Annotated in this window: 56 protein-coding genes, 1 pseudogene and 1 riboswitch (2 of these 58 cut by a window edge); of the genes and pseudogenes, 32 read left to right on the top strand and 25 right to left on the bottom strand. The window is 67.5% G+C overall.

What is annotated here, in order from left to right; genetic code table 11:
- Together ACRCUN_RS25620 and ACRCUN_RS25625 are read left to right on the top strand one after the other, a co-directional pair.
- Nucleotides 1–1,410: the 3' portion of a sodium:solute symporter family protein gene (locus ACRCUN_RS25620; protein WP_462144425.1), read on the top strand. It extends 312 nt beyond the left edge of the window; only the last 1,410 of its 1,722 coding nucleotides appear in the window; the start codon falls outside the window, past its left edge; it ends in the stop codon at nucleotides 1,408–1,410.
- Nucleotides 1,411–1,423: 13 nt separating this feature from the next.
- Complete coding sequence (locus ACRCUN_RS25625; RefSeq protein ID WP_462144426.1) at nucleotides 1,424–1,702, top strand: hypothetical protein; 279 nt, start codon at nucleotides 1,424–1,426, stop codon at nucleotides 1,700–1,702.
- A gap of 72 nt (nucleotides 1,703–1,774) precedes the next feature.
- Here ACRCUN_RS25625 and ACRCUN_RS25630 read toward each other — a convergent pair whose 3' ends face one another.
- From ACRCUN_RS25630 to ACRCUN_RS25640, 3 genes are all read right to left on the bottom strand, one after another.
- A complete protein-coding gene (locus ACRCUN_RS25630; RefSeq protein ID WP_462144427.1) occupies nucleotides 1,775–3,439 on the bottom strand; it encodes an acyl-CoA synthetase in 1,665 nt (554 codons plus the stop codon).
- Between the two features lie 81 nt (nucleotides 3,440–3,520).
- The gene (locus ACRCUN_RS25635; protein ID WP_462144428.1) at nucleotides 3,521–3,943 is read right to left on the bottom strand and encodes a hypothetical protein; all 423 of its coding nucleotides are present in this window, start codon (nucleotides 3,941–3,943) and stop codon (nucleotides 3,521–3,523) included.
- 92 nt (nucleotides 3,944–4,035) lie between these two features.
- A complete protein-coding gene (locus ACRCUN_RS25640) occupies nucleotides 4,036–4,449 on the bottom strand; it encodes an Rv0313 family protein (RefSeq protein ID WP_462144429.1) in 414 nt (137 codons plus the stop codon).
- Nucleotides 4,450–4,527: 78 nt separating this feature from the next.
- On the opposite strand from ACRCUN_RS25640, the gene ACRCUN_RS25645 reads away from it, so the two are divergent.
- The 3 genes from ACRCUN_RS25645 to ACRCUN_RS25655 are packed head-to-tail and all read left to right on the top strand — an operon-like array spanning nucleotide 4,528 to nucleotide 6,359.
- Complete coding sequence (locus ACRCUN_RS25645) at nucleotides 4,528–5,322, top strand: nuclear transport factor 2 family protein (protein WP_462144430.1); 795 nt, start codon at nucleotides 4,528–4,530, stop codon at nucleotides 5,320–5,322.
- Nucleotides 5,323–5,382: 60 nt separating this feature from the next.
- The gene (locus ACRCUN_RS25650; RefSeq protein WP_462144431.1) at nucleotides 5,383–5,946 is read left to right on the top strand and encodes a hypothetical protein; all 564 of its coding nucleotides are present in this window, start codon (nucleotides 5,383–5,385) and stop codon (nucleotides 5,944–5,946) included.
- A 26-nt stretch (nucleotides 5,947–5,972) separates the two neighbouring features.
- A complete protein-coding gene (locus ACRCUN_RS25655) occupies nucleotides 5,973–6,359 on the top strand; it encodes a DUF732 domain-containing protein (RefSeq protein WP_462144432.1) in 387 nt (128 codons plus the stop codon).
- On the opposite strand, the gene ACRCUN_RS25660 is transcribed toward ACRCUN_RS25655, so the two are convergent.
- The 3 genes from ACRCUN_RS25660 to ACRCUN_RS25670 all read right to left on the bottom strand — a co-directional run bounded on the left by ACRCUN_RS25660 (nucleotide 6,356) and on the right by ACRCUN_RS25670 (nucleotide 8,423).
- A complete protein-coding gene (locus ACRCUN_RS25660) occupies nucleotides 6,356–7,126 on the bottom strand; it encodes an SGNH/GDSL hydrolase family protein (RefSeq protein ID WP_462144433.1) in 771 nt (256 codons plus the stop codon). The two genes, ACRCUN_RS25655 and ACRCUN_RS25660, sit on opposite strands and share 4 nt — an antisense overlap.
- Nucleotides 7,127–7,239: 113 nt before the next feature.
- Nucleotides 7,240–7,539 (bottom strand): hypothetical protein, encoded by a 300-nt coding sequence (locus ACRCUN_RS25665; RefSeq protein WP_462144434.1) that lies wholly within the window; start codon nucleotides 7,537–7,539, stop codon nucleotides 7,240–7,242.
- Nucleotides 7,540–7,802: 263 nt separating this feature from the next.
- Complete coding sequence (locus ACRCUN_RS25670) at nucleotides 7,803–8,423, bottom strand: hypothetical protein (RefSeq protein WP_462144435.1); 621 nt, start codon at nucleotides 8,421–8,423, stop codon at nucleotides 7,803–7,805.
- A 73-nt stretch (nucleotides 8,424–8,496) separates the two neighbouring features.
- Here ACRCUN_RS25670 and ACRCUN_RS25675 point away from each other — a divergent pair, with 73 nt between their 5' ends.
- The gene (locus ACRCUN_RS25675) at nucleotides 8,497–9,012 is read left to right on the top strand and encodes an NUDIX hydrolase (RefSeq protein ID WP_462144436.1); all 516 of its coding nucleotides are present in this window, start codon (nucleotides 8,497–8,499) and stop codon (nucleotides 9,010–9,012) included.
- Nucleotides 9,013–9,040: 28 nt separating this feature from the next.
- Here ACRCUN_RS25675 and ACRCUN_RS25680 read toward each other — a convergent pair.
- The 8 genes and pseudogenes from ACRCUN_RS25680 to lysA all read right to left on the bottom strand — a co-directional run.
- Nucleotides 9,041–9,433, bottom strand: a pseudogene (locus ACRCUN_RS25680) (nuclear transport factor 2 family protein); the annotation flags it as partial.
- A complete protein-coding gene (locus tag ACRCUN_RS25685; RefSeq protein WP_462144437.1) occupies nucleotides 9,430–10,305 on the bottom strand; it encodes an LLM class F420-dependent oxidoreductase in 876 nt (291 codons plus the stop codon). The pseudogene ACRCUN_RS25680 and the gene ACRCUN_RS25685, both read right to left, overlap by 4 nt.
- Entirely contained in the window at nucleotides 10,302–11,714 is a 1,413-nt protein-coding gene (locus ACRCUN_RS25690) for a serine/threonine-protein kinase (protein ID WP_462144438.1), read from the bottom strand. Before ACRCUN_RS25690 ends, ACRCUN_RS25685 begins: the two co-directional genes overlap by 4 nt.
- A 23-nt stretch (nucleotides 11,715–11,737) precedes the next feature.
- Nucleotides 11,738–12,844, bottom strand: coding sequence for a PDR/VanB family oxidoreductase (locus tag ACRCUN_RS25695; RefSeq protein WP_462144439.1), 1,107 nt, complete (start codon nucleotides 12,842–12,844; stop codon nucleotides 11,738–11,740).
- Between the two features lie 5 nt (nucleotides 12,845–12,849).
- The gene (locus ACRCUN_RS25700; RefSeq protein ID WP_462144440.1) at nucleotides 12,850–13,749 is read right to left on the bottom strand and encodes a metal-dependent hydrolase; all 900 of its coding nucleotides are present in this window, start codon (nucleotides 13,747–13,749) and stop codon (nucleotides 12,850–12,852) included.
- Nucleotides 13,750–13,889: 140 nt separating this feature from the next.
- Nucleotides 13,890–14,300 (bottom strand): hypothetical protein, encoded by a 411-nt coding sequence (locus ACRCUN_RS25705; RefSeq protein ID WP_462144441.1) that lies wholly within the window; start codon nucleotides 14,298–14,300, stop codon nucleotides 13,890–13,892.
- Between the two features lie 79 nt (nucleotides 14,301–14,379).
- The gene (gene malQ, locus ACRCUN_RS25710) at nucleotides 14,380–16,530 is read right to left on the bottom strand and encodes a 4-alpha-glucanotransferase (protein WP_462144442.1); all 2,151 of its coding nucleotides are present in this window, start codon (nucleotides 16,528–16,530) and stop codon (nucleotides 14,380–14,382) included.
- 33 nt (nucleotides 16,531–16,563) lie between these two features.
- The gene (gene lysA / locus ACRCUN_RS25715) at nucleotides 16,564–17,829 is read right to left on the bottom strand and encodes a diaminopimelate decarboxylase (RefSeq protein WP_462144443.1); all 1,266 of its coding nucleotides are present in this window, start codon (nucleotides 17,827–17,829) and stop codon (nucleotides 16,564–16,566) included.
- 78 nt (nucleotides 17,830–17,907) lie between these two features.
- Between lysA and ACRCUN_RS25720 the strand changes: the two genes are divergently transcribed.
- From ACRCUN_RS25720 to ACRCUN_RS25730, 3 genes are read left to right on the top strand one after another with little or no spacing between them, the layout of a single operon-like run.
- Nucleotides 17,908–18,516, top strand: a complete 609-nt coding sequence (locus ACRCUN_RS25720; RefSeq protein ID WP_462144444.1) for a TetR/AcrR family transcriptional regulator — start codon at nucleotides 17,908–17,910, stop codon at nucleotides 18,514–18,516.
- Nucleotides 18,513–19,421 carry an SDR family NAD(P)-dependent oxidoreductase gene (locus tag ACRCUN_RS25725; protein ID WP_462144445.1) on the top strand — a complete coding sequence of 303 codons (909 nt, stop codon included), beginning with the start codon at nucleotides 18,513–18,515 and terminating at the stop codon, nucleotides 19,419–19,421. The genes ACRCUN_RS25720 and ACRCUN_RS25725 overlap by 4 nt, the downstream gene beginning before the upstream one ends.
- An 11-nt stretch (nucleotides 19,422–19,432) precedes the next feature.
- Nucleotides 19,433–20,680: an MFS transporter gene (locus ACRCUN_RS25730; RefSeq protein WP_462144446.1), complete on the top strand. Its 1,248-nt coding sequence runs from the start codon at nucleotides 19,433–19,435 to the stop codon at nucleotides 20,678–20,680.
- Here the strand turns inward: ACRCUN_RS25730 and ACRCUN_RS25735 are convergent.
- Nucleotides 20,630–20,953, bottom strand: coding sequence for a DMT family transporter (locus ACRCUN_RS25735; RefSeq protein WP_462144530.1), 324 nt, complete (start codon nucleotides 20,951–20,953; stop codon nucleotides 20,630–20,632). The two genes, ACRCUN_RS25730 and ACRCUN_RS25735, sit on opposite strands and share 51 nt — an antisense overlap.
- Nucleotides 20,953–21,288, bottom strand: a complete 336-nt coding sequence (locus ACRCUN_RS25740) for a DMT family transporter (protein WP_462144447.1) — start codon at nucleotides 21,286–21,288, stop codon at nucleotides 20,953–20,955. Before ACRCUN_RS25740 ends, ACRCUN_RS25735 begins: the two co-directional genes overlap by 1 nt.
- A 154-nt stretch (nucleotides 21,289–21,442) precedes the next feature.
- On the opposite strand from ACRCUN_RS25740, the gene ACRCUN_RS25745 reads away from it, so the two are divergent.
- The 7 genes from ACRCUN_RS25745 (at nucleotide 21,443) to ACRCUN_RS25775 (ending at nucleotide 28,696) form a co-directional block, all read left to right on the top strand.
- A complete protein-coding gene (locus ACRCUN_RS25745) occupies nucleotides 21,443–22,999 on the top strand; it encodes a carboxylesterase/lipase family protein (RefSeq protein ID WP_462144448.1) in 1,557 nt (518 codons plus the stop codon).
- Nucleotides 23,000–23,031: 32 nt separating this feature from the next.
- On the top strand, nucleotides 23,032–23,958 hold the full coding sequence (locus ACRCUN_RS25750; RefSeq protein ID WP_462144449.1) for a sterol desaturase family protein: 927 nt from the start codon (nucleotides 23,032–23,034) through the stop codon (nucleotides 23,956–23,958).
- Between the two features lie 29 nt (nucleotides 23,959–23,987).
- Entirely contained in the window at nucleotides 23,988–24,497 is a 510-nt protein-coding gene (locus ACRCUN_RS25755) for a cation:proton antiporter regulatory subunit (protein ID WP_462144450.1), read from the top strand.
- A gap of 4 nt (nucleotides 24,498–24,501) precedes the next feature.
- The gene (locus tag ACRCUN_RS25760) at nucleotides 24,502–25,647 is read left to right on the top strand and encodes a cation:proton antiporter (RefSeq protein WP_462144451.1); all 1,146 of its coding nucleotides are present in this window, start codon (nucleotides 24,502–24,504) and stop codon (nucleotides 25,645–25,647) included.
- A 56-nt stretch (nucleotides 25,648–25,703) separates the two neighbouring features.
- A complete protein-coding gene (locus tag ACRCUN_RS25765; protein WP_462144452.1) occupies nucleotides 25,704–27,110 on the top strand; it encodes an NAD(P)/FAD-dependent oxidoreductase in 1,407 nt (468 codons plus the stop codon).
- Between the two features lie 109 nt (nucleotides 27,111–27,219).
- Complete coding sequence (locus ACRCUN_RS25770) at nucleotides 27,220–27,846, top strand: LysM peptidoglycan-binding domain-containing protein (protein WP_462144453.1); 627 nt, start codon at nucleotides 27,220–27,222, stop codon at nucleotides 27,844–27,846.
- A gap of 181 nt (nucleotides 27,847–28,027) precedes the next feature.
- Nucleotides 28,028–28,696 carry an Rv1815 family serine proteinase gene (locus tag ACRCUN_RS25775; protein WP_462144531.1) on the top strand — a complete coding sequence of 223 codons (669 nt, stop codon included), beginning with the start codon at nucleotides 28,028–28,030 and terminating at the stop codon, nucleotides 28,694–28,696.
- On the opposite strand, the gene ACRCUN_RS25780 is transcribed toward ACRCUN_RS25775, so the two are convergent.
- Nucleotides 28,693–29,133, bottom strand: coding sequence for a nitroreductase/quinone reductase family protein (locus ACRCUN_RS25780; RefSeq protein WP_462144454.1), 441 nt, complete (start codon nucleotides 29,131–29,133; stop codon nucleotides 28,693–28,695). The two genes, ACRCUN_RS25775 and ACRCUN_RS25780, sit on opposite strands and share 4 nt — an antisense overlap.
- A gap of 109 nt (nucleotides 29,134–29,242) precedes the next feature.
- Here ACRCUN_RS25780 and ACRCUN_RS25785 point away from each other — a divergent pair, with 109 nt between their 5' ends.
- The 5 genes from ACRCUN_RS25785 to ACRCUN_RS25805 are packed head-to-tail and all read left to right on the top strand — an operon-like array spanning nucleotide 29,243 to nucleotide 32,953.
- Complete coding sequence (locus ACRCUN_RS25785) at nucleotides 29,243–29,920, top strand: TetR/AcrR family transcriptional regulator (protein ID WP_462144455.1); 678 nt, start codon at nucleotides 29,243–29,245, stop codon at nucleotides 29,918–29,920.
- A gap of 43 nt (nucleotides 29,921–29,963) precedes the next feature.
- A complete protein-coding gene (locus ACRCUN_RS25790; protein WP_462144456.1) occupies nucleotides 29,964–30,311 on the top strand; it encodes an ArsR/SmtB family transcription factor in 348 nt (115 codons plus the stop codon).
- Entirely contained in the window at nucleotides 30,304–30,942 is a 639-nt protein-coding gene (locus tag ACRCUN_RS25795) for an SRPBCC family protein (RefSeq protein WP_462144457.1), read from the top strand. Before ACRCUN_RS25790 ends, ACRCUN_RS25795 begins: the two co-directional genes overlap by 8 nt.
- A gap of 44 nt (nucleotides 30,943–30,986) precedes the next feature.
- On the top strand, nucleotides 30,987–31,481 hold the full coding sequence (locus ACRCUN_RS25800; RefSeq protein WP_462144458.1) for a VOC family protein: 495 nt from the start codon (nucleotides 30,987–30,989) through the stop codon (nucleotides 31,479–31,481).
- Nucleotides 31,478–32,953 carry an FAD-binding protein gene (locus tag ACRCUN_RS25805; protein ID WP_462144459.1) on the top strand — a complete coding sequence of 492 codons (1,476 nt, stop codon included), beginning with the start codon at nucleotides 31,478–31,480 and terminating at the stop codon, nucleotides 32,951–32,953. The genes ACRCUN_RS25800 and ACRCUN_RS25805 overlap by 4 nt, the downstream gene beginning before the upstream one ends.
- Here the strand turns inward: ACRCUN_RS25805 and ACRCUN_RS25810 are convergent.
- Together ACRCUN_RS25810 and ACRCUN_RS25815 are read right to left on the bottom strand one after the other, a co-directional pair.
- Nucleotides 32,950–34,863, bottom strand: a complete 1,914-nt coding sequence (locus ACRCUN_RS25810) for an ABC transporter ATP-binding protein/permease (RefSeq protein WP_462144460.1) — start codon at nucleotides 34,861–34,863, stop codon at nucleotides 32,950–32,952. The genes ACRCUN_RS25805 and ACRCUN_RS25810 overlap by 4 nt on opposite strands.
- A 24-nt stretch (nucleotides 34,864–34,887) precedes the next feature.
- A complete protein-coding gene (locus ACRCUN_RS25815) occupies nucleotides 34,888–36,819 on the bottom strand; it encodes an ABC transporter ATP-binding protein/permease (protein ID WP_462144461.1) in 1,932 nt (643 codons plus the stop codon).
- 97 nt (nucleotides 36,820–36,916) lie between these two features.
- Here ACRCUN_RS25815 and secA2 point away from each other — a divergent pair, with 97 nt between their 5' ends.
- From secA2 to gcvP, 11 genes are all read left to right on the top strand, one after another.
- Complete coding sequence (gene secA2, locus ACRCUN_RS25820) at nucleotides 36,917–39,259, top strand: accessory Sec system translocase SecA2 (protein ID WP_462144462.1); 2,343 nt, start codon at nucleotides 36,917–36,919, stop codon at nucleotides 39,257–39,259.
- An 11-nt stretch (nucleotides 39,260–39,270) separates the two neighbouring features.
- Complete coding sequence (locus ACRCUN_RS25825; protein WP_462144463.1) at nucleotides 39,271–39,900, top strand: CDP-alcohol phosphatidyltransferase family protein; 630 nt, start codon at nucleotides 39,271–39,273, stop codon at nucleotides 39,898–39,900.
- On the top strand, nucleotides 39,897–40,796 hold the full coding sequence (locus ACRCUN_RS25830) for a DUF881 domain-containing protein (protein WP_462144464.1): 900 nt from the start codon (nucleotides 39,897–39,899) through the stop codon (nucleotides 40,794–40,796). Before ACRCUN_RS25825 ends, ACRCUN_RS25830 begins: the two co-directional genes overlap by 4 nt.
- Before the next feature lie 29 nt (nucleotides 40,797–40,825).
- Nucleotides 40,826–41,158 (top strand): small basic family protein, encoded by a 333-nt coding sequence (locus tag ACRCUN_RS25835; protein WP_036439818.1) that lies wholly within the window; start codon nucleotides 40,826–40,828, stop codon nucleotides 41,156–41,158.
- A 169-nt stretch (nucleotides 41,159–41,327) separates the two neighbouring features.
- Nucleotides 41,328–42,074: a DUF881 domain-containing protein gene (locus tag ACRCUN_RS25840; protein WP_462144532.1), complete on the top strand. Its 747-nt coding sequence runs from the start codon at nucleotides 41,328–41,330 to the stop codon at nucleotides 42,072–42,074.
- Nucleotides 42,075–42,118: 44 nt separating this feature from the next.
- Nucleotides 42,119–42,514: a glycine cleavage system protein GcvH gene (gene gcvH, locus ACRCUN_RS25845; protein WP_462144465.1), complete on the top strand. Its 396-nt coding sequence runs from the start codon at nucleotides 42,119–42,121 to the stop codon at nucleotides 42,512–42,514.
- 185 nt (nucleotides 42,515–42,699) lie between these two features.
- Nucleotides 42,700–43,182 carry a glycogen accumulation regulator GarA gene (gene garA, locus ACRCUN_RS25850; protein WP_067851884.1) on the top strand — a complete coding sequence of 161 codons (483 nt, stop codon included), beginning with the start codon at nucleotides 42,700–42,702 and terminating at the stop codon, nucleotides 43,180–43,182.
- 5 nt (nucleotides 43,183–43,187) lie between these two features.
- Complete coding sequence (gene ftsR, locus ACRCUN_RS25855; RefSeq protein WP_462144466.1) at nucleotides 43,188–43,931, top strand: transcriptional regulator FtsR; 744 nt, start codon at nucleotides 43,188–43,190, stop codon at nucleotides 43,929–43,931.
- A 96-nt stretch (nucleotides 43,932–44,027) separates the two neighbouring features.
- Nucleotides 44,028–44,522 (top strand): bifunctional nuclease family protein, encoded by a 495-nt coding sequence (locus ACRCUN_RS25860; protein ID WP_036439829.1) that lies wholly within the window; start codon nucleotides 44,028–44,030, stop codon nucleotides 44,520–44,522.
- A gap of 249 nt (nucleotides 44,523–44,771) precedes the next feature.
- Nucleotides 44,772–45,392 carry a MerR family transcriptional regulator gene (locus ACRCUN_RS25865; protein ID WP_462144467.1) on the top strand — a complete coding sequence of 207 codons (621 nt, stop codon included), beginning with the start codon at nucleotides 44,772–44,774 and terminating at the stop codon, nucleotides 45,390–45,392.
- A gap of 93 nt (nucleotides 45,393–45,485) precedes the next feature.
- Nucleotides 45,486–45,584: riboswitch (glycine riboswitch) on the top strand.
- Nucleotides 45,585–45,752: 168 nt separating this feature from the next.
- A complete protein-coding gene (gene gcvP, locus ACRCUN_RS25870; RefSeq protein ID WP_462144533.1) occupies nucleotides 45,753–48,569 on the top strand; it encodes an aminomethyl-transferring glycine dehydrogenase in 2,817 nt (938 codons plus the stop codon).
- Nucleotides 48,570–48,591: 22 nt separating this feature from the next.
- Here gcvP and ACRCUN_RS25875 read toward each other — a convergent pair whose 3' ends face one another.
- The 6 genes in view from ACRCUN_RS25875 to ACRCUN_RS25900 are tightly spaced (at most 60 nt apart) and all read right to left on the bottom strand, a layout consistent with a single transcriptional unit that may run on beyond the window.
- Nucleotides 48,592–49,365, bottom strand: a complete 774-nt coding sequence (locus tag ACRCUN_RS25875) for a thioesterase family protein (protein ID WP_462144534.1) — start codon at nucleotides 49,363–49,365, stop codon at nucleotides 48,592–48,594.
- 60 nt (nucleotides 49,366–49,425) lie between these two features.
- Entirely contained in the window at nucleotides 49,426–51,771 is a 2,346-nt protein-coding gene (locus ACRCUN_RS25880) for a substrate-binding domain-containing protein (protein WP_462144468.1), read from the bottom strand.
- A gap of 46 nt (nucleotides 51,772–51,817) precedes the next feature.
- Complete coding sequence (locus tag ACRCUN_RS25885) at nucleotides 51,818–54,064, bottom strand: malate synthase G (RefSeq protein ID WP_462144469.1); 2,247 nt, start codon at nucleotides 54,062–54,064, stop codon at nucleotides 51,818–51,820.
- Between the two features lie 51 nt (nucleotides 54,065–54,115).
- A complete protein-coding gene (locus ACRCUN_RS25890; protein WP_462144470.1) occupies nucleotides 54,116–55,036 on the bottom strand; it encodes a 3-methyladenine DNA glycosylase in 921 nt (306 codons plus the stop codon).
- Nucleotides 55,029–56,081, bottom strand: coding sequence for a hemolysin family protein (locus tag ACRCUN_RS25895; RefSeq protein WP_462144471.1), 1,053 nt, complete (start codon nucleotides 56,079–56,081; stop codon nucleotides 55,029–55,031). Before ACRCUN_RS25895 ends, ACRCUN_RS25890 begins: the two co-directional genes overlap by 8 nt.
- Nucleotides 56,074–56,150: the 3' end of a hemolysin family protein gene (locus ACRCUN_RS25900; RefSeq protein WP_462144472.1), read on the bottom strand. 1,297 nt of this gene lie beyond the right edge of the window; the window shows 77 of its 1,374 coding nt (coding positions 1,298–1,374); its start codon lies off the right edge, out of view; the stop codon is at nucleotides 56,074–56,076. The genes ACRCUN_RS25895 and ACRCUN_RS25900 overlap by 8 nt, the downstream gene beginning before the upstream one ends.

Genomic DNA, 56,150 nt, shown 5'->3' on the forward strand with positions numbered 1-56,150 from the left:
CTGTTCCTCGGCGTCGTGATGATGCCGTTCTACTACGGCTCCAAGGTCCGCAGTGTGCCCGAGTTCATGCGCAGGCGCTTCGGGCCGGGCGCACACCTCGTGAACGCGATCAGCTTCGCCGTCGCGCAGGTACTGATCGCCGGCGTCAACCTGTTCCTGCTGGCCACCGTCATCAACGTGCTGATCGGCTGGAACCGGTGGCTGTCGTTGATCGTCGCCGCCGTCATCGTGCTCACTTACACCGCGCTGGGCGGACTTTCGGCCGCCATCTACAACGAGGTGCTGCAGTTCTTCGTGATCCTGGCCGCGCTCATGCCGCTCACCGTGTTCGGCCTGATCAAGGTAGGCGGTTGGAGCGGTCTCAAGGAGAAGGTCATCGACACCACAACCGACGGCACAGTGACCGCCTCGGTGCACGAACAGCTCACGACGTGGCCAGGACAAGCGTTGTCGGGCTTCGACAGTCCGCTGTGGTCGGTCATCGGCATCGTCTTTGGCCTCGGCTTCGTGCTGTCCTTCGGTTACTGGACAACGAACTTCGTCGAGGTTCAGCGCGCCATGGCCTCGAACTCGATCTCGGCCGCCAGGCGATCGCCGATCATCGCATCGTTCCCGAAGATGTTCATCCCGTTCGTGGTGGTGATCCCCGGCATGATCGCGGCGGCCGCGATCGGTGACGTCATCAACCTGAAAACCACTGGCACCGGCGACATCACCTACAACGACGCGATGCTGGTGATGATCCGCGACATCCTGCCGAACGGCCTGATCGGCGTCGCGGTCACGGGTCTGCTCGCGTCGTTCATGGCGGGCATGGCGGCCAACATCTCGGCGTTCAACACCGTGTTCAGCTACGACATCTGGCAGCAGTACGTGGTCAAGGACCGGCCCGACGGCTACTACATCCTGGTCGGGCGGATCGCGACGGTCGCGGCCACCGTCCTGGCGATCTTCACCGCGCTGATCGCCGCGGGTTACTCCAACCTGATGGACTATCTGCAGACGTTGTTCGGGTTCTTCAACGCGCCGCTGTTCGCCACGTTCATCCTCGGCATGTTCTGGAAGCGGATGACCGCCACCGCGGGCTGGATGGGCCTGGTGGCCGGAACCCTTTCCGCGGTCTTCGTTTTCATCCTGTCCGAGATGGGTGTGATCACCCTGCCCGGCCAGGGCATGCCGTTCGTGGCGGCGGCAGCGGCCTTCGTCGTCGACATCGTGGTCAGCGTCGCGGTCAGCGTGGTGACCAGGCCGAAGCCCGCCGCTGAACTCGCCGGCCTGGTGTATTCGGAGACACCGCGCGAGATCTTCCACGACCCCGAGAGCGTCGGCAAACCGTGGTATCTGCGGGCGACACCGCTCGCCGGGGTCGCGCTGACCATCACCGTGATCCTCAACATCATCTTCCACTGAGCCGGGAGCCCGAATGTCAAGCACTGCAAAGACGAAGCCGCAGTTCCGGCTGTTCGACATCCGCAACATCATCGGTGCGCTGCTGGAGATCTACGGCGTGGTGTTGCTCATCGCGGGCCTCGTGCCCGCCGTCCTGGCCGACCGCCACGACGAGACGACGAACAATCGCGTCGACCTCTACATCGGAACGGACGCCAACTGGTGGGTGGGTGTGTGCCTGCTCGTCGTCGCGGCCGGGTTCTTCGCCTGGGCCTATCTGCGACCCGTCGCGGTCGAAGACGAGCACGAGTGATCCAGGCGTCGTGACCGACGCAATGGTCGAATCTCCTTTGGGCGATCGACCATTTCGTCGCTTTCGTGGCGACTATGCGGAGCTGGCGGCGCTCTCGGTCGCCACCGATTTGGCCCAGCGATAGTCCGCCTTGCCTGCCGGCGAGCGGACGATCTTCGGCGACCGGATGAACGCCTTGGGGATCTTGTAGCGCGCGATCGAACGCTGACACACCTCGACGAGTTCATCGTCGCTGGCGGATGCGCCTTCGGCGAACTGCACGACCGCCACGACCTCGCTGCCCCAGCGTTCCGACGGCCGGCCTACCACCACGACGTCGTAGACGGCCGGATGCGCGGCCACCGCGCGTTCGACCTCCTCGACGAAGATCTTCTCGCCGCCGGAGTTGATGGTGACCGAGTCGCGGCCCAGGAGCTGAATCCGCCCGTCCGGCAGGACATTTGCCCGGTCGCCCGGAACGGACCAGCGCACCCCGTCGATCGTGGGGAACGTACGCGCGGTCTTGGCCTCGTCACCGAGATAGCCGAGCGGGATGAGGTCGCGGCGGGCCAGCCAGCCGCCGCCTTCGCCGGGGCCGAGCACGCGGCTGAGATCCTCGGCGACCACGGCGGTGTCGGACTGAGGATTGAACGTGGCGACGTCGGTCTCGGCCCCCGCGGTCGAGTACGTGCTCATCTGCGCCCCCGACTCCGACGCGCCGACCGCGTCGAGCAGCATCAGATGCGGCAGCGCCGTCAGGATGCGCTCGCGGACGGTGGGCGACAGTGGCGCACCGCCGTTCGTGATCGTCACCAGACCCGAGAGGTCGTAGGTACCGGTCTCGATCTCATCGAGCAGAGGCCGGGCGATCGCGTCGCCGACCACCGGAATACTCAGCACCCGTTCCCGTTCGGCGAGCCGCAGCGCGGCGTCGGGCTGCAACCGCACGACATCGTCGGGGATGACCAGCCGCCCGCCCATCGTGATGGCGTTGTATGCCGCCCACTGCGCGGCGCCGTGCATGAACGGCGGGATCATCAGCATCGACATCGCGCCCGCCGACGCGCGCGCCTTGTCCGCCAGTTCGTCGTACGAGCCCAGGAACGTGTCGCTGCCGAACGGGCGCCCGCCCATCGACGACAAGAAGATGTCGTGCTGGCGCCACAACACGCCTTTCGGCATGCCGGTGGTGCCGCCGGTGTAGAGGATGTAGAGGTCGTCGCCGGACGGGGTCGGCATGTCGGCAGGCGCGGGCGTCGTTAGGATGGCCTCGTAATCGACCGCGCCCGGCAGCAGATCGTTGCCCGATTCGTCGGCGACCTGGATCAGCACGGCCAGATTCGGCAGCCGGTCACGGATCGCGGCCACGCGCGGCGCGAACTCGGCGTTGTAGACCAGGGCCCGCGCGTTCGAATCGGTCAGCAGATAGACCAGTTCTTCCTCGACATAGCGGTAGCTGACGTTGAACGGCGCGACCCGTGCTCGGTAACCGCCGATCATCGACTCGAGGTACTCGTTGCCGTTGCGAAGGTAGATACCGAGGTGATCCTGACCGGACTCGTGCCCGGCCAGCGCGGTGCGCTCGGTATGGGCGCCCAGCCCGGCCGAAACCAGGTAGCGGGCGAAGCCATCGACACGCGCGTCGAACTGCGAATAGCTCAACCGGCGGTCTCGCCACACCAGAAACGTCTGATCGGGGATGGCCCGGGCCACCGTGGAAAAGACCGTGGACAAGTCGAACGTCACATCACCGCTCATGGCACTCCTGTGTGCATGGATTTTGGTGCCACGACCATACACCGGTCGTCCCGCTGTATGGCCAGGTGTGTCGGGTGTGAATCAGCTGGGGAAGAACCCGTTGCCCGTCAAGATGCCGGGCTGCCAGCCCCGCGCGCCCAGGCACAGCATCGGCCTGCCATCGGGCGACTGCGCCGCGGCCTGCGGGCCGGGACACGGCGAGCCGATCTCCTGGACGCCGTGCAGCGGATAGGCGTGCGTCCAGAAGCCCGTGGTGACCGGCGGCCACTGGTTGGGGATCCACCGGCACTGCAACGGCTCACCGCCGGGGCCCCGGCCGAAGACGTTGCGGTCCCAGCTGAAACACGGGGCGCCTTGATGGGCCTCGTAACTCATGCCCGGTACATCGGTCGGATACCGGCCGGGCTCGTCGAAATACATGTTGTCGTCGTCTGCGGCAGCACCGGCCGCCGTTGCCAGTGCGGCTCCCGCGATCGCCGCGGCGACGCACAGTTCGCGAATCATGTCTCACCCTCAGGTCTGCCGGCCAGGTCGGTTGTCCTGGGCCCGAAGCCTAACCGGTGGCGCCCGCGCTCCGTCGGCTTTTACCGACCGGCCTACTCCGTGGTGTCGGCGTCCGGGTCGGTGCGGGCCGTGTCGGTGTCGAGCACGCTGACCGCGATGCCGTACGGAAGGAAGCGCACGCGGCGCACCGGGTCGGTGTTGGTGGCGTTCGCGCGCAGTGCGTCGAGCTCAGTGGGGAAGACCTGCTCGATGTGAGCGCCGCCGTTGTCGTCCACGGTGTAGATCGCCCACACGCCGTCGCCCTTCTCGCCGGTGGTCTCGGGCTCGGTGCGCGGACGAGACATCCGGCTGAACTCGTCGAGCAGCCCGGCCCACCCGGCTCGCTCACCGGACGTGGTGAAGAACCTCGTCATGCCCTCGAGCGCGTCGCGCAATCCTTCGCCTGCCTCGCGGGCGACACGATCGAAATCTTCGGGATCGAATCCGAAAGGTCCGTTGCCGCTCATCGCGACCTCCTCAGTCAAACCGCGGTCAACTACCAGTGTGCGCGCAGCCGGCGGGACACGGGATGGTAAACGAACCATATGACCTTCACACGTGCCGAGCTACTGGCCGCGGTCGAACGATCACCGCAGGCCGCGGGCGCCCACGACCGCGACGGGTGGGTCGGGTTGTTCGCTGACGGCGGACAGGTCGAGGACCCGGTCGGCGCTGCGCCGCACATCGGCCGTGACCGGATCGAACGCTTCTACGACACCTTCATCGGCCCGCGCGACATCACGTTCCACCGCGACATCGACATCGTTGACGGCACCACCGTGGTTCGCGATCTCGAGCTCGAGGTGGCGATGGGCTCATCGGTCACGATGAGAATTCCGGCGTATCTGCGATATGCGCTGCGGGCTGGAACCGCCGGCCTGCAGATCGCCGAACTGCAGGCGTATTGGGAGTTGCCCGCGATGGTGGGCCAGTTCGCGCGCAACGGAATCGCCGCGGTGCCGGCCGGCCTGCACTTGGCGGGCGCGCTGCTGCGAAACCAGGGGGCTGCGGGCGCGCTGGGTTTTGCGAGCGGGTTGCGGGGCGTGGGACGGCCGGGCAGACGGCTGTTCACCGGGCTGCTCGACGACCTGTGCGCGGGTGACGAGGTCGCGCTGCGGCGGCGGCTGAGTCGGAACACTGCCGTGCTGGCGGGCGACACCGTCCCACTCGCCGCGTCGAGGCTCGCCGAGCGGACGGCGGGGGCCCGGTGGCGCAAGGTCATCACGTCGGGTCAGAGCCTGGTGGCCGGTCTCGATTCCGCAGGGCAGCGGGCGGTGCTGATCGCCGACCTCACCCCGAAGCCGCTCGCGGTGAGACGGTTGCGTTACTTCGCCGGCTGATCGGCCGTAGCGGCCCGGTTGTATCGCCCTGGGCAGCCGACGTGAGACCGTATCTACACCATGGCTGACCACGACTACATCACCTACGAGGAATTCGGACGCCGGTTCTTCGAGATCGCCGTGTCCGAGGATCGCGTCGGCGACGCCATCGGAGCCATCGCGGGCGATGCGTTCGAGATGGGCCCGATCGGTCAGGGGCCCGGCAAGATCGCGAAGGTCACGGCGCGTGTCCAGATTCAGAAGCCCCGGGTGAGCCGGCAGGTCGGCGACACCATCACCTTCTCCATCCGGATTCCGCTGGAGATCGACATGGTGATCGATCTGCGTATCGACCGGCCGCAGTTCATGGTCTTCGGTGAGATCGACCTACGGGCAACGGCATTGGCCGCCGAGCCGTTGCTGCTGATCCTCGACGTGAAAAAGCCCCGGCCGTCCGACATCTCGATCCACGTGACCTCGAAGTCTCTGCGTGCCGAGGTGTTGCGCATCCTTGCCGGGGTGGATGCCGAGATCAAACGCTTCATCGCGGCGCATGTGGCCGGCGAGATCGACAGCCCGGAATCCGAGAAAGCCAAGGTGATCGACGTCGCCAAAGAGCTGGACTCGGCCTGGAGCGGGATCTGATCCCGACGGCCCGTACGATTCTCGGCATGCAGCGCAGAACCGTACTGGCCATCCGTGTGCTCGCCGCCGCGGCAGCGATCGCGACCGGAGGTGCCGTCGCGGCCGCACCGGCGCAAGCCGATCCGGTTGACCCGGCGTTCATCGATGCGCTCAACCAGGCCGGCATCGGCGCAACCGACCCCGCTCAGGCGATGTCCGTCGGGCAGTCGGTGTGCCCGATGCTCGCGGAGCCCGGCCAGACGGTCGCCGACGTCGCCGCCAAGGTCGCCGACACCGGCGGCATGCCGCTGGGTCCGGCGACGATGTTCACCGGGGTCGCGATCTCCACGTTCTGCCCGGCGATGGTGGCCAAGATGGGCGAGGGCGCACCGGCCGATCTGGCCAGTCTCCCGCTGTCGATCCTCGGGTTCTAAGCGCTCAGGCTGAGCAGGACCGGCCGGCGCGGTGCTCGGCCCGCCCCGGCCGAGCGGCCGCGCAGGTGACGCCAGATCCACGGCATGAGCATGTTCTGCGTCCACAACGCCTGCGAATAGGCGCGCGACCGAAACGACTGTGGTTCGGCGGTACCGCTGGCATGAGCCCAATCATGGCTGCTGCCAGGCAATCCCAGCGCCTCGGCGGCGGCAGCGGCGAACAGCATGTGCCCCCTGGCCGACCCGTGGACACGGTCGGGACTCCAGGTCTCGGCTTCCCGCATCGATGGTGCCGAGTACAGGTCGACCAACCGAAAACCGTATCGGTCGGCGGCGTCGGTGATGGCGGCGTTGATGTGCAGTACCCGTTTTCCGAGCAGCCTTCCCACCGGCAATATCTGGGTGATGTCCGGAAAAGTCGTGGTCACCACGGTGGCCCCGGATGCGGCGAGCGCGGCGTAGATGCGATCTAGATCGACGAGCGCCCGGTCGAACGACCGCCCCGGCCGGGTGACGTCGTTCATGCCGATGCAGATGGTGACGAGGTCGGGGCGCATCGACAGCGCTTGCGGGAGTTGGTCGGACAACACATCGCTGATGCGATGGCCGCGCACCGCGAGATTGGCATAACCGAGGCCCGGATAGTGTCCGTCCAGTTCGACCGCGAGACGGTCCGCGAACCCCATCAGCCCGACGGTGTCGTCGCCGTCCCACAGTCCTTCGGTCTGGCTGTCGCCCAGTGCGACATACCGGGTAAAGCTTGGCACTCTGGCGACTTTAGCGCCGCGCGGTCGCGGACGACCGGTGACCCGGCCGGCAAACCTCGAGGAGGAACGCCCGAAATGGGCGCCCCTCCTTGATGTTTGGGTGAAGTTTGGCGTTACTTCACGTCGACGTAAACGGTCTTGTCGGTGACGGTCGTCTGCAAGCTGTCACCGGGGTTACCGGAATCGGTCCTCGAGAAGGTCTGACCCGGGCGGACCGCCACGACGGTGGCCTTGTCCAGCGGGGTCGAGCCGGTCCGGTTGACGATCACGGTATAGCCCTCCGACTGGAGTTCACTGATCGTGTCCTGAGCGTTTCCTGGCCCGGACGGTGCGGCCTGCGCCGGTGCGGCGAGACCGATCACGGCTGCGGCGGCCCCACCCACGAGTGCGCTAGCAAATCCAAGCTTCTTCATCTTTCGTGCCTTCTTTCGTTGTTCGGTTATCTCGCGAGTCAAGGTGCGGCGCGTGCATGGCGCATTCGCTCAGTAGTCATCGCTAGGTTCCCTGGGGGTTACGCTCTGTTAAACAGCCAGCTCAGCGATTTCATTCCCACCGCGGATATTTATTGTCGGCAGCCGTTTAGCTGTGCTGCAGCCTCGCTGGGAGTAACGATTGAGACGAGCGCCTCACACCTTGGCGTGACCGGCCTCATACCAAACCAGCAAAGTGATGACCGTTACGGTCGGCCGATCTGCCACTCCGGAAGGGTGGCTTCGATGCGCACGAGGTACGGCGTGAACCGGATACCGGTCACCTGGAGTCCGCGCGGGAGTTCGGGCAGGCGCACCGCATACGCCGGTGCGCGTCGCGGCACCGCCCAGCGCCGGCGACCGACCACCACACGAGTAGGCGTCACCCGCAGAACGGACCCGTCGAGACGCACGTCGATCTCCACGTGTCCCAGCCGGGGGCGGCTGGCCAACCGCACGCGGGCAAGACCGTCGCCTCCAACGTGAACCCGTAGCCGGGGGACGGTGCGGGCGAGGAGTCCGTCGAGCGCATGCGACGCGGCCTCGAGCGTCAGTTCGACCGGTGCCGCCACCAACATCGGCGGCACTGACGGCCGGAGGTGCACGTTGCGCAGCGTCACCGTGGACCGCGCGAAACGGAGATCGCCCCAGCGGATGTCGCGGGCGCCGAGGTGAACGCTGCCCAATTGGCCGATCGCCAACGTGCTGGCATCGAGCTGATTCTCGACCTCGGTGATGGTCAGGGCCACGGTGTCGCCCCCGAGCCGAACCGCGATCCGACGGCCGACCAGCAGCCGACGCACCCGCAGCCGTACCGGACGTGTCACCGCACCAGCATCCGCCATCCCGGCCGCCGGCGTCGCGGCCGCCCCGTCCCCAGTCGCGCGTAACGTGCTCGGAATGGCCAAACTGAGCGCCGGGATACTGCTCTACCGCATTGTCGACGACGTCGTGGAGGTGCTGCTCGCGCATCCGGGCGGGCCGTTCTGGGCCAAAAAGGACGACGGAGCGTGGTCGGTGCCGAAAGGCGAGTACGCCGACGATGAGGATCCGTGGTTGGCCGCCCAGCGTGAGTTCGGGGAAGAACTGGGTGCGCCGCCGCCGGCCGGCCCGCGGCTGGATCTCGTCCCGGTGCGGCAGGCCGGCGGCAAGGTGGTCACGGCCTTCGCGGTACGGGCGGACTTCGATGTGGCCGACGCACACAGCAATACGTTCACGCTGGAATGGCCGAAGGGCTCGGGCAAGGTCAGGGAGTTTCCCGAAATCGACCGCGTTGCCTGGCTTCCGGTGGCCGTGGCCCGGACGAAGTTGTTGGCCGGGCAGCGCCCGCTGCTCGATCAGCTGATGGCCGCGCCGGATCTGGCGCGTTGTCGTGAGGGTGGGGACGCAGACGGCGCAGTGGCCGGGTCTCGATAGCGTTGATGGTCAACGCGCGTCCGTGGATGCGCCAGCCTTTCGGCGTCAACAGGTACTCGTCGTCGTAACGCACATGCCACACCAGGTCGGTCGGATGGTCGGGGCCGAAGCTCCAGTGGTGCGCCACGGCCGTGATACGGCCAAGCGCATATCCGGCCTCGGTGCCCGGCGCGTAGACCTCGCCGACGATCTCGTGCTCGGTGCGCACGACCTCGGTCAGCGCCGACACCGCCGCGCGGACTCCGTCGCGACCATCGCACCGCCGCACCGGATCCAACCGGGCAGGCGGATCGGGCAACCGCAATTCGGCTGTCTCGGTGAACAACTCCGCGACGTCGCCGAAGCGGCGGTCATCGACCGCGGCGGCATACAGGTGCACCAGATCGGCCAGCGCGAGGCGATCCGCTACGGCGAGGGTCATGACTCGAGCCCCAACCGCTGCGCGCACGCCGACAGCGTGTCACAGGCTTCGGCGATATCGGTGAGCGGTGGCATCGCCAGCACCAACCGGTCGGCGCCGAGATCCGCGAGCCGCCCGGCCCGGTCGGCATCGATCTTGGTGACCAGATGTCCCAGCGACAACTCCAGAGCCGATGCGTCGCGGCCAGTTTCGTCGGCCGCGGCCCGCATGACGGCCAGCAGCCCGGACAGTTCGGCACCGGCCACGCCGAGCGGCTGCAACCCGTCGCCCAGCCGGCCGGCCCGGCGCGCCGCCGCACGACTGTGCCCACCGATGTGAATCGGTATGGGCCGAGCCGGTTTCGGGTAGCTCATGGCGTGCGCGAAATCGAAGAACTCGCCGTGGAATTCGGCGCCCGACGGATGGTCTTCCCACAGTGTGCGCAGTACCGCTATCTGCTCGTCGGCGCGGCGGCCGCGGCTCGCGAAAACCGTGCCGCACGCCTCGATCTCCTCCTTGAGCCAGCCGGTGCCGACCGCAAGGCGGAGCCGGCCGCCGCTGAGTGCGTCGACGGTCGCCGCTCGCTTGGCCAGCACGACGGGATGGTGATTGGGCAATACCAGGACCCCGGTCGCGAGACCGAGGCGGCTGGTGTGGCCGGCCAGAAATGCCAGCAGGTCAAGGGGATCGGGCACCGGGCAATCCGCCGCGAGCTCGACCCGGCCGGACGTGTCGTACGGGTAGACGCTGGCGTATTCGGCCATCAGCACGGTGTGTTCGACGACCACGATCGATTCGAAACCGCAGATCTCGGTGTGCCGCGCGAAGGCCGACATCCACACCGGATCGGCGGTGACCCCGGCCGCGACCGGCGCTATCACTGCGTATTTCATGGCAGCCCGTTGCTTCGCCGGATCGACTCGCGGCACTCGCGTCGCGTCATGCCCGTCTGCTGCATGCACACTCGCACCGGCGACTCCTCCGCGAACGGCAGCGGCTCGTCGGTCGGCTCGGTGGTCACGGTCGGGCTCGGGATGTCGCCTTGCGTGAGTGACCAGATCGACGCGCCCGTCGTCTGCAGTGTCGAGCAGTAGGCCGTCGCACCGTCAGCGGTGGAGGCCGTCGCACCGACGGGCGCGCAGGACGCGCCGATCACCGCGGGTGCCTGCGCCGTCGAGGTGGTGGTATCGGTGACCGTGACGGTGTCGGTGGGCGGCGGCGTGGCCACCGGTGGCGGGGGCGAGTTCGGCGGTGTGGTGGTGCTCGTGTGCGTTGTGGTTGTGGGCAGTTGCGGACTGGCCGCCTGCCGCTCATCGGCGCGCCGGAACTCCACCGCCGCAACGACAATCGCGGCGATCAACAGAACCGCGAGCACCGTGGGCACCAGCACCGCGGGCCGCAGAAGTGACCGTGAGCCGGTCGGCCCCGCGATCGGGGACGGCCGGGTGGCATCCGGGCCGGCATCGTCGAGTTGGTGTCGCAGCGCTCTGGCGAAATCGGCGCAGCGCGCGAAGCGATCCTTGGGATCTTTGGCAAGCGCTTTGGCGAGCACCGGGTCGAGCGCCGCGAGTTCGGGCCGGTGCGCGGCCAGTGCCGGGGGAGACGACGACAAATGCTGGCTGATCACGACAGCGGGGTTGGAATGCTCGAACGGGGGACGCCCCGCGAGCAATTGAAATGCGGTGGCCGCCAGCGCGTACTGGTCGGCCCGGCCGTCGAGATGGCTGCCCAGCAACTGCTCGGGCGCGGCATAGGCCACCGTCCCGACCGTCATGTTGGTGGCCGTCAGTCCGCTGACCTCACTGGCATAGCGGGCGATGCCGAAGTCCGCCAACATGATTCGCTGCCCGTCGGTCTCGGGGTGAGCGAGCAGGATGTTCGCCGGTTTGACGTCGCGATGCAGTAGGTCGCGCTGGTGGGCGTAATCGAGCGCATCGGCGATCGCCGAGACGATCTCGCACACTTGATGTTTGGGCATACCGCCGGGATGGCGCTCGCGCAGCAACCGGCCGGCATCGGTGCCGTCGACGTAGTCCATCGCAATCCAGAGCTTGCCCTGGTATTCGCCGCGGTCGTGGATCTCGACGATGTGTGGATGCCAGAGCGAGGCGGCGATGTCGGCTTCGCGGTTGAAGCGGTCCCGGTACTCGGTATCCGCCGAGATCGATGAAGGCAGAATCTTGAGCGCGTCCTGCCGGGGGAGGCGAGGGTGCTGGGCGAGGTAGACCTCGCCCATGCCGCCGGAGCCCAGCGGTCGCACGATCGTATAGCCGGCGAACGTCGCACCAGCGGCCAACGGCATGCGCGGAATAGTACCGCCGGCGCTCAGAGATCGAGGGTCAGTCGACGGCCTTCGTCGGCTCGCGACACACAGGTCAGCAGATAGCCGGCGGCCCGTTCGGGATCGGTCAGCAGCGTGTCGCGATGCTGCACCTCACCGTCGAGCACGCGAACCCGGCACGTGCCGCAGAACCCCTGCTGACACGAATACGGTGCAGGCACACCGGCGCGGCCCAACGCGGCGAGCAACGTCTCGTCGGCGCCGACCTCGACGGTGGCGCCCGTCGACGCGATCGACACCGAGAACTCGGCGCCGTCGACGACCGGCGGCGCGGCGAACCGTTCGAAATGCAGTTCCACGTCGTCGCGGCCGGTGAGCTCGGTGCGGATGGCGGTCAGCATCGGGGCAGGCCCGCAGGCGTACACCGTGGTTCCGTCGGGGCAGGCGCCCAGCAGATCGGTTGCCGACGGCAAGCCGTCGACATCGTCGGTGCGGATCTCGACCCGGTCGCCGTACCGCGCCACCTCGTCGAGGAACGGCAGGCTGTCGCGATTGCGCCCGACGTAGGTCATCGACCAGTCGATGCCCAGCCGCTGCGCGAGTCCCAGCATGGGCAGGATCGGCGTGATGCCGATGCCGCCCGCGATGAACCGGAACCGCTGGGTGGGCGAGCCGTAGCCGGGGACGGTGAGCGGGAACGCGTTACGCGGGCCGTGCGTGGTGAGGCGCGTTCCAACGCGCAGGGTGTCGTGGACTTCGATCGAGCCACCGCCCCCGCCGGGGATGCGGCGTACCGCGATGCGGTAGGTGTCAGCGACCTCGGGATCGCCACAGAGTGAGTACTGCCGGACACGCCCGCTCGCGAGGTGCAGATCGATGTGCGCGCCCGGATACCAACGCGGCAGCGCGTGACCGTCGGCCGCGGCGAAGGTCAACGCGATGACGTCCTGATCGTGAGCCACCACCTCACGGCCAACCACGCACAGCTCGATGACGCGGTTCAACTCCGGCGGCGGGGCCGGCTTGCGGATCCGGCGGGTCAGACCCCACATCGTGGCGATCGCGACCTCGGCCATCCCCAGCATCGGGTCGTGGCGGAACCGGCCTGACGCGCTCGGTGGCAGGTCGCGATAGCGGGAAAGAATCGGCATGGCCGTCACAGGTGCGCGGCCCTGGCCGCGGGCGAGCTGGCCAGGTAAGCGACCGCCTGTGCCGTCGAACCCATCTCGTCCGGTGTGAACGACGGACGGCAGTACATCAGCGTGTTCGAGCCGAACATCCTGGAGAACTTCGGCAACAGGCCCAATTTCGAATCCCGCATGCGCATCCGGTTCATGCGCCACCAGCCGACGTCCACCGACGGGTCGCGCTTGAGCAGCTCCCAAGTGCCGCGCTGGAAGAACATATAGACCGCGGTCGCGGCGATCGACATCGCCCGCACCCGGCTGAAATAACTGTCCTGGAAGTACACCGCGACGTCGTGCGCCACACTGCGATGCTCGACCTCTTCGGCGCCGTGCCAGCGGAACAGGTCAGTCAGGGTCGGATCGGCGCCGTAGTCCTCCCATGTGCAGTTGAGCACGAAGTCGCCGAGCACCGCGGTGTAGTGCTCGATCGCGGCGATCAGCCACAGCCGGTCACACAGATCGTTGAGGCGACGCTGCGGGTCGGTGGCCGTCGTCGGCGCGAGCATCTTCTTGAACACGTGCTCGACCATGGCGAGGATCGGCTCGTACTCCACGCCGTGCGTGGTGAGGAATTCCTCCAGCACCTTGTCGTGGGTCTCGGCATGCGTGGCCTCCTGCCCGATGAACCCGCGCATGTCGTCGGCGAGTTTGGGATCCCGCACGTACGGCAGTGCCTCGTTGAACGTTGCGACGAACCAGTGCTCGGCGGCCGGAAGCACCACATTGAACAGGTTGACCATGGTCGACGCGACGGGATGGCCGGGGATCCAGTGCAGCGGGATACCGCTGAGATCGAAGTGGACCTTGCGTGCCTGGATCTGCACCGGGCCCGGGTCGATTTCCTTGTCGAACCGCAACGGACGCAGCATCGAGAGCCTCCCTGGGATGAGTGGTCTCATGCAGTGTACGGATTATGTGGGAACGCGGGTACCGGGTGGGTGGCGTGTGCCGCGAAACAACGAGCCCGCGATCCGGCGGGATCGCGGGCTCGGAGAACGAGATTTGCCGGTCAGGCCGGCGGCGGGGTCCCCGCACCGGGCGCGCCTGCGATCGGCACCACCGGCGTCGGCGTCACCGTCGTCACGCCGTTGCCGCCGACCCTTGGGCCACCGGACACCGCGTTGTCCGCCGCCTGCTCGGCCGCCTCGGCGCTGCAGTCCAGCATCAGGATCATCTTGCCGCTCGAGTTGACCTTCTGAGAGTCGACGAGGCACTCGGCCTGCGGCAGGGCGCTGCCGAACGAACCGCCGAAGGTCGCCTTGACGCCCTGGCTCTTCAGGATCGCCAGCGCCTTCATATAAGGCTCGCCGACGACGTTGATGGAGGCGGCAGTGGGCTCCGAGGTCGCCGTCCCCGCGGCGAACAGGGCGATCGAGCCGGCAGCGACCAGTCCGCCGCCGAGCACAACAAGCTTCTTCACGTGATCTCCGTCAGTCAGGGTGCGGTGCGAACATATCGCAGCGGTGACGAATGTGAAACCGGAGAACAATGCCGGTGTGTTACACGTTCCAGGTAGACGGCTGCGCCCTGCCCGCGACGACGTCTGCCATGACCTCGCTGAGCGCGTTCGCCCTCGCGTCGTCGAACACGTCCTCGAGCAGGATTCGGCGGCCGTCCGGGCCGCTCAGCGGCACACGCCAATTCGGATACTCGTCGGTGGTGCCCGGCTGATTCTGCGTGCGAAGGTCACCGACCGCGTCGGCCAGCGACAGTGCGAGCAGCTTCGACGGCGTACCGCCCAGATACCGGTGCAGTGCCGTCACGATCTCGTCGGTGTCGGGATCGGGGCCGAGCAGGCCGACTCGGCGCAACTCGTCGAACCACGCGGCCTGGGCCGCCCGATCCTCTTCGAGTTCCTGATCGGCAGGCCGCGTGAGCAGCCCCAGTTCCTCGCGCAATCGCACGTGCTCGCCGGCCAGATAGCCGGCCGTCGGCGGCAGGTCGTGGGTGGTGACCGACGACAGGCAGTACTCGCGCCAGCGCTCGGCAGGTAGCGGCCCGCCGGAGTCGTCGGATTCGAACCACAGGATCGAGGTGCCGAACAGACCCCGCTCGCGCAGGTAGTCGCGGACCCACGGTTCGACCGTGCCGAGGTCTTCGCCGACAACGACGGCGCCTGCGCGGTGTGCCTCCAGGGCGATGATGCCGATCATCGCGTCATGGTCGTAGCGGACATAGGTGCCGTCGGTCGGGGCGGCGCCCTTCGGGATCCACCACAGCCGGAACATGCCGATGATGTGGTCGATGCGCACCCCGCCGGCGTGCCGCAACGCCATGTTCACCAACGCGCGAAACGGTTCGTAGGCCGCCGCGACGAGCTTGTCCGGCCGCCACGGCGGTTGCGACCAATCCTGGCCGAGCTGGTTGAACTCGTCGGGCGGCGCGCCCGCGGTGACGCCGAGCGCCAGCACATCCTGCAACGCCCAGGCGTCGGCGCCGTTGGGGTCGACGCCGACCGCGAGATCGCCCATGATCCCGAGCGCCATCCCGGCCTGCTGTGCGGTCGCCTGCGCTACGGTCAGCTGATCGTCGAGCTGCCACTGCAGCCACCGGTGGAAATCCACGGCCTCCGGATTGGCCGCGGCGAATGCCGCGACATCGGGGCTGCGCGGATGCTGCAATTCATGCGGCCAGGCGTGCCAGTCGTTGCCGTACTGTTCGGCGATGGCACACCAGATCGCGAAGTCTTCGAGGCTGCTGCCCTCCCTGGCCTGGTACGCCCGGTAGGCGAGTTCGCGGCCTGCCGACCGCGGGACGCGGTACACCTGTTGCAGCGCAACCCGTTTTGCTTTCCAGGCGCCGTCGCGGTCGATGACGTCACGGCGGGCGGCGCGTTCGCTCACCCCCGAGCGGAGCTTGCGGATTCGACCCCGGCCGCGCACGGCGGAGTATTCCGGTATGGCTTCGACCCGCAAATACAGCGGGTTGACGAAGCGACGCGTGGTCGGCAGGTACGGCGACGGTTCCATCGGCGCGGTGGGGGCCGCCGCGTGCAGGGGATTTACGAGGACGAAACCCGCGCCGTGCGCGGCGGCCGACCACACCGCGAGATCGGTCAGATCAGTGAGATCGCCGGTTCCCCAAGAGTTCTCGGAGCACACGCTGTAGAGCTGAACTGCCAGCCCCCAGGTTCGCCGTTCCCCGAGCCGGGTGGGCAGCGTCAGGACGGCGGGGGAGACAACGACCGGCGTCTCGGTGTGGAAGTCGCCGACCCGCAACCGCAGGCGGTGATACCCGAGCGGCAGATCGGCGGGAAGTTCGAACGTGGCCTCGCCGATCCAGCGGTCATCGAGTTGATAGGGCGCCCGGTTGTTCTCCAGCTGGCGCAGTGTCGCGCGCTCGGTCCCGTCCTCGAGCGCGAGCGTGATGTCGACGGCGTCGCCGTGCGTGACATGCACCCAGAAACTCGACGGTGCGCCGGCCCGGCCGAGCACGATCGGTGGAAGCGACCGCTGCCAGTATTCGCGGTCAAGGGCGGCAAGGGCCTCGGCGCGGCCTTGTTCGGTGCTCGCCGGCAGGCCCAGCGCGTCGAGGACCGCCACCAAGGTGGACTCCGGCACTGCGATGCGCCGACCGGTCCAGTCTTCGTACTCCGTTGCGACGCCGTAGCGATGGGCCAACTCCAGCAGAGCCGGGGGCAGTGCAGTCATGACCCCAATCTTGGGGCCCGCAGCGCGATCGCGTCAGTCGACATCGCGGACCAGCAGGTCGTCCCACGTGTCACGTCGCACGACGAGGCGCGCGGCACCGTCGCGCGTGAACACCACCGGGACCCTGCGGGCGCCGTTGTACTGGTTGGACATCGTGTAGCAGTACGCGCCGGTGACCGGCACGGCGAGCAGATCCCCGACGACCGGATCGCGCAGTGCGACGCCGTCGACCAGTTGGTCGCCGGACTCGCAGTGTCTGCCGACGACGCTGACCGTCTCGCCGCCGCCCACGCGGTCCACGATGGTCGCCTCGAACCGCTGCCCGGTCAGCGACACCTCCAGGTTGTCGCCCATGCCGCCGTCGACGGCAACGTGCGTGACGACCCCGCGTTTGACAGTCGTGACGCGGTAGAGCGTGCACGCGCTGGCCGCGACCATGCTGCGGCCGGGCTCCACGATGATCCGGCTGCCGCTCGGCAGCAGCGCCATGGCTTGCCCGATCATGGCGTCGGCGTACTCCTCGAGGCTGGGCGGATGCTCGTCGTAGGTGTAGCGGGCCCCGAGCCCGCCACCGAGGTCGTAGACCTCGAACGTGCCGAGGCGTGCGATCGGCTCCACGGCCGCCGCGAGTTGGTCGACGTCGAGCAGTTGCGAGCCGACATGCGTGTGTACGCCGCCCATCCGCAGCCGCGGACTGGATTCGATGCGGGCGATCGCCGCCCGCGCGTCATTTGGTGACAGGCCGAACTTCGACGCGGCGTGGCCGGTGGCCTGCGAGGCGTGCGTGGCGGCCTCGACACCGGGAATGACGCGCACCAGGCAGGCCTGCATGCGGCCCGCGCCGACGATGCGCTCCAGGCGGTCGATGTCGTCGAAGTTGTCGACCACCACGAGCCCCGCGCCGTGCCCGACGGCGAGCTCGAGTTCCTCATCGGTTTTGGCATTGCCGTGCAACACCAGCCGGGCGGGGTCCACGCCCGCCTTGAGCGCAGTCACGATCTCCCCGCCGCCCGCGACGTCGAGGTGCAAGCCCTCCTCGACCATCACCCGTTGAACGGCCGTGCACGGGAACGACTTCGACGCGAACGCCACGTCGCTGCGCGGCCACCGGCTGCGGAACGAGGCGAGGTAGTCGCCGGCCCGCCTGCGCAACGCGTCCTCGTTCACCACGATCGCCGGCGTGCCGAACTGTTCGGCGATCGCGTCCAGACGGCAGCCGCCGACCATCAGGGTGCCGTCCGCATCGGGTCGCGTACCGGGTGGAAAGAGCCCGATCAGATCAGCGGCGGCGGTGGTCACCAGCTCAGCGTGCCATTCCCGGCGCCATCCTGACGATCCTGCTAGCCTGTCTGTAACGATCCCTACAGAGGACGGGGCATGGGTGCACCGCTGACCAGAAGGCAGCAACAGGGCGTCAGTTCACGCGAACAGATCCTCGACGCCACCGAACGGTTGATGGCCACCCGCGGTTACGCCGCTACGTCGATCAGCGACATCCGCAAGGCATGCGGGCTTCCCGCCAGCTCGATCTACTGGCACTTCGGCTCGAAGGACGGTGTGCTGGCCGCTGTCATGGAACGCGGCGCCGACCGCTTCTTCGCGGCCATCCCCGCCGACGGCTCCATCGACGAACAGCTGAGTGTCCTGGCCGCGTTGCAGTCCGACCATCCCGAGTTCCTGCGATTTCTCTATCTGCTCGCCCTCGAACGCAGCGACGATCCGGTGGTGACCGAGGTGGTGCGCCGCGTGCGCGACACCGCGATCAGCCGGTTCGCCGGCGCCGTGCGACGGTTGCTGCCGACCGGCATCGCGCCCGATCGCGCCGAGCGGCTGACCGCCGAACTCACGGCCTTCGCGGTGGCCCAATCCGACGGCGTGTTCTTCGCCAGACACCTCGAGCCCGACGACATCGACGTCACGCGCATGTACCGCAGGCTGTGGCAGGCCGTCACCGCCCTCGTCCCCTTACTCCTGGAGGAACAGTGACCGACCGAACCGTGGTGATTACCGGCGCCAACGCCGGGCTTGGCTTCGAATGTGCCCGCGCGCTACTGGAATCCGATCCGTCCTGGCACGTCGTGCTGGCTGTACGGGACACCGGCCGCGGCGCCGACGCGGCTTCCCGCCTCGGTCACCCCGGCCGCACCACCGTCAGCGCACTCGACCTCGCGGCCCTGCGGTCGGTGCGCGACTTCGCCGGCCGGCTGCCGCACCTCGAGGTGCCGCCGCTGCATGCGTTGGTGTGCAACGCCGGGCTGCAGGTTGTTTCCGGCGCGCAGACGACGGCCGAAGGCTACGAGATGACGTTCGGCGTCAACCATCTGGGCCATTTCGCGCTCATCTCCCAGGCGCTGGACCAGTTGGTCAAGCCCGCCCGCATCGTGGTCGTCAGCAGCGGCACGCACGATCCCGACAAGTTCACCGGGATGCCATCGCCGCGCTACGCGACAGCCGACGAACTGATCTACCCGCCCGCGGGCGGCCTGACGGCCGAAGAAGGCCGGCGCCGCTACACCACCTCCAAACTGTGCAACATGCTGTTCGCCTACGAACTCGATCGACGGCTCGGGCACGGCCGCGACGGCGTGACGGTCAATGCGTTCGACCCCGGCCTGATGCCCGGCTCGGGTCTGGCGCGCGACTACTCGCCCGCGCAGCGGCTGGCCTGGCGGGCCCTGATGCCCGCGCTGCGGGTGCTGCCCGGCGTCAACAGCACGCGGCGGTCCGGGGCCAACCTCGCCAAGCTCGTCGCCGACCCGGCCCTCGACGGGGTGACCGGCGCCTACTTCGCCGGCACCCGCCAGATCCGGTCGTCACGGGAGTCCTACGACGAAGCCAAGGCGATCGACCTCTGGCAGCTCAGCGACCGGCTCGTGTCGGCCGTGCGCTGACCGGCGGTAGTGTGGCCGCAGTGCCACTCAGACCGGCCCTAGGACAGCGCGAATCCGCCGACCTGCGGCGGGCCCGCATCGCGGTCGCGGCGCTGTTTCTCACCAACGGGGCGATTTTCGCGAACCTGCTGCCGCGCTACCCGGAGATCAAGACCGATCTGGGCCTGAGCAACGCGGTGTACGGGGCAGCGGTCGCGGCATTCTCGGGCGGGGCGCTGGTCGCCGGACTGACTGCGGGCGTACTCATCCGGCGGTTCCGCAGTTCACGCGTCGCGGTGATCGGCACGATCGCGCTCGGGACGTTCGTGGTGGCAGCGGGCCTGGCGTCATCGCCGGTGACGTTCGCGGCCGCCCTCTTCTTGGCCGGGGCCTGCGACTCGGTCGTCGACGTCGCGCAGAACGCGCACGGGCTGCGGCTGCAACGCGACTACGGCCGGTCCATCATCAACTCGCTGCACGCGGTGTGGGCGGTCGGCGCGATCATCGGCGGGCTCACCGGGGCGGGCACCATCGCGCTCGGTGTGCCGCGCGGCACACACCTCGCGGTCATCGCCGTGTTGTTCAGCGTGGTGGTGCTGGTCGCCTACCGGTATCTGTTGCCCGGGCCCGACCACGACGATCATCCGGCCGCCCTGGCACCCGCGGGCACGAGGGCGGGCCCACGGGTCTACCTGATCCTGCTCGCACTGGTGTTGATCGCGATCGCAGGCGCAACGGTCGAGGACGCCGGAAGTTCGTGGGCCACGCTGTATCTGCGCGACACCCTGCACGCGCCCCCGGCCGTCGCGGTGTTCGGCTACATCGCACTCGTCGGGTTCATGTTCGTGGGCCGGCTCATCGGTGACCGGATGGTCGACCGGTTCGGCGAGGCCGCCGTGGTCCGGGTCGGTGGTTTGATCACCGCCGCCGGGATGGGCGCCGCGCTGGCCTTCCCGAACATCGCCGGGACGATCGCCGGGTTCGCGGCCGCCGGGCTCGGGGTTGCGACGTTGATCCCGGCGGCCATGCACGCCGCCGACCAGTTGCCCGGTATGCGGCCGGGCACGGGGCTGACCGCCGTGACGTGGTTGATGCGAATCGGGTTCTTCGGGGCACCGCTGCTGGTCGGCATGATCGCCGACGCGGCAGGCCTGCGCGCCGGCCTGCTTGTCGTGCCGGTCGTCGGGGTGTTGGTGATGCTGTTGGCCGGTGTGTTGAGACGCGCTCCGTCAGTGCGTGGCGCCCGCGACCTCGATCGTGAACACACCCGACACGATTAGCGCGATACCGAGCATCATCACCGGCGTGAGCGGGTCTTTGAACAAGAACTTCGCGATCAGCGCGACGAGGGCGACGCCGCAGGCCGTCCAGATTCCATAGGCGATACCGACCGGAACTCCGAGCGACAGAGCCACCCATAACAGGTAGAACGACGTCGCATAGCCGGCGACCACCGGAACCGCCCACGCCTTGCGCCGCAGACCTTCCGACGCGCGCAACGACAACGTCGCGAACACCTCGACGAGGATCGCGCCGGCCAGTGCGAGCCACATCATGACTCGGCCCCGCGGGGGTGCGACCCGAGTTCGACGAGCAGCACACCCGCGATGATCAGGCCGATACCCGCCACGATGGGCCACGTGAACGGATCGCCGAACAACACCGCTGCCAGCACCGCGGTCGTCGCGGTGCCCATCGCACCCCAGATGCCATAGGCGACCCCGACCGCCATGCCGGCGCGCAACACCAGGGTCAACAACACGAAGGACGACAGGTAACCGGCAACCACGAGTACCAGCCAGGCGGCGTGGTCCTGGGACGCGCGCAGCGAGAGCGTGGCAGTGACTTCGGTGCCGATGGCCGCGCCCAGCAACGCCCACTTCCGCACGGCACCAAGGCTAGGCGACCGGTGCGGTGGTGATCACGGCGGCTGACGGGACGGTTCCGGCGCGCGCCGCCGAGGTTCGTCACCACCGAGAATGTTCGTCCTGCGTACCGTGGGGGAGTTCGCTGCGCACAAGTCACCGGCACGGAGGAGATGCATGACCGACCCGATGCGCACCCTCGTCGTCGAGACGGAGTACGGCCCGGTTCGCGGCACCGACGACGGAACAGCCAAGGCATGGTTGGGAGTTCGCTATGCGCGGGCCCCGCTCGGCGAATTGCGGTGGCGTGCTCCCGAGCCGCCCGCGCGGTGGCGCGAGACCGCTGACGCCACGAGGGTCGGCCCGGTGTGCCCGCAGCCCACCGATCCGAGGATCCCGCTCGACCTCGGCGGTCAGCAGGGCGAGGACAGCCTCGTGCTCAATGTCTGGGCGCCCTCGGACAGTGCGCCCGGGGACCGGAAGCCGGTCATGGTGTGGGCGCACGGCGGCGCGTACGTGCTCGGCTCGGCCAACCAACCGCTGTATCGCGGCCGGGTGCTGGCCTCAGAAGGCGATGTCGTCGTCGTCACCGTCAACTATCGGCTGGGCGCATTCGGGTTCCTCGATCTCTCCGAGTTCAGCAGTGCCGGCGGCATGCGTTTCGACACCAACGTCGGCCTGCGCGACGTGCTCTGTGCGCTGCGGTGGGTCCGCGACAACATCGCCGCGTTCGGTGGCGATCCCGGCCGCGTCACGCTGTTCGGGGAATCCGCGGGCGCCGGAATCGTCACGACCCTGTTGGCCAGCCCGGAGGCCGACGGGCTGTTCACGGCGGCGATCGCGCAGAGTTCCCCGGCGACGTCGATCTACGATGCCACCCGCTCGCGCAAGGTTGCCCGGCAATTGCTCGACCGGCTCAACATCGTGCCCGGCGACGCAGGCCAACTCGCACACGCCCCGCTGTCCGCGATCCTCACCGCATCCCAGGGCATCTTCAACGACGTTCCGGCACAATCACCGGGCACGCTGGCATTCGCCCCGGTGGTCGACGGTGACCTCGTGCCGGACTATCCGGTGAAGCTGGCCCGGGAGGGCCGCACGCATGCGGTGCCGTTGATCATCGGCACCAACAAACACGAAGCGGCGCTGTTCCGCTGGATGAAGTCACCGCTGATGCCGATCACGCCGGAGGCCATCAGGACGATGTTCGAGGGGATCGCGTCCGAGCAGCCGGGCCTGCAGCTGCCGACCGAAGCGCAGATCACCTCGGCATACGCGGGGCTGCGCACGAAAGCGATCGGGATGGGCGTCGCGCGCGACATCGGCTTCCGGATGCCGTCGTTGTGGTTCGCCGAAGGACACAGCGCCGTGGCGCCGGTGTATCTCTACCGGTTCGATTTCTCGACCCCGATGTTGCGACTGCTGCGCCTCGGCGCTGCCCACGCGACGGAGCTGCCCTATGTGTGGGGCAACCTCGTGGCCGGGCCGAAGGATCCGACGTTCAAGCTCGGTGGCCTCAAGCACGGCCGCGCGGTATCGCAGCGAATGCGCAGGCGCTGGGTAAACTTCGCGGCGAAAGCCGAGCCCGCCGGTGCACCGGGCGAACCGGTGTGGCGGCCGTACCGCCGAGACGACCGGGCCGCCCTGGTGATCGACAAGCAGGACAAGACCGTCGCCGAGCTCGACCGCGATCTGCACGCGGCGTGGGGTGACGAGGTGCTCAACTTCCGGTGACGTGAGGCCTGGCGGTTAGGCTGTCGTCACCGATGGACGCCATACGGTCCGTGCTGGACCTCCTACCACCGCCGATGCGGGATCCGGTGCTGTTCGCCATCCCGTTCTTCCTTGTGCTGTTGACGGTCGAGTGGACCGCCGCCTGCAAACTCGAATCGATCGATTCGAGCGGTCGCGCCCCGGCGGGCGCTTTTCCGGCCCGCGACGCCTGGGCGAGCATCTCGATGGGTCTCGTGTCGATCGCCACCACAGCGGGATGGAAGCTGTTGGCGCTGTTCGGCTATGCCGCGCTCTATGCGTACGTGGCCCCGTGGCAACTGCCCGCCGGCCAGTGGTACACGTGGGTCATCGCGATCGTCGGCGTGGACTTGCTGTTCTACGTCTATCACCGGGTGGCGCACCGGGTGCGGTTGATCTGGGCGACACATCAGGCCCATCACTCGAGTGAGTACTTCAACTTCGCCACCGCGCTGCGGCAGAAGTGGAACAACAGTGGTGAGATCATCGCGTGGATCCCGCTTCCGCTGCTGGGCATCCCGCCGTGGGTGGTGTTCGCGAGCTTCTCGGTGAACCTCGTCTATCAGTTCTGGGTCCACACCGAGCGGATCGACAAGCTCTGGCGCCCAATCGAATTCGTCTTCAACACGCCGTCGCACCACCGCGTGCACCATGGCCGCGACCAGCAGTACCTCGACCGCAACTACGGCGGCATCCTCATCATCTGGGACCGGTTGTTCGGCACGTTCCAGCCCGAGGTGTTCCGGCCGCACTACGGGCTCACCAAGCCGGTCGGCACGTTCAACATCTGGAAGCTGCAGACCCACGAATACGTGGCAATCGCGCGCGACGTCCGTCGCGCCGGCCGGTTGTCCGACCGCGTCGGCTACGTGTTCGGCCCGCCGGGCTGGCAACCCGCCGCGAGACGTGTGGCCGACGGATCTGCGCGGGTAAGCACCTGACCGGGCTGTCGACGCAGCAGTATTGACGCATGGACGTCAAAGAGGTACTGCTGCCGGGTGTCGGCCTGAGGTTCGAGTTCGAGAACCGCGACGGCGACCGGATCGGGGTCGTCGCCCTGCGGAGCGGCGACTTCGAGGTCGTGGTGTACCCGCACGAAGATCCCGACCAGGCTCAGCAGGTGTTCCGGTTGTCCGGCGAGGAGGCCGAGGCGCTCGCGCAGATCCTCGGCGCGCCGCGGATCGCAGAACGGTTCGCCGACCTCACGCGGGAAGTGCCGGGTCTCAGTGCCGGTCAGGTCACGATCCGGCCGGGCAGTCCCTTCGCCGACCACCCGCTCGGTGATACGAGAGCCCGCACCCGCACGGGTGCGTCGATCGTGGCGATCGTGCGCGACGAGGAGGTCCTCGCGTCACCCGGTCCCGCCGACCTGTTGCGCGCCGGCGACGTCCTCGTGGTGATCGGGACCGATTCCGGCATCGCCGGTGTCGAGCAGATCGTCGCCCGCGGGGACGTGCCCGGCTCGCCGGCCCAGGGCTGACTCGGTGGCTGTATCGGCTGCGCTTCTGCTGGAGCTCGGCATCATCCTCGCGGTGCTCACCGTGCTCGGCACGGCCGCGCGCCGGTTCGCGCTATCGCCCATCCCGCTGTATCTCGTGGCCGGCCTGGCCCTCGGCGAAGGCGGCATCGCACCGGTGCCTGCCGCGGGCGAGTTCGTCAGCACCGGCGCCTCGATCGGCGTGGTCCTGCTGCTACTGACGTTGGGGCTGGAATTCTCCATCGGCGAGTTCGCCACGAGCCTGCGCAGGCATCTGCCGTCGGCGTGGGTTGACCTGGTGCTCAACGCTATTCCCGGCGCGGTCGCGGGCTGGCTGCTCGGGCTGTCCGGTGTCGGGATCCTGGCCCTGGCCGGCGTCACCTACATCTCGTCGTCGGGCGTGATCGCCCGGCTGCTCGGGGATCTGCGCAGGCTCGGCAACCGAGAAACGCCTGCGGTGCTGTCGATCCTGGTGCTGGAGGACTTCGCGATGGCGGCATACCTGCCGCTGCTCGCGGTGCTGGCCGCGGGCGGCACGCTGCTGCATGCGCTGCTCGGCATGACCATCGCGATCACGGCGCTGGTTATCGCCTTCGTGGTGTCCTACCGGTGGGGTCAACACGTCACCCGGTTCGTCGCGCATCCGGACAACGAGCAACTCCTGCTGCGGGTCCTGGGGCTCACGTTGATCGTCGCGGCGCTCGCCGAGTTCATCCACGCGTCGGCCGCGGTCGGCGCGTTCCTGGTCGGTTTGACGCTGACCGGCGATTCCGCCCAGCGGGCCCGAACGGTGCTCAGTCCGCTGCGGGACCTGTTCGCGGCGATCTTCTTCGTGGCCATCGGAATTTCGGTGGATCCAGGGGATCTCGTGCCGATGCTGCCCGCCGCGTTGGCGCTCGCGGTGGTCACCGCGTTCACCAAGGTGCTCACCGGCCGGTTCGCCGCCCGGCGTGATGGGGTCGCCAGGCCCGGTCAGCTGCGCGCCGGTACCGCGCTGATCGCGCGCGGCGAGTTCTCGCTCGTCATCATCGGCCTCGTCGGGTCCACCTACGAGCAGCTCGAGGCGATCGCGACGCCGTACGTGTTCATCCTGGCGATCGTGGGACCGGTTCTGACGCGCTACGTGGGTACCAGACCCGCGGTCCGGGGCTGACGGACGCCCGGTCGAATGCCCGCCGCGAACACGAACCACCCCGTAATGTCCGCAGCGTGCGCACCGTGTTCGATGCCGAAGTCGACGCCGCACTCGTCGACCGGGCTCTGGCCGCCAGCAGCCTCGGGTCGGTCTGGCTCGACATGCCAAGGCCGCGCCATCCCGCGCTGACCCATTCGGCGAGTTGCGATCTGGCGGTGATCGGCGCGGGCTACACCGGGCTGTGGACCGCGCTGCACGCCGCCGAACGCCATCCTGACTGGCGGATCGTGCTCATCGACGGCAACCGGATCGGCTGGGCGGCGTCCGGCCGCAACGGCGGATTCGTCGACGCGAGCCTCACCCACGGCGAGAACAACGGAAAGGCCCGCTGGCCCAACGAGATCGAGAAGATCGACGCCATGGGCCGAGACAACCTCGACGGGATGCAGGCCGACATCGCCCGGCTCGGCCTTGACGCGGAGTGGCAACGCACCGGGATGTTGACCGTGGCCACCGAACGCCACCAGATCGACTGGCTCGCACAGGCGGCCGCCGCGGGCGAGGGTGTGCTGCTGGACCGGGAGGCGGTCCGGGCCCACGTCGATTCGCCGACGTACCTGGCCGGGCTGTTCGAGCCGGACACCTGCGCACTCGTGCATCCGGCCAAGCTGGCGATCGAACTCGCCCGAGCATGCACGGACGCGGGGGTGCACATCCACGAGCACACGAGTGCGCGCACGATCAACTCCGGGGGAGCGGTGCTGCGCATCGAGACGCCGGAGGCCGTCATCACCGCCCGCCAGGCGGTGCTCGCCACCAATGTGTTTCCCAGCTTGTTGCGGCGCAACAGGTTTCACACCGTACCGGTCTACGACTATGTGCTGGCCACCGAACCGCTCACCGATGCCCAGCTGGCCAGGATCGGTTGGCGGGGCCGCGAGGGCGTCGGCGACTGCGCCAACCAGTTCCACTACTACCGGCTCACGACGGACAACCGAATCGTGTGGGGCGGCTATGACGCCGTCTACCATTTCGGCCGCAGGATCAAGGCCTCCTACGAGGATCGGCCAAAGACTTACCGCAAACTCGCGGCGCATTTCTTCGTGACCTTCCCACAACTCGACGACGTGACCTTCACCCATCGCTGGGCCGGCGCGATCGACACCAACACGCGCTTCTGTGCGCACTGGGGGCTGGCGCGCAACGGACGCATCGCCTATGCCAACGGGTTCACCGGTTTGGGCGTCGCCGCGGCCCGGTTCGCCGCCGATGTGTGCCTCGACCTGCTCGACGGCACCCCGACCGAGCGCACCGAGCTGGAGATGGTCCGCAAACGGCCGCTGCCGTTTCCGCCGGAACCTTTGGCCGCCATGGGAATACAGGCCACCCGCTGGTCGCTCGACCGAGCCGACCACGCCGCGGGCAAGCGCAACCTGCTACTGCGCGCTCTCGACGCGCTCGGACTGGGATTCGATTCGTAATCCAAAAGTTCGTTCAGCGTTTGAATTCAGCCGAGCAGAACGGCACACAAGCAAAGCCACGATCAGTAGGCTCGGCTGAGTAGGTTGAACGTCAAGAAAGGGGAGCTGCGTGGGAGACACACTTACCGAAGGACAGAAGCTGGAAAAAGGGGGGTCGCTCACTTCCAACAACGGTGCCTACACGCTCACGTTGCAGGACGACGGCAACCTCGTGCTCTACGCACGCGATCAAGCGGTCTGGTCGACGGAGACCAACGGCCAGGACGTAGTCCGCGCCGAGGTACAGACCGACGGCAACTTCGTGCTGTACACGGCGGACAAGCCGGTGTGGCACACCGACACCAAGGGCAAGAAGGACGTCAAGCTGGTTCTGCAGGACGACCGCAATCTGGTGTTGTACGCCAAGGACGGGCCGGCCTGGTCGTCGAAGACCGACACCACCGAGCCGCCACCGCCGCCCCCGGCCGCTGCCGAGCCCGAGGTGGCTCCCGCCGCGGTCGAGGAACCCGCACCTGCGCCCGAGCCCGCGCCCGAGCCTGCTGCTGCGCCGGCCGCACCGCCGCCGCCTCCGCCGCCACCGGCGCCGCGCACCTACACCGTGGTCTCCGGCGACACGCTGTGGGCGATCGCGGAGCGGTTCTACGGCGATGGCAGCAAGTACCAGCAGATCGCCAATGCCAGCGGAATCTCCAACCCTGACCTCATTCATCCCGGACAGGTTCTGACGATTCCCTGACCTGCATCAAAGCGACGGCCCGGACCTCAGCGGTCCGGGCCGTCCTCGCTTTATCCGAAGGGCCGCCGGTGAACTGGCGCGCAACGGGCCATCGCGCCGGTACCCTTGGAAATCACCACTACCGCAAACCGATGGGAGGCCGGCCGTGCGCCACCCGTGGCTTCGCGCGTTGCGATCGTTCATGGCAGCGGTCCCGTTGGCAGTGCTGCTGCACGGTGCCCCGGTGGCCCAGGCCATGCCGGGCGTGTTGGTGTACCCCGGCATGGAAATCCGCCAGGACACCAACGTCTGCACGCTCGGCTACGTCGATCCGGTCAGCCGCATGGCGTTCACCGCGGGCCATTGCCGGGGCAGCGGTCCGGTCGGGGACCGGAACGGGAACTTCATCGGCCAACAGACGTCGTTCCGGGACAACACACCTGACGGCGCGACGATCGACACGAATCACATGATCTCCGACTGGGAAACGATCCAGCTCGCAGGCGATGTCGCGGTGAACAACATCCTTCCGGGTGGTCGCATGTTGGTCGAGGACCCCGCGGTCGTGCCGTCGCCAGGTCTTCCGGTGTGCCACTTCGGTGTCGTGACGGGCGAGAGTTGCGGAACCATCGAGGCCGTCAACAACGGCTGGTTCACGATGGCGCACGGTGTGGTCAGCCAGAAGGGCGATTCGGGCGGGCCGGTCTACGTCGTCACACCCGACGGCCGGGCCGCGATCATCGGGATGTTCAACAGCACTTGGGGTCAGTATCCCGCCGCGGTGTCGTGGCAGAGCGCCAGCGGCCAGGCGCGCAACGCGCTCGTGCAGACGTCCGGTGACATCGCGAATGTCGTTGCGCCGCACCCCTAATCAAGCAGCTTGAACACCGGGATCGACCGTGCGCCTTCGCGAAGTTCGGCTTCGGTCGATTGCGGCGTCAATCCGGCGGCATGCCCCTTGACCTCCCAATACCAGCGGTCGAGGTAACGCTTCAGCAGCGCGGGTTTGTCCTCATCGGGCAGCTCGGCGATCCGGACGGGACGGCGGCGCCACCGCGGGCCGATCTCCACGGCTCCGGCCACCCTGGCGTTGCGGACCCACTGCGTGTTGCCGCGCGGCGCCACCAGAAACCTCGCGCCGTCGACCGTCAGCAGATTGACCACGACGGAGTGCGGTTTCCCGGTCCGCCGCCCGCGGACGCGCAGCGCGGTCGTGCCGGCGACGCTGATGCCGAATTCGGCGAGGTGGCGGATCACGTCGTTGCCGGCGCGCGCGACCGGACCGGGTGCGTCGTAACGCGTTGTCATCGTGGCTCCTTCATGTCGCGAGCAATAGAGAGCACTGCTCTCTATTGAGAGTTGCACGGCTTGCCGGGAAATGCAAGAGCACCGATCTCGGTTCTGGCAGACTCGAGCTGTGGGAAAGCGTCAGGAGGGCCGGGAGCGTATCGAGTCCGCGATCATCGAGATCGGGCGACAACATCTGGTCACCGAAGGTGCGGCCGGCTTGTCCCTGCGTGCGATAGCCCGCGACCTCGGGATGGTGTCGTCGGCGGTGTATCGCTACGTATCCAGCCGCGACGATCTGCTGACCCTGTTGGTGGTCGACGCCTATACCGAGCTTGCCGATGCCGTCGACGGCGCCGCACCGGAATCCGACTGGCGGACGCGGATCCGGGGCATCGCCCACGCGGCTCGCAACTGGGCCACCGATCAACCCGCGCGCTGGGCATTGCTGTACGGCAGCCCCGTGCCCGGCTATCACGCTCCGGCCGAGCGCACGGTCGGGCCCGGCACCCGCGTGGTCGCCGCACTGTTCGCCGCGGTCGCCGACGGCATCGCGGCTGGAGGTATTGCGTCGGCGAAAGGAGCGGTCGCGCAACCGCTCTCGTCTGACCTGGCCCGGGTTCGTGCCGAGTTCGGCTTCGGCGCCGACGACGAAATCGTGGCGAAGTGCTTTCTACTGTGGGCGGGCTTGGTCGGCGCGATCAGCCTCGAGGTGTTCGGGCAGTACGGTGCGGACACTCTCACCGAACCGGTGCAGATGTTCGAGCTGCAGATCGGGCTGATGATCGACATGCTGGCCCGGCTTTAAATCAGCCTTGACTTATATAAGTACTGGCTTCTATCTTTGAGCCGTGCACGCGTTCGACGTCCTCGGTGACCCGGTACGGCGGCGCATCTTGGAATTATTGGCCGGCGGTGAACTGACCGCAGGCTCGATCGGGGCCACGATCCAATCGGAGTTCGGCATCAGTCAGCCCGCGGTGTCTCAGCATCTGAAGGTTCTGCGGGACAACGGGTTTACCGCGGTCCGGGCCGAGGGGCAGCGCCGCCTCTATTCGGTGGACAGTGCGCCACTGCGTGACATCGACCAGTGGCTGGACACGTTCCGGCGGTTCTGGACGCCGCATCTGGACGCGCTGGCAACCGAGATCGCGCGCGGCAAGAGGCAACGCAGAACCGAAGGGAAGCACCATGATTGACGTAAACCACCAGGTCAATGCGGTTCGCCGCACGGTCGGCAGCCGAGTGCTCGAAGCCGGGGAGGCTCACGTCATCACGATCGGCCAGGCATATGCGACCGACGCCGCCGATTTGTGGGACGCGCTGACCAACATCGACCGGATACCGCGTTGGTTCCTGCCGATCACCGGCGAGTTGCGCGTCGGCGGCCGATACCAGCTGGAGGGCAACGCCAACGGCACCGTGCTGAGCTGTGACCCGCCCCGCGGGTTCTCCGCCACGTGGGAGTTCGGTGGCGACGTCAGCTGGATCGAGGTCCGCGTCTTCGATGAAGGTCCGGATCGATCCCGGTTCGAACTCGACCACATCGCGCATGTCGACGACGACACCTGGCGTCAGTACGGGCCGGCCGCCGTCGGGATCGGCTGGGACCTCGGCCTGGTCGGGCTGGCGATCCACCTGGAGACCGGCGAGGCGATCGAGGCGGGCTTCGAAGAGACGTGGTCGGCGAGCGAGGGCGGCAAGCGGTTTGTCGCGCAGGCCGCCGCGCAATGGCAGCTGGCCGTGGTGGCCAGCGGTGCCGATCCGGACTGGGCGCGTGCCGCGACGGACCGCTGCGTCGCCTTTTACCTGGGCGAACCGCAGAACTAGAACGCGTTCTAGCCTTACCGCCCGGTCGGCGATATCCTCGTGTCGTGCTCAATCAGACACCTGTCCAGATTGCCTGGGTGACGGGCGACCTGACGGCGACTGAGCAGGCGCTGACCACCTTGCTCGGGGCACGCCGGTGGGTGCGCATGCCGGCAGTCCACTTCGGACCCGATCGCTGCGTCCACCGTGGTGGGCCCGCTGATTTCGTGGCCGACATCTCGCTCAGCTACGCCGGCGACACGCAACTTGAACTGATCGCCCCGGTCCGCGGTGACAGCGTGTACTCGGAGTTTCTGGACAGCGGCGGCCCGGGCCTGCATCACGTGTGCGTCGAGGCGCCCGACCCCGCTTCGTTCGAGGCCCGCCTGCGCGACGCCGAACGTGAAGGCGCGCCTGCGGTGTGCCACGGCGAGATGCCCGGTGGCATGAAGTTCGCCTATCTGTCGGCTGCCGACGCCGGAGTGCCGTATCTGGAAGTCGCTTTCATCCCGCCCGAGATCCGGGCGTTCTTCGAATATGTGAAACAGGAGCAGCAGTGAACGAGATCCCCGAGGTTGTCAACGCCGCCGACGTCGCATCGTGGTCCGACGAGGTCGACGTCGTGGTGATCGGCTTCGGCATTGCAGGCGGATGCGCGGCGGTCAGCGCGGCCGCGGCGGGCGCGCGGGTCCTGGTTCTCGAGCGCGCCGCCGCGGCGGGCGGCACGACGTCGATGGCGGGCGGACACTTCTACCTCGGCGGTGGCACCGCGGTACAGGAGGCCACCGGGCACCCCGACACCCCTGACGAGATGTACAAGTACCTGGTGTCGGTGGCCCGCGACCCCGACCACGACAAGATCCGCGTGTACTGCGACGGCAGTGTCGAGCACTTCAACTGGCTGGAATCGCTCGGCTTTCAGTTCGAGCGCAGCTTCTACCCGGGCAAGGTCGTCGTTCCACCCGGCACCGAGGGGCTGTCCTACACCGGAAACGAGAAGGTGTGGCCGTTCTGTGAGCAGGCCCAACCCGCCCCGCGGGGCCATTCGGTGCCGGTGCCCGGCGAGCTCGGCGGTGCGGCGATGGTCATCGACCTGCTGCTCAAGCGCGCTGACGCGCTCGGAGTCGAGATCCGCTACGAGGTCGGCGCGACCAACCTGGTGGTCGACAACGGGTCGGTCGTTGGGGTGCGGTGGAAGCACTTCGGTGAAACCGGTTGTGTCAAAGCGAAATCGGTGGTCATCGCGGCAGGCGGATTCGCGATGAACGCCGAGATGGTCGCCGAGTACACGCCCGCGCTCGGCACCAAGCGCCGCACCAAGCACCACGGTGAGGTCGAACCGTACATCCTCGGCAATCCCAACGACGACGGTTTGGGCATCCGCATGGGGGTGTCGGCCGGCGGAGTCGCCAAGGACCTCGACCAGCTGTTCATCACTGCCGCGGCATACCCGCCCGAGATCCTGCTCACCGGCGTGATCGTCAACAACCAGGGGCAGCGTTTCGTCGCCGAGGACTCCTACCATTCGCGCACATCGGCTTTCGTGCTCGAGCAGGCCGACCAGGAGGCTTATCTCATCGTCGACGAGGCACACATGGAGATGCCTGCGATGCCGTTGATCCGCTTCATCGACGGCTACGAGACGATCGAGGAGATGGAAACCGCGCTCGGAATCCCGAAGGGCAACTTGGCGGCGACGCTGCAGCGCTACAACGAGAACGCGGCAAAGGGCGCGGACCCCGACTTCCACAAACAGCCCGAATACGTTGCGGTCCAGGACAGCGGGCCGTGGGCGGCGTTCGACCTGTCGTTGGGCCGTGCGATGTACTCGGGTTTCACCATGGGCGGACTCGCGGTCTCGATCGACGGCGAGGTGCTGCGTGCGGACGGCAGCGCCGTGCCCGGTCTGTACGCGGCAGGAGCGTGCGCCTCCAACATCGCGCAGGACGGAAAGGGTTATGCCAGCGGAACGCAGCTCGGCGAAGGGTCGTTCTTCGGCCGCCGCGCCGGTGCGCACGCCGCAGCGCGCTAAGGCTGTTCGGCGATGGCGCTGAGCCGCCATTGCCCGTCGCCGAGCAGTGCGAGCTGCCGTTCGTGATGCTGGTTGACGCTTTCGCGATGGCTGACGCTGACAACGATGCACTCGGGAAGCTCGGTTCGCACGGTCTCGTACATCGCGTACTCCTGGCCCGGGTCGAGCGCCGATGTGGATTCGTCGAGGAACACCACGCTCGGTCTGGTCAGCAGCACGCGTGCGAACGAGATCCGTTGCTGCTCACCGGGTGAGAGGATCTTCGACCAGTCCGCTTCCTCGTCGAGCCGTGACGACAGGTGGCCCAGGGTCACGGCGGCCAGTGCTGCCCGGATCTCGTCATCGCCGAACATGCCTGCGGGCGACGGGTAGCTCACCACCCCGCGCAGGTTGCCCAATGGGGCATACGGCAACTGGGACAAGAACATCACCGTGCCGCGCTCGGGGTATCGCACCGTGCCAGACCCGAAGGGCCACAGCTGCGCCAGGCTGCGCAGCAGTGTCGTCTTACCGGTGCCGGATGGCCCGGTGACGACCAGTCGGTCCCCGGGCATCAGCTCCATCTCCAGGTTGTCGAGCAGCAGTTCGCCTGCGGGGGAACGCACCTCGACGTCGTCGAGTTCGACGCCGCCGTTGTCGCTGACACCGGACGCCAGCCGCGGGAGTGTCTTGGCCTGTTCGTTGGCGGTGACCAGCCCGTCGAGGCGGATGATCGCGGCGCGGTATCCGGCGAACGCGTCATAGACCGATCGGAAGAAGCTCAACGAACTCTGCACCCGGTTGAACGCACTCGCCGACTGGGTGACATCGCCGAGCTGGAGTTCGCCGGCGAACAGCCGGGGCGCCTGGATGATCGTCGGCAGCGGGTCGATGATCTGGTTGATGGACCGGTTCCACCCGAGGAATGCCACGCCGCGCAGCACGAGCTTGCGATAGTTTGCGATGATGCGGGCGAATCGCACTGCGAGCGTGTCGCGCTCGGTGCGCTCGCCGCGGTAGAAGCCGACCGCTTCGGCGGAGTCGCGGATGCGGACGAGCGCGTAGCGGAACGCCGCGTTGGTGAGCTCGTTGCGAAACGTCAGCCGGATGATCGGCCGGCCGATCCAGAACGCCACGACCGTCGTCACGGCCACCCACAACAGCGCGATCCAGAACAGGGCCTTGGGCACCGTGACACCGAGAATCGTCAACGGCCCGGCCAGGTTCCACAGGATCGGCGTGAACGCCACGACCGACACGAGCGCGTAGACCGATCCGAACAGCAGCGTCTGCGACGTCGCGACCGTCGGGTTGTTCGTCTCCGGCCCCGTTCCGGTGGTGAAGACGTCGATGTCGTGCTGGATGCGCTGATCCGGATTGTCGATCGGCCGTCCGCCGAACGCGCCGAGGAAGCGGCCGCGATAGTAGGCCCGATCGTCGAGCCAGTCGCCGGTGAGGCGGTCGGTCAGCCACACGCGCCACCGAATGATGAAGTACTGCATGAGGTACAGGTCGAGCAGCGTGCGGGTGATGTCGGCGGTCACCAGCATCGCGAAGATGACGATGGACTTCCAGAAACCGGCGATACCGGAGTCGCGCACCGCGTCGTTGCCCGCGCCCGCACCTTCGAAAGCCACTTGAAGCGCGGTGAACTGGTCGTTGGCGTAGTAGGAGAACAGCACGTCCATGCGCACCGACACCATCACCGACAGCAGCAGGACCGCGAGCAGTACCCACACCGGAATGCTGTGGCGCCCAGTGAAATAGCCGCTCGTCACGCGCCAGAACTGCCGTCCCCACCCGGTGAACCGTGCCAGCGCGGCCAGCACAACGACCATCGAGACTGCGCCGACGACCCACGCTTTTGCCACCCACAACAACGACGCCAGGATTTCGTTGCCCCAGTCCAGCGACTGGGTGAACATCTCCATGCCCGGGAAGCTACCGTGGCCGGGTTACACGAGCGCGGGTTTCGAGTCTTCCTGGCCTTCCACGCGGCCCAGCCGCCATTCGCCATCGCCCAGTAGCTGAAGTTCGTGGGTGTGATGCTGCTCGACGGTGGTGCGATGGCTGACGCTCACCAGGATGGTGTCCGGCAGCTCCGTGCGCACCAGCTGATAGAGCATGAACTCCAGCCCCTCGTCGAGCGCGGATGTCGACTCGTCGAGGAACACGACCTTGGGCCTGACGAGCATGATGCGCGCGAACGCGATTCGCTGTTGTTCGCCGGGGGAGAGCACCTTGGCCCAATCCTGGACCTCGTCGAGCCGGCCGACGAGGTGGGCAAGCGCGACCTCGTTGAGCGTGCGCTTGAGTGTCTCGTCGTCGACCGAGCCCTCTTCGCCCGGATACGTCACCACCGCCCGCAGATCGCCGAGCGGCACGTACGGCAACTGGGACAGGAACATCGTCTCGTTGGGTCCGCACGGGCGGGTCAGCGTGCCGGAGGTGAACGGCCACAGTTCGGCCAGGCTGCGCAACAGCGTGGTCTTGCCGCTGCCCGACGGCCCGGTGATCACCAGGGTGTCGCCGATGTCCAGGGAGATGTCGAGCGGTTTGATGAGCTGCCTGCCGTCCGGGGTGCGCACCTCGACGTCGCTGAGCTTGACCGTGCCGTCGACGCACGGTGTCGTCGTCACCTCGGGCAGTTCGCGGGCCTCGTCGTTGGCCACCACCAGGCCGTGCAGACGGATGATCGCGGCCCGGTAGCCGGCGAAGTTGTCGTATGCGCTGCGGAAGAACGACAGGCCGTCGAGCAGGCTGCGAAACGCGCTCGCCGTCTGGGTCAGTGCGCCGAGCGTGATCTCGCCACTGTAGAAGCGGGGGAACTGCACCACGTAGGGGATCAGCTCCTGGGCCTGGTCCACCGACAGGTTCCAGCCGAGGAACTTCGTCATGCGGTTGACGTAGCGCTTGTAGTTGGAGACGACGGGCGCGAACAGGCGGCGCAGGCCGGTGCGCTCGGCGATCTCTCCGCGGTAGAACGCAACGGCTTCCGACGCGTCGCGCAGGCGCACAAGCGCATACCGGAACGCGGCGTTGTATTTCTCGTTGTTGAACGACAGCCAGATGATCGGCCGGCCGATCCAGAACGCGATCACGGTCGCGAACAACACGTAGACGATGCCGATCCAGAAGATCGCCCGGGGCAGGTCGACATTGATGAGCGGCAGTGTCACCTCACCCGACAGATTCCACAGAATCGCGGTGAACGAAATCATCGAGGCGATCGAGCTGATCGCGCCGAACAGGAGCGTCGCGGTCGAGGTGTTGTTGGGCCGGTTCGGCAGCGAGTCGGCGCTGCCCGTGAAGATGTCGATGTCGGTCTGGATTCGCTGATCCGGGTTGTCGATCGTGTCGTCGATGAATCGGGCCCGGTAGTAGGCCTTGCCGTCGAGCCAGTCGGACGTGAGCCGATCGGTGAGCCACGCGCGCCAGCGGAGCATGAAGCGTTGCGTCATGTACAGGTCGAGCATGATCCTCGCGACGTTGAGCACCGCGAGGATCGTGAACACTCCCAGCGACAGCCAGAAGCCGTCCTTGCCGGACACCTTGACTTCCTCGTTGCCGCTGGAAATGCCCGCGGCGATGATCTGGAAGCTGGTCATCATGTCGTTGCCCTGGAAGCTGAACAACACGCTGAGCCGCACGCCGGTGATGACCGACAGCAGCAGCGCGGCGAGCCAGAGCCACACCTTCACGCTGTCAGGGCCGGTGAAGTAACCGCTGCTGACGCGCCAGTACTGCCTGCCCCACTCGGTGAACCGGGCGATCAGAAACAGGATCACCATCGTCGACACCGCGGCGATGACCCAGCCCTTGGCGATCCACACCAGCGATGTCAGAAGCTCGTTGCCCCAGTCGAGAGTCGGGGTGAACATCTCCATGCGGGCAAGGTACCCCGCAATCCTGCGGACGGCGTCGCGGAGGCTCCGTCCAACCGGTCCCGTCCGGCGTCTGCGGTCCTCCGCGTACCGTGAACATGTGCCAAAGACGTCCAGCGCCAAACCGGGGCGCTTGAGCAGCAAGTTCTGGAAGCTTCTGGGTGCCAGCACCGAGCGGAATCAGGCCCGTTCGCTGTCGGAGGTCAAAGGGGCGGCGGAGTTCGAGGAGAAGGCCGCCGGACTCGACGACGAGCAGCTCACCAAGGCCGCCAAACTGTTGCAGCTCGAGGATCTGGCCGCCGCGGCCGACATCCCGCAGTTCCTCGCGCTGGCGCGGGAAGCCGCCGAGCGGACGACGTCGCTCCGTCCTTTCGACGTGCAGCTGCTCGCGGCGCTGCGCATGCTCGCCGGTGACGTCGTCGAGATGGCCACCGGTGAGGGCAAGACCCTGGCCGGCGCGATCGCTGCGGCCGGCTACGCGATCGGCGGCCGCAACGTCCACGTCATCACGATCAACGACTACCTGGCCCGCCGCGACGCCGAATGGATGGGGCCCCTCATCGAGGCACTGGGGCTGACGGTCGGCTGGATCACCGCCGACTCGACTGCCGAGGAGCGCCGCGCGGCTTATGAGTGCGATGTCACGTATGCCTCGGTCAACGAGATCGGCTTCGACGTCCTGCGCGATCAGCTCGTCACCGACGTCGAGGACCTCGTGTCGCCGAACCCCGACGTCGCGCTCATCGACGAAGCCGACTCGGTGCTCGTCGACGAAGCGCTCGTGCCGCTCGTCCTGGCCGGCACCAGCCACCGCGAGCAGCCCCGGGTCGAGATCATCCGCATGGTCGGTGAGCTGACCCCTGGCAAGCACTACGACACCGACGCCGACAGCCGCAACGTGCACCTCACCGAGGCGGGCGCCCGCGCGATCGAGGCCAAGCTCGGCGGCATCGACCTGTACTCCGAGGAACACGTCGTCACGACCCTCACCGAAGTCAACGTCGCCCTCCACGCGCACGTGCTGCTGCAGCGCGACGTCCACTACATCGTGCGGGACAACGCCGTACAGCTGATCAACGCCTCGCGTGGCCGCATCGCCGCCCTGCAGCGCTGGCCAGACGGCCTGCAGGCCGCTGTCGAGGCCAAGGAAGGTATCGAGACGACCGAGACCGGCGAGGTGCTCGACACCATCACCGTGCAGGCGTTGATCAACCGGTACCCCAGGGTGTGCGGGATGACGGGCACCGCGCTTGCCGCCGGTGAGCAGCTGCGCCAGTTCTACAAGCTCGGGGTGTCGCCGATCCCGCCGAACAAGCCCAACATCCGCGAAGACGAAACCGACCGGGTGTACATCAACGTGGCGGCCAAGAACGACGCGATCGTCGAGCACATCGCCGAGATCCACGAGACGGGCCAGCCCGTTCTCGTCGGTACCCACGACGTGGCCGAATCCGAGGAACTGCACGAGAAGCTCGTGAAGGCGGGCGTCCCCGCGGTGGTGCTCAACGCCAAGAACGACGCCGAGGAAGCCGCGGTGATCGCCGAGGCGGGCAAGCTCGGCGCGGTCACGGTCTCGACGCAGATGGCCGGCCGCGGCACCGACATCCGCTTGGGTGGTTCCGATGAGGCGGACCACGAGAAAGTCGCCGAACTCGGTGGTCTGCACGTCGTCGGCACGGGCCGCCACCACACCGAGCGGCTCGACAATCAGCTCCGCGGCCGCGCGGGCCGTCAGGGCGACCCCGGCTCCACGGTGTTCTTTTCCAGCTGGGAGGACGAGGTGGTGGCGGCGCACCTGGAGCGCAGCAAGCTGCCGATGGAGACCGACCTGGAAAAGGGAGACGGTCGCATCCTCGCCCCGAAGGCGGCCGGACTGCTCGACCATGCGCAGCGCGTCGCCGAGGGCAGGCTGCTCGACGTGCACGCCAACACCTGGCGCTACAACCAGCTGATCGCCCAGCAGCGCGCGATCATCGTCGAACGCCGCGAAACCCTGTTGCGCACCGCGACCGCGCGCGACGAACTCAAGGAGCGCTCGCCCGAACGCTACGAGAAGCTGGCCGAAGGCCTGGGGGAGGACGCCGACGAGCGACTGGAGAAGATCTGCCGGTTGATCATGCTCTATCACCTCGATCGGGGTTGGTGTGACCACCTGGCTTATCTGGCCGACATCCGCGAGAGCATCCACCTGCGGGCGCTTGGCAGGCAGAACCCGCTCGACGAGTTCCACCGGATGGCGGTCGACGCGTTCGCATCGTTGGCAGCCGACGCGATCGAGGCTGCGCAGCAGACCTTCGAGACGGCCGAGTCGATCGAGGACGAACCGGGGATTGACCTGTCCAAGCTCGCACGGCCGACGTCGACGTGGACTTACATGGTCCACGACAATCCGCTCGCCGACGACACGATGTCTGCGCTGAGCCTGCCCGGGGTGTTCCGCTAAGTTTTAGTTCCATGGACGACGCGCCTGCTCCGCAGGGCAGGAGCGCAGTGCCGGCTGGTGAGTCATCCAGCCGTGACCGCGTGATGACGGTGCCCAACGCGCTGAGCATCGTGCGCCTCGTGCTGGTGCCGGTCTTCTTGTATCTGCTGTTCGTGGCGCACGCGCAGGCCTGGGCCGTCGCGGTGCTGATGTTCAGTGGGTTCTCCGACTGGGCCGACGGCAAGATCGCCCGGCTCGTGGCCAACCAGTCGTCGCGCCTCGGGGAATTGCTCGACCCGTTGGTGGACCGCATCTACATGGTCACCGTCCCGGTGGCGCTCGCGTTCTACGGCGCGGTGCCGTGGTGGATCGTGCTGACCCTGCTCGGCCGCGACGCTGTCCTGGCCGCGACTCTGCCGATACTGCGCCGCCACGGGCTGGCCGCGCTGCCGGTCACCTACATCGGCAAGGCCGCGACGTTCGCGCTCATGTCCGGGTTCCCGCTGATCCTGCTGGGGCAGTGGGATGCGTTGTGGAGCAGGGTGATTCTGGCCTGCGGCTGGGCCTTTCTGATCTGGGGCCTGGCGCTGTACCTCTGGTCGGCCGTGCTGTACCTGATGCAGGTGGTGTTGGTGGTGCGCCGAATGCCGGTGGCCCGATGAGCTTGCTCGGTGGCTACGAGTCGGGCGCCGGCCTCAACCACCACGAGGCCGATGCGCCCAAGCGCATCCCGGTGCCCTCGCTGCTGCGGTCTCTGTTGTCCGACCATCTCGATCCCGGCTATGCCGCTGCCGCGGCGGAGCGAAAGGCTCGCGGGAAATCCCGGCCCCGCGCGTTGGAGTGGGGCTGGCAGGTGCTGGCGGCGCTCGCGATCGCCACGGTGTTCGCGGTGGCTGCCGCGCAGGCACAGACCGCGGCCCCGGCCGCCCGTGAGGCGCAGCACGCGCTGGCCGGACGAGTGCGGGCCGCCGAGGTTGGTGCCGACAAGGCCGGCGCCGAACGCGGTGCGCTCGTCGAGCAGGTGGACGCCGAGCGGCGGGCCCGGCTCGGTATGGACGAGAACGGCCAGCGGCTGTTGTCGAGCCTTGACACCGCGAACATCGCTGCGGCGGCGGTACCGATGATCGGTCCGGGACTGACCGTGACGGTGACGGATCCCGGTGTCTCCAAGGATCTCAGTGACGTGTCGAAACAGCGCGTTGCCGGCAGCCAGCAGGTCATTCTCGACCGGGACCTGCAGCTGGTGGTCAATTCGCTGTGGGCGAGCGGTGCCGAGGCGATCTCGGTGGGCGGCGTGCGGGTGGGCGCCGGAGTCACCATTCGCCAGGCCGGCGGAGGGATTCTGGTCGACAATCAACCGATCACGAGTCCTTATGCCATCGTGGCCATCGGCCCACCGAACGGGATGTCGGATGCGTTCGATCGCAGCCCAGCGCTACAACGCCTGCGACTGCTCGAGACCTCGTACGGGGTCGGGGTGAACGTGACCGCCGGGGACGGTCTCGATGTGCCTGCGGTCGCGGTACGGGATGTCAACTTCGCCAAGCAGATTGGATAGCAGTGGGTAGCACAGGATTGATCGGCTAGATGATCGGGATCGCCGCACTTGTCGTCGGAATCGTGCTGGGTCTGGTGTTTCACCCCAGCGTGCCGGAGTTCGTCGAGCCGTATCTGCCGATCGCCGTGGTGGCCGCGCTGGACGCGGTGTTCGGCGGCCTGCGTGCCTATCTGGAGCGGATTTTCGACTCTAAGGTTTTCGTGGTGTCGTTCGTGTTCAACGTATTGGTGGCTGCGCTGATCGTGTATGTGGGGGACCAGCTCGGGGTGGGTACGCAGCTGTCGACCGCGATCATCGTGGTGCTCGGCATCCGCATCTTCGGAAACGCCGCCGCGTTGCGGCGCAGGCTCTTCGGCGCATGACATGAGCGAATCCGATCCAGATCAGACCGGTGGTTCCGCCGAGCGGCCGGCGGAGCATCACGCCGGCGGGCCGGCGGAGCATCACGCCGGCGGGCCGGCAGAGCATCACGCCGGCGGGCCGGCAGAGCATCACGCCGGCGGGCCGGCAGAGCATCACGGCCGTCACGAGATGCCCGACGACGTGTCGCCGCGGCGGTTCCGGAATCTGCGCATCGTTCGGCGCACGCGCTCGCAGCTGGTATTCGGGGCGTTGGGGGTGTTGTTGTGCGTGCTGCTCGGTGTGGCGATCGTCACTCAGGTGCGGCAGAACGAATCCGGTGACTCGCTGGAGACCGCTCGTCCGGCCGATCTGCTGGTCCTGTTGGATTCGCTGCAGCAGCGTGAGGCGTCGCTGAACACCGAGGTGGCCGATTTGCAGCGCACCTTGCAGCAGTTACAGGCATCCGGCAGCAGCGACCAGGCAGCCATCCAGAACGCCCAGGACAGGTTGGCGGCGTTGTCCATCCAGATCGGTACCGTCGCGGCGACCGGTCCAGGTGTGACGCTGACCATAGAAGACAACGGGCCCGGCGTGGCGGCCGAGATCATGCTCGACGTCATCAACGAACTGCGGGCCGCAGGCGCCGAGGCGATCGAAATCCGTGATCAGCAAACGGCGGTGCGCGTCGGGGTCGACACCTGGATCGTCGGCGCACCCGGCGAGCTCACGGTCGACAATGTGCCGCTGCGCCCGCCGTATTCGGTTCTTGCCATTGGCGATCCGCCCACGCTCGCAGCGGCGATGAACATACCCGGCGGGGCGATGGACAGCGTCAAGCGAGTGGGCGGCACGATGGTGGTACAACAGGCCGAGCGTGTCGACGTCACCGCCTTGCGGCAACCGAAACCGCGCCAATACGCTCAGCCCGTCAAGTGATTGCCCGTTAATCTGACCACCGACCCTGACCCGCAAGGAGCGTCGTGAGCGAGATTCCAGCCGACCTGTACTACACCTCCGAACACGAGTGGGTGTTGCGTACCGGCGACGACACGGTCCGCGTCGGTATCACCGATTACGCCCAGTCGGCGCTGGGCGATGTGGTGTTCGTGCAATTGCCCGACGTGGGTGCCGATCTGTCGGCGGGCGACGCGTTCGGCGAGGTGGAGTCCACCAAGTCGGTGTCGGACCTCTACGCCCCGGTCACCGCGAAAGTTGTTGCGGTCAACGGGGATCTGGACGGCAGCCCGCAGCTGGTCAACTCGGATCCGTATGGCGAGGGCTGGCTGGTCGATCTTCGGCTCGAGGAGGGTACCGCCGACGACGCCCTATCCGGTTTGCTGGACGCGGACGGCTACCGCGCGGTCGTGACCGAATGAGGAATTGTTAGGGTTTCGGAGCCGGTTCGATGACCGGATCGACCATGCCCGGCGCGCAGATATCTACCCCATCGGATCCGGCGGTGGTGGATACAGCGACGCCTGTTGCGCGGTACGGTCGACGTGAGACCGACGAGGGCTGGGCCCCGCCGGGCAACGCCACAGCAGCCAGTGAGGAGCAGCGGGTGACGGACAAAGACAGCAATCTGGGGGCTGATCAGACGTCGGAAGATGTGACGGTTGAGACCACATCGGTCTTCCGTGCGGACTTCCTGAACGAACTTGATGCCCCCGCCGCGGCGGGAACCGAAGGCGCTGTTTCCGGCGTCGAGGGCCTGCCGTCGGGGTCGGCTTTGCTTGTCGTCAAGCGCGGACCGAATGCGGGGTCGCGTTTCCTTCTCGACCAGCCGACCACGTCGGCCGGGCGGCACCCGGACAGCGATATCTTCCTCGACGACGTCACCGTGAGCCGCCGCCACGCGGAGTTCCGGCTGGAGAGCGGTGAATTCCAGGTGGTCGATGTGGGCAGCCTCAACGGCACCTACGTCAACCGCGAGCCGGTCGATTCGGCGGTGCTGGCCAACGGCGACGAGGTGCAGATCGGCAAGTTCCGCCTGGTGTTCCTGACCGGGCCGAAGTCCGACGACGACAGCGGCTCGACCGCGTAGCCGAAATGACTGCCCCCGACAGACCTGCACTGGCCGGGATGTCGATCGGCGCGGTATTGGACCTGCTGCGAGGCGACTTTCCGGATGTGACCATCTCCAAGATCCGGTTCCTTGAGGCCGAGGGACTGGTCACGCCGGAGCGCACGGCGTCGGGTTACCGGCGGTTCACCGCCTATGACTGTGCCCGGCTGCGCTTCATCCTGACCGCGCAGCGTGACCAGTACCTGCCGCTGAAGGTGATCAAGGCGCAGCTGGACGCTCAACCGGACGGTGAGCTGCCGCAGCCCGGATCCACTTACGGCGTACCGCGTTTGGTTCAGGTGGCCGGCGAGACCGACGACGACGGCACGCCGGGCGTTTCGGCGGTGTCGCCGACGCAGGTGCGCCTGTCGCGGGAGGATCTGCTGGCGCGGTCGGGGATCGACGAGGAGCTGTTGGGCGCTCTCGTCAAGAACGGCGTCATCACCACCGGGCCGGCCGGTTTGTTCGACGAGCATTCGGTCGTGATCGCCCAGTGCGCCAGGGCACTGGCCGACTACGGGGTCGAGCCCAGGCATCTACGGGCCTTCCGCTCGGCCGCCGATCGGCAGTCGGATCTCATCGCCCAGATCGCCGGTCCGGTGGTCAAGGCGGGTAAGGCAGGCGCCAGGGACCGGGCCGACGATCTGGCTCGCGAAGTGGCGGCGCTCGCGATCACGCTGCACACGTCACTGATCAAGTCGGCCGTACGCGACGTTCTGGATCGCTGAGGATTAGACTCGTTTTGACGGCTACTTCGTCAAGGTCAGGTCCGCTTCGGATGAATCACGGACGAAACAGCACAGCGGTGCGGAGGGTAGGCACAGATGGCTGAGGTTCGGGTTGTCGGCATTCGCGTGGAGCAGCCGCAAAACCAGCCGGTGCTGCTGCTCCGCGAATCCAATGGTGACCGTTACCTGCCGATTTGGATCGGGCAGTCGGAGGCCGCCGCCATCGCGCTGGAACAGCAGGGTGTCGAGCCGGCCCGGCCGCTGACGCACGATCTGATCCGAGATCTCATTGCCGCGCTGGGGCATTCGCTCAAAGAGGTGCGCATCGTCGACCTGCAGGAAGGCACGTTCTACGCCGACCTGATCTTCGACCGCGACATCAAGGTGTCGGCGCGGCCGTCGGACTCGGTGGCGATCGCCCTGCGCGTCGGCGTGCCGATCTACGTGGAGGAGGCGGTGCTGGCCGAGGCTGGGCTGCTGATCCCCGACGAGAACGACGAGGAAGCGGCAGGCACCGTCCGCGAGGACGAGGTGGAGAAGTTCAAGGAGTTCCTCGACAGCGTGTCACCCGACGATTTCAAGGCGACATGAGCCCGGCCCGCGCTGCGGCCCCGGCTGTGCCGGTTGAGGTCACGGATACGTCTCAACTGGCCTCATCGGTGTCGACACGCGGCGCGGGAGTCTTTCAACGGGGATTCCGGCAGCCATACTTTGGTTGCAGCGAGCAGTCATGGCTCGACGGGAAGCGTATGCTCGACACACTCGGGCTTGTAGCAAACCGCCGCAGTGCAGGTCGTTGCGGTAGACCGCGGGCGAGTTCGAACGGCGAGAGGATTCACAGTGGGTGACACGCCACGGCAGGAAGAGCTGGATCTCACCACCGGAAGTGGGGCCGAGCCGCCCGTCAGGGTGTCCAGCGAACCTGTTCAAGCCGGGTTGTTCCCCGACGATTCCGTTCCCGACGAGCTTGTCGGCTACCGCGGCCCGAGCGCGTGCCAGATCGCAGGTATCACCTACCGGCAGTTGGACTACTGGGCACGGACCTCGCTCGTGGTGCCCTCCATCCGCGGCGCCGCCGGATCGGGTAGTCAGCGGCTCTATTCCTTCAAGGACATCCTGGTCCTCAAGATCGTCAAGCGACTGCTGGACACCGGAATTTCTCTGCACAACATCCGCGTGGCGGTGGACCACCTGCGCCAGCGCGGTGTCCAGGACCTCGCGAACATCACCTTGTTCTCCGACGGCACCACCGTCTACGAATGCACGTCGGCAGAAGAGGTCGTCGACCTGCTGCAGGGTGGCCAGGGTGTGTTCGGCATCGCGGTGTCGGGTGCCATGCGTGAGTTGACCGGCGCCATCGCCGACTTCCCCGGCGAGCGGGCCGACGGCGGCGAGTCGATCGCCGCCCCCGAGGATGAGCTGGCTTCGCGGCGCAAGAGCCGCGATCGCAAGATCGGCTGAACTCCCGCAAATTCTCTGAGCGGTAACGCCTTCCGGCGTTGTGGCCGACGCTTGCCGCTTCGGCCGGGCCGACCGGTAGAATCAGCAGCGCATCGCCCTTGTGCGGGAGAGTTCCGTGATCGCCAGTCACGGACGCCGAAGGAGCAACACCTCTCCGTCAACCTCTCAGGCACCCAGGACCGCGCCAGGCCCCGATGCCTCTGGAAAGCGGTGCCGTTGCGGCGCCCGCCCATGGGGAAAGGCCCACGCCGGGCCGAATCTCTCAGGCGCCCGTGCGGGTCGACGACAGAGGGAGAGGGACGGTAGTACGTCTCGTACGTCTACGCCTCGATCAGGGGAGAGACCTTGTCCGACCAGCATCTGCCGCGTTTTGTCGACCGTCACATCGGTCCGGACGCCTCCGCCGTCGCCACCATGCTCGACGTGATCGGTGTCAGCTCACTCGACGAGCTGGCCGGCAAGGCGTTACCCGCGGGCATCCTCGACAGCCTCGACGGCGATGGCCGCGCACCCGGGCTCGCCCAGCTGCCCGCCGCGGCCACCGAGGAGCAGGCGCTCGCCGAGCTGCGTGCGCATGCAGACTCCAACACCGTCGCGGTGTCGATGATCGGCCAGGGCTACTTCGACACCCTGACGCCGCCGGTGTTGCGCCGCAACATCCTCGAGAACCCGGCCTGGTACACCGCCTACACCCCGTACCAGCCGGAGATCAGCCAGGGCCGGCTGGAGGCTCTGCTCAACTTCCAGACCATGGTCTCGGATCTGACCGGTCTCGAGGTGGCGAACGCCTCGATGCTCGACGAGGGCACCGCCGCGGCGGAGGCCATGACGCTGATGCACCGCGCGGTGAAGGGGCCGGCCAACCGGCTCGCCGTCGACGTTGATGTCTACGCACAGACGGCGGCGGTGCTGGCCACTCGGGCACAACCGCTCGGCATCGAGATCGTCACCGCTGACCTCCGCGACGGACTGCCCGAAGGCGAATTCTTCGGCGTGATCGTGCAATTGCCGGGCGCGAGCGGACGTGTGGACGACTGGTCGGGACTGATCAGCGCAGCGCACGAGCGCGGCGCCCTGGTCGCGGTCGGTGCTGACCTGCTGGCACTGACCGTGGTCACCCCGCCGGGCGAGATCGGTGCCGACGTCGCGTTCGGTACGAGCCAACGATTCGGTGTGCCAATGGGTTTCGGCGGCCCGCATGCCGGCTACCTGGCCGTGCACGCCAAGCATGCCCGTCAGTTGCCCGGTCGCCTGGTCGGTGTGTCCGTCGATGCGGATGGGGCGGCGGCGTACAGATTGGCACTGCAGACCCGCGAACAGCACATCCGCCGCGACAAGGCGACCAGCAATATCTGCACCGCCCAGGTGCTGCTCGCCGTGATGGCCGCGATGTATGCCAGCTACCACGGTGCGGAGGGGCTCACGGCCATCGCGCGCCGAGTCCACGGTCATGCCGAGGCGATCGCGGCGGCACTCGGCGATGCACTCGTGCACGACAAGTACTTCGACACCGTCCTGGCGAAGGTTCCCGGACGCGCGGACGAGGTGATCGCGGCCGCCAAGGCCAGGGGCATCAACCTGTGGCGCGTCGACGCCGACCACGTCTCGGTGTCGTGCGACGAAGCCACCACCGATGACCACGTCGCCGCGGTGCTCGACGCGTTCGGGGTCAGCGCCGCCGAACCGCGCTGCGCCGGGATCGTCACGCGGACCTCGGACTTCCTGACCCATCCGGCGTTCACCCGCTACCGCACCGAAACCGAGATGATGCGTTATCTGCGGTCGCTGGCGGACAAGGACATCGCCTTGGACCGCAGCATGATTCCGCTCGGCTCGTGCACCATGAAGCTCAACGCCGCAGCCGAGATGGAGCCCATCACCTGGCCCGAGTTCGCTCGCCAGCACCCGTTCGCGCCGGCATCCGACAATCCGGGCCTGCGCAAGTTGATCGCCGACCTGCAGACCTGGCTGAGTGGGATCACCGGCTACGACGAGGTGTCGCTGCAGCCCAACGCCGGTTCGCAGGGGGAGTACGCCGGGCTGTTGGCCATCAAGGCCTACCACGATGCCCGCGGCGACCATGCCCGAGACCTCTGCCTGATCCCGTCGAGTGCGCACGGCACCAATGCGGCCTCGGCCGCGCTTGCCGGTATGCGCGTTGTCGTCGTGGCGTGCCGCTCGAACGGCGACGTCGACCTCGACGATCTGCGCGCCAAGGTGGCCGAGCACGCGGATCGCATTGCGGCACTGATGATCACCTATCCGTCGACGCACGGCGTGTACGAACACGACGTCGCCGAGATCTGTGCGGCGGTGCACGACGCGGGCGGCCAGGTCTACGTCGACGGGGCGAACTTGAACGCGCTCGTCGGGCTTGCCCGTCCGGGCCGCTTCGGCGGTGACGTCAGTCATCTGAACCTGCACAAGACGTTCTGCATTCCGCACGGCGGTGGCGGGCCGGGGGTGGGTCCGGTCGCGGTGCGGTCGCACCTGGCGCCCTTCCTGCCGGGCCACCCGCTGGCCGACGAGTTGCCCGATGAGCACACAGTCTCCTCGGCACCGTACGGATCGGCCTCGATCCTGCCGATCACTTGGGCCTACATCCGGATGATGGGTGCCGACGGGTTGCGCGCGGCATCGCTGACCGCCATCGCGTCGGCCAACTACGTCGCTCGCCGCCTCGACGAGTACTACCCGGTGCTCTACACCGGCGAGAACGGCATGGTCGCCCACGAGTGCATCCTGGATTTGCGAGCCATTACCAAGACCACCGGCGTGACGGTCGACGACGTGGCAAAGCGCTTGGCCGACTACGGGTTCCACGCTCCGACCATGAGCTTCCCGGTCGCAGGAACGCTCATGGTGGAGCCGACCGAAAGCGAGAGCCTGGCCGAGGTCGACGCATTCTGTGACGCGATGATCGCGATCCGCGCCGAGATCGACCGCGTCGGTTCCGGCGAATGGACGTCCGAGGACAACCCGCTGCGCAACGCCCCGCACACGGCCGAATGCCTACTGGTGACCGAATGGAATCATCCCTACACCCGCGAGCAGGCCGCCTACCCGCTTGGCAAGGGCGTCCGGCCGAAGGTGTGGCCACCGGTCCGGCGCATCGACGGAGCCTACGGCGACCGCAATCTCGTGTGCTCGTGCCCGCCCGTCGAGGCGTTCGCGTAGCGGCTGGGTCGGCGCCCCAGGCTCATCTCAGGCCGATGTGCCGGGGCGGCCGAAACGCGTCCGCGGGCTGCGCGAGTGCGACGGCGATGCTGCTGCCGAGCGGCCCGTGCCGGTCGTACAGCGTCGCGGCCCCGGACGCGACACCGGCGTCACTGTGATGACTGTCGGCCGCCAGACCGATGTAGTCCCCATCGGGTAGCCGGCTCAGCGTTACCGTGAAGTCGGCGTTGATGTAGCGCAAACCGCCTGTGCCCCAATGGGTCAGGGCGCTAGTGACATCACCGGCCAGCGCGAGCCGGGTGAACGGGGTCATGTCATGGCCGGCGATCAGCGGGCGTATCTCGCGAACCCAGGCGAACTTCGGTGCGCGGTCCTGTTCCCATTCCGCCGACGTACCACCCAGAGTTCCTGCCGGCCCGCCAGATCCGTATGCCCACAGCAGGAACGGCATCGTCACCTCGGGTTCGGCGGAACCGTCGGGCACGGGCGGCATGCTCGACGGGCTAGACCACACCGATCCCTCGGGTGCCTCACCGCGGCGTAGGAACACCGCACTCGCTCGCGAGACCACCGCGTCACGCTGCCATGCATGTGCGTCGATCACCGTGATGCGCCGGCCTTCTCGCTGCATGGACGTACGCAGCTGGATTGGCTCCATGAATGTGGGACGTAGTAGGTCGACGGTGAGGCGTGCCGGTTGCAGGCCGGGATCGGCCTGCGCCCGTTCGACCGCCCAGCCGAGCAGGCCGCCCATGATGTGACCGCTCACCGTGGCTCCCCACGGCCCTTGTGCCATCGGACCCGGCACGAAGCGGTCTCCGTCGACGGTGAAGAACGCTTCGGGCTCGGACAACGATCAGCTCAACAGCGTGGTGATCGCGTTGGTCAGTTCGGGGGACGCCGAGCTGGACACGTTCTGGTAACTGCCGCCGCTGATCTGGGCGACAGCCTCCCAGGTGGCGCGGTCGGAATCGCCACCGAAGTCGATGACGTTGACCGCGACAGGGCGGGCCTGATCGAACGCGCCGCGAACGAACTCCTGCAGCCCTGAACCGTCCAGGCTCTGGTCGGTGTGCGGGCCGGTGGTGATCACCAGTATCGAATTCGCCCGGCCTTCTTTGTAGTTGGCTATCGCCTCGTTGTAGACCAGCCGCAGCGTGGTGAACGAGACGGCGCCGCCACCCGAGGGGGACTGCTCCTCGAAGGTTGAGCTGAGTAGTTGTGAGCGGGCGCGGCCGCTGACCGGTTCGGCCAACGGTCCCAGGGTCACCTCGGAGCGTCCTTCGGTGCCGTCGAAGGTCCACAGACCGACCTCGGACGTCGCGGGCAGCGCCTTGAGCCGGCTGTTGAGCGCAGCCACCACGTTGGCCAGCCGGGATTTTCCGCCTTCCTCGGTCGGCATCGACTGATCGAGCATGATCGTCACGGCCGGGCTCGAGGCCGGCGCAGCCGTTGCGTTGGCCAGTGTGACGCGCATCGAGTTGTCGCTGACCGAGAGCGGAGCGGCGAGCGGGCCGAATTCGGTGACGTCGCTGGACGGCGGCGTGGTGCCCTCGGCCCTGAACCCGGCATTGGCGAGCTCGCTCAGTTGCTCGGGCTTACGAAGGTAGCGGGCGAACTCACTGGCCGCGGTGACCTGTTCCTGCTCCAGCCAGTCACCGGCGAGCAATACCGCCGGATAGTCGGCGACTGCCGTCGGCCCGTCCGGTACCCAGCCCGCCAACGAATCCTTGGCATCGCTGAGCGTCGCAGCGTGCGTGAACAGCTGCTGCTCGGTCGTGGCCACTGCGTGCACCGGAGCGGTCGCGGGATCCGACGCGTTGAGCATTGCGTCGAACGCCGTCGCGAGCTCACCGTCGTTGAGTTTGGGTTGTCCGCCGAGCAGGGTGTTGACCCCGCTCATGCCTGCCGTCGGAGGCGAACCGGACGGAGCGGACTCAGTGGCCACGGCTTCGGCGGCCAGATACGCCGCGTCACCGTTGTTGCGGTTCGGCAGGGCGAGCTTCAACGTTCCCCAACCGGGCAGCCGCAGCCCGTTCATCGCGGCCGGGTTGCTCTGCAGTTCCGGTAGCTTCGACCAGTTCTGCTGGCCGAGAGCATCTTTGAGCTGCGGGCTGACCGCGAGCAGAACCGGTGAGGTGACCAGCGATCGGCTGTCGCTGACGGTCTCGGCGCCCGCGGTCGCTTCGAGGCGGGCGGCGGAGATACTGCTCGACGGGATCCACAACGCCGGGCGGTCTCCGAGTTCGCTCGGCCAGGTGTTCGCGAATCCGCTCACCACGCGGTCGGATTCGGCCGATTGCACGCGCACCTTGACGCAGCGGTCTCCGACCGGGCTGGCCGATTCGTTGTACTTGTTGGCCAGGGTTTCGATGTGTGACGAGATCGTCGGGTCGGCGATCACGGCCACCCCGAGTTCACCGTCGACACAGCGCGCGGCGGCGGCGTCGCTTCGATCCGACAGGACGTCGCCGAAGAACTTCCACAGGATCACGCCTGCGACCACGGCCACGACCGTGACGAGGGCAGCGATCACCCCGACGCTGACCCCGCGGCGGCCGGATGCCACCGCGCGGTGGCTTCCCGTCCATTCGCCGTCCCAGTCCCCGCCGCGTTGCCGGCGAGACGGGGTGGACGGCGGAGGCGGGGGACCCGCCGCACTCAGCTTTGCGGTCGGAGCATCGCGATCGTCGTCTTCGGCATAGTCGTCGGCGTACTCGTCGGCGTACTCGTCGGCATAGCCATCGACATACTCGTCGGCGTACTCGTCGGTGTAGTCGGCATCCGAGTAATCGGGATAGTCGGAGTCGCCGCCAGAATCGCGAAAGTCGTCGGCGTCGTCGGCGTACCGGTGCTGGCGGTACGCCGATTCCGGCGGGCGATCCGCTCCGCGCCGGTAGTCGGCTTCCGGCCGGTACCCGCGCTCTCCCGGGTACTCGGGCGGTGGCTGCTGGTAGCCGCGGTCCTCTCGATAGCCGGGATCGGATTGATACCCCGGCTTCCGCTCATACCCGTAGTCGGGCTCGTCGGCTTGGGGATACTCCGAACGCCCGAACCCCGACTGGCCGTGCCCGCCCCGGTCCTGGTCGCGCTCGCGATACGACTCGTGACGACCCGGCGTTTCATAACCGGTGTCGTGGCCGGGCCCCAACTCGGGCTCGTCGGCGGAGTCCTCGGGGTCGGGAATGCTGTGCCTGCCCATTCCTAACCCCTTGACTCGTCACTCATCCGGCCCCGCCGAAGTCTAATCACTGGGCAGCGGTGCTCGCTTTGAACTCGCGCCTGCGCCGGTGCAGGATCGGCTCGGTGTAGCCATTGGGCTGCTCGGTGCCGGACAGGATCAGCTCCTGCGCGGCGGCGAACGCGATGCTGGCCTCCGGGTTGGGCGCCATCGGCAGATACGCGGGATCCTTCGAGTTCTGCTCGTCGACCACCGCGGCCATCCGGCGCAGGCTGGCCTTGACGTCCTCGGCCGTGATCACACCGTGGCGCAGCCAGTTCGCCAGCAGCTGGCTCGAAATACGCAGCGTGGCGCGGTCTTCCATCAGTGCGACGTCGTGGATGTCGGGCACCTTCGAGCATCCGACACCTGCGTCGATCCAGCGCACCACGTAGCCGAGGATCGACTGGCAGTTGTTGTCGACCTCCTCGTGGATCTCCTCCGGAGACCAGGTGAGCGACGAGTCGGCGAGCGGGATCGTCAACAGGTCTTCGAGCTTGCCGCGCTTCTTGCCTGCAAGCTCCTGCTGGACCGCGAACACATCCACCTGGTGGTAGTGCATCGCGTGCAGGGTGGCCGCAGTTGGCGACGGCACCCATGCCGTGGTGGCGCCCGCCTTCGGTTGTCCGATCTTCTGCTCGACCATGTCGGCCATCAGATCGGTCATGGCCCACATGCCCTTGCCGATCTGCGCCTTGCCGGACAGTCCGGCCGCCAGGCCCACGTCGACGTTGGCGTCCTCGTAGGCCTTGATCCACGGTTGGCTCTTCATGGTGCCCTTGCGCACCATCGGGCCTGCTTCCATCGAGGTGTGGATCTCGTCGCCGGTGCGGTCCAGGAACCCGGTGTTGATGAACACCACGCGGTCGGCGGCGGCTTTGATGCAGGCCTTGAGGTTGACCGTGGTGCGGCGTTCCTCGTCCATGATGCCGACCTTGAGGGTCGCCTGGGGCAGTCCGAGCACGTCCTCGACGCGGCTGAACAGCTCGCACGTGAACGCGACCTCGTCGGGGCCGTGCATCTTGGGCTTGACGATGTAGACCGAGCCCGTGCGGCTGTTGCGCAGCGGCCCGTTCGCGCCGTCGTTGTCGGAGGCGTCCTTCAGCCCGTGCATGGCGATGAGGCTCGTGAACAGCGCATCCTGAATGCCTTCGAAGACCTCGTTCCCGTCGGCATCCACGATCGCGTCGTTGGTCATCAGGTGGCCGACGTTGCGCACGAACAGCAGGCTGCGGCCGGGCAGCGTGAGTTCACCATCCCCGTCCGGTGTGGTGAAGACGCGGTCCTGGTTGAGGACGCGGGTGAAGGTCTTGTCGCCCTTGCTGACCTCTTCGGCCAGATCACCCTTGTTCAGACCCAGCCAGTTGCGGTAGCCGAGCACCTTGTCATCGGCGTCGACCGCGGCCACCGAGTCCTCGAAGTCCATGATCGTGGTGATCGCGGACTCCAGCACGACGTCTTTGATGCCCGCGGCGTCGGTGGCGCCGACGGGGGAGTCGGGGTCGATCAGGATCTCGATGTGCAGGCCGTGGTTGCGCAGCAGCACCGACCATTGCGGCTTGCCCAGCTCACCGGTGTAGCCGACGAACTGCTCGGGCGCCGCGAGGCCTTCCGACGAGCGCTCGCGCGAGGAGTCATCGGCCCCGGACAGGTCGTCACCGTAGGTGACGAGCAACTGACCCTCGTCGATCTTGAGGCCGGTCGCCTCGCTCCACGAGCCGGCCGCCAGCGGGACGGCCTCGTCGAGGAAAGTGCGGGCGTACGCGATGACCTTGTCACCGCGCACCTTGTTGTAGCCCACACCCTTCTCAGCGCCGTCCTCCTCGGAGATGACGTCGGTGCCGTACAACGCGTCGTACAGCGAACCCCACCGCGCGTTGGCGGCGTTGAGCGCGAACCGGGCGTTGAGGATCGGCACCACGAGCTGCGGGCCCGCGGTGGTGGTGATCTCGTCGTCGACACCGGCCGTGGTGATCGTGAAGTCGTCGGGCTCGGGCAGCAGGTAGCCGATATCGGTGAGGAACTGCTTGTAGGCAGCCGGGTCGACCGGTTCGAGCACATGCGAACGGTGCCACTTGTCGATCTGGGCCTGCAGTTCGTCGCGGCGGGCCAGCAGGTCCTGGTTCTGCGGGGTGAGGTCGGCGACCACCTTGTCTACTCCGGACCAGAAGGTGTCGGGGTCGATGCCGGTTCCGGGCAGCGCTTCATTCGTGATGAAGTCGTGCAACACGCGCGCCACGCGCAGATTTCCGACCGTCACACGATCGCTGGTCATGCTTTCCTCCCTCGGCTCCAGACACCGTGCGGCGCCTGCCGTTTATCCAGCTTACCCATCGGTAACGTCGGCTTTTTCACCGTCCGTGCTGATGAGTAACAGCTCACATCGGTTTGCCAGAGTGGCCCGCAACGGGGCGGCCCTCTCGGCGATCTCCTGTTGGGCCCGGACGTATTCGGCACGCCCGGCCGGTGTTTCGATGGGGATCGGCTCGAAACCATAGCGCCTCAAGTCGTATGGACTGGCGCACATGTCCACCGCCCGCGCGTCGGCGGCCAGTTCGAGCGCATCGATCACCAGCTCAGAAGGCACCAGTGGCCCCAGTTTGTACGCCCACTTGTACAGGTCCATCGCAGCGTGGATACAGCCTGGTTGCTCGGCGCTGAGCTGCGTTTCCCGGCTGAGCCTGCGGTCGTTGCGTACGGCGGCCGGTTCGGTGAAGAACCGGAACGCGTCGAAGTGGCTGCACCGCAACGGCATCGACTCGACCACCGCGTCGGTGGCGGCTGCGCCGAGACGCAGCGGAACCTGGGTGTGGCGTACGGCGTCGGTGCGATACACCATCGCCCACTCGTGCAGCCCGAAACAGTTCAGGCGGGCGGGGCGCGTGGCGGTGGCGCGCAACAGCGACGCGATGAACCGCACCGTTTCCGTGCGGGCCGCGAGGTGACCGTGCGTGACGGTGACGCCGTCGGGGCAGCGGCCGTAGCCGGTCGCGCCGAGGTAGCGGCGTGCCGACGCACCAGCCAGGACCACCCCGAATCCGGGATGCCAACGACGCAGTTGACGCGGCCGCAGGCTGTAGTAGGTGAACAGGAAGTCCCATACCGGGTGGGCTTCTGCGCGCTCCTGACGACGCACATGCGGCGTCAGGAACGTCTCGACCCGCTCGCGATGACGCTGTTCGGCCGAGGTCCACTCGGCCTCGCCCAGGATCCGGGCCAGGGTGGCGACGGGCGCCGGCTCAGACACGGTGCGTTCCGTCGCGGACGGTGCCAACCAGATCCTCGACCAGGTCTTCGAGCGCGACCATCGCGGTCACCGCACCGTCGGGCGACGTGGCCAGGGCCAGGTGGCTGTTGCTGCGCCGCAGCCGCGACAGGGCGTCGGGCACCGGCAGCGTGGCCGCCAACTGCGGGAGCGGCCGCACCATCGCGCGGTCTACCACCGCGTCGGGCTCGTTGACCTGGGGCAACACGTCCTTGATGTGCAGGTAGCCGATGAACGCCCCGAACATGTCGACGACCGGGAAGCGCGAGTATCCGGTCTCGGTGAGGGCCCGCTCCACGGCGGCGACGGTCGGTCCGGTGTCCTGCGCGGCAACCTGCACCGCGTGAATTTCGTCGAGCGGCATGGCGACGTCCGCCACGGTCCGAGTGCGGGTCTGCAGGGCGCGGGTCAGCCGGTGGTGCTCCTCGGGATCGAGCAGGCCCTCGGACACGGATTCGGCGATCATCTCCGACAGCTCGACAGTCGACACCGCCGATGCCAGCTCGTCGCGCGGTTCCACCCGAAACGCCCGCAGCGTCGTGTTGGCGCACCAGTTGTAGAACGCGATGAACGGCCGCGCCGCGCGGATGTAGAGCAGATAGGGCGGGATGAGCAGCATCGCCGCGGACTCCGGCCCGGCGATGGCGATGTTCTTCGGGACCATCTCGCCGAGCAGGACGTGCAGGATCACGACGATGGCCAGGGCGACGAAGAACGACACCGTGTGCAGCACCGCGTCGGACACTCCGAGCAGCCCGAACGGCTTCTCGAGCAGATGCGCGACGGCGGGCTCGCCGACGCGGCCCAGCAGGATCGAACAGATTGTGATGCCCAGCTGGGCGCCGGCCAGCATCAGCGACAGATTCTCGCCGGCCCGGATCACCGTGACGGCACTTCTCTTGCCCTGCTCGGCCAGCGCTTGCAGCCGGTCGCGGCGGGCGGAGATCAGCGCGAACTCCGACGCCACGAAGAATGCGTTGGCCGCGAGCAGCAGAACCGTCAGCAGCACGCCGAAGATGTCACCCATGGTGGTCGCCTCCGTGCGGGCTGCCGTTGCCCAATCCGGTCAGCTCCAGCAGGTCGATACGGCGGCCGT

Source organism: Mycobacterium venezuelense (assembly GCF_054919535.1).

What these genes read in the sequence shown, in the direction of transcription:
- ACRCUN_RS25860 (WP_036439829.1), top strand. Translation starts at nt 44,028, where the DNA reads ATGGCTGAGGTTCGGGTTGTCGGCATTCGCGTGGAGCAGCCGCAAAAC.
- ACRCUN_RS25875 (WP_462144534.1), bottom strand. Translation starts at nt 49,365, where the DNA reads ATGGCACAAGGGCCGTGGGGAGCCACGGTGAGCGGTCACATCATGGGC.
- ACRCUN_RS25885 (WP_462144469.1), bottom strand. Translation starts at nt 54,064, where the DNA reads ATGACCAGCGATCGTGTGACGGTCGGAAATCTGCGCGTGGCGCGCGTG.
- ACRCUN_RS25630 (WP_462144427.1), bottom strand. Translation starts at nt 3,439, where the DNA reads ATGAGCGGTGATGTGACGTTCGACTTGTCCACGGTCTTTTCCACGGTG.
- ACRCUN_RS25640 (WP_462144429.1), bottom strand. Translation starts at nt 4,449, where the DNA reads ATGAGCGGCAACGGACCTTTCGGATTCGATCCCGAAGATTTCGATCGT.
- ACRCUN_RS25755 (WP_462144450.1), top strand. Translation starts at nt 23,988, where the DNA reads ATGGACGTCAAAGAGGTACTGCTGCCGGGTGTCGGCCTGAGGTTCGAG.
- malQ (WP_462144442.1), bottom strand. Translation starts at nt 16,530, where the DNA reads ATGACTGCACTGCCCCCGGCTCTGCTGGAGTTGGCCCATCGCTACGGC.
- ACRCUN_RS25655 (WP_462144432.1), top strand. Translation starts at nt 5,973, where the DNA reads ATGCAGCGCAGAACCGTACTGGCCATCCGTGTGCTCGCCGCCGCGGCA.
- ACRCUN_RS25690 (WP_462144438.1), bottom strand. Translation starts at nt 11,714, where the DNA reads ATGCCGTTGGCCGCTGGTGCGACGTTCGCCGGCTATACGATCGTGCGA.
- ACRCUN_RS25815 (WP_462144461.1), bottom strand. Translation starts at nt 36,819, where the DNA reads ATGGAGATGTTCACCCCGACTCTCGACTGGGGCAACGAGCTTCTGACA.
- ACRCUN_RS25840 (WP_462144532.1), top strand. Translation starts at nt 41,328, where the DNA reads ATGCCCGACGACGTGTCGCCGCGGCGGTTCCGGAATCTGCGCATCGTT.
- ACRCUN_RS25685 (WP_462144437.1), bottom strand. Translation starts at nt 10,305, where the DNA reads ATGAAATACGCAGTGATAGCGCCGGTCGCGGCCGGGGTCACCGCCGAT.
- ACRCUN_RS25735 (WP_462144530.1), bottom strand. Translation starts at nt 20,953, where the DNA reads ATGTGGCTCGCACTGGCCGGCGCGATCCTCGTCGAGGTGTTCGCGACG.
- ACRCUN_RS25720 (WP_462144444.1), top strand. Translation starts at nt 17,908, where the DNA reads ATGGGTGCACCGCTGACCAGAAGGCAGCAACAGGGCGTCAGTTCACGC.
- ACRCUN_RS25895 (WP_462144471.1), bottom strand. Translation starts at nt 56,081, where the DNA reads ATGGGTGACATCTTCGGCGTGCTGCTGACGGTTCTGCTGCTCGCGGCC.
- ACRCUN_RS25625 (WP_462144426.1), top strand. Translation starts at nt 1,424, where the DNA reads ATGTCAAGCACTGCAAAGACGAAGCCGCAGTTCCGGCTGTTCGACATC.
- ACRCUN_RS25835 (WP_036439818.1), top strand. Translation starts at nt 40,826, where the DNA reads ATGATCGGGATCGCCGCACTTGTCGTCGGAATCGTGCTGGGTCTGGTG.
- ACRCUN_RS25825 (WP_462144463.1), top strand. Translation starts at nt 39,271, where the DNA reads ATGGACGACGCGCCTGCTCCGCAGGGCAGGAGCGCAGTGCCGGCTGGT.
- ACRCUN_RS25650 (WP_462144431.1), top strand. Translation starts at nt 5,383, where the DNA reads ATGGCTGACCACGACTACATCACCTACGAGGAATTCGGACGCCGGTTC.
- ACRCUN_RS25635 (WP_462144428.1), bottom strand. Translation starts at nt 3,943, where the DNA reads ATGATTCGCGAACTGTGCGTCGCCGCGGCGATCGCGGGAGCCGCACTG.
- ftsR (WP_462144466.1), top strand. Translation starts at nt 43,188, where the DNA reads ATGACTGCCCCCGACAGACCTGCACTGGCCGGGATGTCGATCGGCGCG.
- ACRCUN_RS25830 (WP_462144464.1), top strand. Translation starts at nt 39,897, where the DNA reads ATGAGCTTGCTCGGTGGCTACGAGTCGGGCGCCGGCCTCAACCACCAC.
- ACRCUN_RS25695 (WP_462144439.1), bottom strand. Translation starts at nt 12,844, where the DNA reads ATGCCGATTCTTTCCCGCTATCGCGACCTGCCACCGAGCGCGTCAGGC.
- ACRCUN_RS25880 (WP_462144468.1), bottom strand. Translation starts at nt 51,771, where the DNA reads ATGGGCAGGCACAGCATTCCCGACCCCGAGGACTCCGCCGACGAGCCC.
- ACRCUN_RS25780 (WP_462144454.1), bottom strand. Translation starts at nt 29,133, where the DNA reads ATGACAACGCGTTACGACGCACCCGGTCCGGTCGCGCGCGCCGGCAAC.
- ACRCUN_RS25750 (WP_462144449.1), top strand. Translation starts at nt 23,032, where the DNA reads ATGGACGCCATACGGTCCGTGCTGGACCTCCTACCACCGCCGATGCGG.
- ACRCUN_RS25795 (WP_462144457.1), top strand. Translation starts at nt 30,304, where the DNA reads ATGATTGACGTAAACCACCAGGTCAATGCGGTTCGCCGCACGGTCGGC.
- ACRCUN_RS25745 (WP_462144448.1), top strand. Translation starts at nt 21,443, where the DNA reads ATGACCGACCCGATGCGCACCCTCGTCGTCGAGACGGAGTACGGCCCG.
- ACRCUN_RS25775 (WP_462144531.1), top strand. Translation starts at nt 28,028, where the DNA reads ATGGCAGCGGTCCCGTTGGCAGTGCTGCTGCACGGTGCCCCGGTGGCC.
- ACRCUN_RS25810 (WP_462144460.1), bottom strand. Translation starts at nt 34,863, where the DNA reads ATGGAGATGTTCACCCAGTCGCTGGACTGGGGCAACGAAATCCTGGCG.
- ACRCUN_RS25645 (WP_462144430.1), top strand. Translation starts at nt 4,528, where the DNA reads ATGACCTTCACACGTGCCGAGCTACTGGCCGCGGTCGAACGATCACCG.
- ACRCUN_RS25665 (WP_462144434.1), bottom strand. Translation starts at nt 7,539, where the DNA reads ATGAAGAAGCTTGGATTTGCTAGCGCACTCGTGGGTGGGGCCGCCGCA.
- ACRCUN_RS25675 (WP_462144436.1), top strand. Translation starts at nt 8,497, where the DNA reads ATGGCCAAACTGAGCGCCGGGATACTGCTCTACCGCATTGTCGACGAC.
- ACRCUN_RS25700 (WP_462144440.1), bottom strand. Translation starts at nt 13,749, where the DNA reads ATGCTGCGTCCGTTGCGGTTCGACAAGGAAATCGACCCGGGCCCGGTG.